This window comes from Nocardia sp. NPDC019395 (genome assembly GCF_040632335.1).
GTDB lineage: Bacteria > Actinomycetota > Actinomycetes > Mycobacteriales > Mycobacteriaceae > Nocardia.
This window is the reverse complement of the sequence record NZ_JBEYBT010000001.1, coordinates 403701-461008: the sequence shown is the minus strand read 5'-3', so window position 1 is coordinate 461008 and position 57308 is coordinate 403701. Positions and strand designations below refer to the sequence as shown.

Below are 57308 nucleotides of genomic sequence, written 5' to 3'. Positions count from 1 at the left end.
GGTGCCCAGGCGGTCCGCGAAGCGGCGCGCCAGCGTGCGCGGCGAAATACTGAGATACGCGGCCATATCCCCCACCGACAAGGGCGTCTCCAGACGTTCACCCGCCCAGTCGAGAAGACCGTCGAGCGCGTCCACGGGTAGTTGGGGTGGCGCGAACTGCGCCTGACCGCCCTCGCGATGCGGCGGCATGACCATATGCCGCGCGACGAGAGCAGCGTGTGCCGCGCCATGATCCTGCCGGACGAGATGCAGGCACAGATCGATACCGGCGCCCGCACCGGCACTGGTGGCGACATCGCCGTGATCGACATAGAGCACGTCCGGCTCCACCCGCACCCGCGGGAACTCCCGGGCCAGCTGCGCGGCACGCGCCCAGTGCGTGGTGGCCGACCGTCCGTCCAGTAACCCCGTGCGGGCCAGCGCGAACACTCCGGAGCAGATCGTGACCAGTCGCGCCCCACGATCGTGCGCCCGTAGCAGCGCACGACGTACCTCGGCCGACAGCGGCGCCTCCACCGGAGACCAGCCGGGGATGAGAACAGTATCCGCCCGCGAGAGCTCCGCGAGGCCCCGTGTCACCGTTATCGCGTACCCGGCCGACGTCGGAACCTGACCGGGCCGCTCCGCACACACCTCGAATTCGTAGTACTGCGGCACCCCGTCCCGACACGTGCCGAACACCTCGACGGCACAGCCGAGTTCGAATGTCGACTGCACCGGCCGCACGAGCGCCACTACGCGATGCATGGCAGAAATGTACCCCATAGTGTCCAACCGGACCCTTCCCGGACATCGCCCCGCACGGCACCGTGGGACATATGCACCCCGAGATCCTCACCCAGGACGGATACACCTCCGCCGCCGTTTCCGAGTCCCCGTCCCGCGAGCTCTTCCCAGGTATCCGGCTTCGACCACTGTGGAAGGCCCCGACCGGCGCGCACGCCAACGTGCTGGAGATGGATCCCGGCACATCGTGGCCACGCCGCGATATCCACGAACCCGGTCCGGAGGAGGTCTACGTGGTCACGGGCATATTCAACGACGGCGCACGCGACTATCCGGCGGGCACCTTCCTGCACGCACCCGCCGGGTCATGGCATATCCCCGCCACCACGACCGGCTGCACGCTGTTCCTCTTCTACCCCGAGGGCTGAGCGGCCCACTGCCGCGGTGCACATTGCCGTTGCGCCGCGGCGTATGGGGCTCGATACGTCCCGACGCGGGTCAGCTCACAACGCTCCACCCGCATCGACCATCTGCGTGGTCCCAGTGACGTAACGCGCGGCGTCCGAAACCAGGTGCAGGACCGTATCGGTGATGTCCTCCGGCTCCACTGCCGCGACCGGGAGACGGTTGAGGGTCCGGGCGGCCTCCTCGAAGTCGGCGCGGGTCGGATTCTCCAGATCCGGACGGAACAACCGGTAGGTCGCGTCGTTGAGAATCATCGGGGTGGCCACCGTGGACGGGTGCACCGTGTTGACCCGGATACTGTGCGGGGCCAGTTCCTTGGCCAGCACCTTCATCAGCGCCACCAGGCCGGCCTTGGATGCCGAGTAGTGCGCGGTGTTCTCGTTGGAGTGAACTGCCGCAAGAGAGCTGGTGATCACGACGGCACCGCCGCGGCCACCGTCGATCACGTGCGGAACGGCCGACTTCAGCGTTTTCCACACCCCGGTGAGATTGATATCGATCATGTCCTGCCAGGTATCCTCGCTCATTTCGAGCGTCGGGGCGGGACTCGAGATACCGGCGTTGGCGACCACGATATCGAGCCGCCCGAACGCGTTCACACCGTCGGATACCGCGGCCGCCAGGGCCGCGTAATCGCGGACATCGGCATCGCGGGCAACGATCCGGCGACCGGTGGCTTCGACCAGGCGGGCGGTTTCGGCGAGATCGTCGGCGTCGGCCAGTGCATAGGGAACACTCTCGACTTTCGCCGTGGTGTCGACGGCGATGATATCGGCGCCTTCCCGGGCGAAACCGACCGCGTGGCTACGACCCTGCCCCCGCCCGGCGCCGGTGATGAATGCGACCTTGCCGTCCAGTTTGCCCATGAATTACTCCGTATCCGCAGTGAATGATCCGCCGCCCAGTATCAGCGAGAATATGACACCAACTGCCAAAAGTCGACCGTCGAACCGACGGTGGGAACACGTTGGTCCGGACCGATCTCCGGATATGTCCTATGATTTCGATGTCCCGCAGCGCCGCGGTACCCGGCCGATTCTCACCAGGACCGACGACTCGTTTCAATGCCGTTGTCCGCCGACCTGCCTGGAGCAAGCCATGACCACCCCGCCGGATCCCGGGCGCGCGAAAACCTCATCCGGACCAGGCGATGAACATCGCATCGCCCTTTACACACCCGAGTTTGCTGCCCACCCCCACCGCGCCTATCGCGAAATGCGCGAGCACTACGGCTCCTTGGTACCGGTGGAACTGGCACCCGGAGTTCCCGCCACCCTGGTGATCGGATACCGCACCGCGTTACGAATCCTCAACGACCCCGATCGTTTTCCCGCCGACCCCCGCGCCTGGGAGCAGACCGTCGCCGAGGACTGCCCGGTGCTGCCGGTCCTGCAGTGGCGGCCGAACGCACCGCGCAGCGCGGGTAGGGAGCACGCCCGCTACCGCGGAGCGACCACCGCGGCCCTCGACGGTGTCGACCTGCATGCCGCGCGCCGCACCGTGGAGCAGTTCGCGGTGCCACTGATCAACAAGTTCTGTTCGTCGGGTTCGGCCGATCTGGTCCGCGAGTACGCGTTTCCGCTCACCTTCGAAGTCATCAACGCGATGCTCGGCTGCCCGCCGGAGATCAGTGAACGGGCCGCCGCCGCGACCGCCGCGATCTTCGACGGTGTCCACGCCGAAGAAGGCAACCGGATGTTCGGCGAGGCAGTCCACGACCTCGTGGACTCCAAACGCAGCGCACCGGGCGACGACATCACCACCCGGCTCCTGCACGACCCCGCCGGGTTCGACGAAGCGGAGATGCTGCATCAGGTCATCGCGCTGTACGGGGTCGGTATGGGGCCTATGCAGAGCCTGATCATCAACGCCCTGCGCCTCATGCTGACCGACAACAGATTCGCCGACGATATGCTCGGCGGCGCCGTCTCGACCCGGGACGCATTGGACGATGTCCTGTTCGACGATCCCCCGCTCCCGAACGCCAGCGTCACCTACCCCCGGCAGCCGGTGTTGATCGAGAATGCCTGGCTCCCCGCCCATCAGCCCGTGGTGATCAGCCTCGCCGGCTGTAACAACGACCCGGAGATCCGCACCGGCAACCACACCGGAAACCGCGCGCACCTGGCCTGGGGCGCCGGACCGCACGCCTGCCCGGCCCAGCACACCGCGTATGTGGTCGCCCAGGAGGCCATCGATCAGCTCCTCGACGCCCTGCCCGAGATCCGGCTGGCGATACCCGGCGAGGAACTGGCCTGGCGCCCTGGTCCGCTGCACCGCACCCTCGCCACACTTCCGGTCACCTTCCCGCCCTCCCCACCACTGCATCTCCCCTGACCGGTCACTCGACGGTGAGCACGTCGTCGAGCGTGACCAGGGAAAGCTTCCGTTCCCGGATGATGTCCACCAGCTGCCCGTAGCAGCGGGTGACCGGCGGGAAATTGGCGTGCCCGATCACGATCGCCTGCGGGTTGAAATATTTGTGCGCGCATTCGAGCAAGTATTGCTCGGTGATGAGCCCGGAATCCGACAGCGAGCCATACCACATCACCGGCACGCGGTAGCCGAGGTCGGCCGCGATACGGTCCACTGTGGCATTGCGCCGGCCGAACGGCGGGCGGTAGTAGGGCATACCGTCGACACCGAACGTATTGCGCAGAAACAACTTACAGCGCGACAGATCATCGGCGACGGCCAGCTCGGGCAGGGCGGTGAGGTCGGCGTGGTCCCACGTGTGGTTGGCGAGCTGGATCTGCCCGGATTCCACCAGCGGGCGCAGTTCGTCGCGATGTTCGGTCCACGACTGGTAGTAGGCGGTGACGAAGAAGGTGAACCGGGCGCCGGTATCTTTCGCGAATTTTATGTAGGCCCCGACCACCTCGGCGCTCGCCCCGTCGTCCACGGTGAGCGCCATACTGCTGCCGGGTCCGGGCAGCGCGGTGATGGCGGCGGGCGGGATCGACGTCTTCGGCCCGCCGGGTGGCGGAAGCAGCGCCGGTTGGACCGGCTCCGGCCCGGCCGCCGCAGGCTTTTCCGGCGTGTCCACGGCGACCGGGTCACCTTGGGCCGCACTACAGCCGGTCAGCGCCATCGCTGTCCCCGCGGCCATCATCGACAACATCGAACGCCTGTCCACAGCCACCCCGATCACATCGAATCGCGCTACCGGAAAGACACAATGACGTGCTGATATGCGTTCGGGAGACTCTACCGGCGTACGCGCGGAACCTCGTGAATCGCCACGCGGAAATCCGTGGGCACACCCATTTCCTTTGTGCCGACCGCGGTTCGCCGGGCCGTGCCCGGCCTAGGGGATCGTGCCGAGGGTTATCCGGCGCGGATCAGCCGGCGAGCCGGAGCCGAGCCAGGACCGCCCGATGGTCGGTACCCGGGACGGTGATCGTCCTGATCCGGTCGGTGGTACCGCCGGACACCAGGATGTGGTCGATTCCGATCAGCGGACCCCACGATTTATCCGCCGGGTACGTGAGCAGGCGACCCGCACCCGCCTGTTCCGCGGCGGCATCGAAACTACCGCTCACGAGGGCACGGAACGCGGCGTGATCGCTCGTCGCGTTGAAATCGGCTCCCACCACCGCCGGCCCGTCGGTTTCCCGGAGAATTTCGCCGACAGTGCGCATTTCGTTCGCCCAGACGGCGTGGTCGGCTGTCGGCGGGATCGGGTGGAACGCGTACACCGAAACCGGACCGAGTACCGGGTGTTCGAGGGTCGCGGAGAGATTTCGCAGGGTGAATCCTTCGTGCTTCACCTGATCGGACAGCGGGAAGCGGCTGTAGATTCCGGTCCCGCCACCACCGAGCCCCGGTTCCAGGTAGTGGTGCGGAAACAATTCATCTATTCCGGCGGCGGTCAGCTTCTCCACCGCCGACGGGGTGAGTTCGTCGACGGTGAGCACATCGGCCCGCCCGTCCCGGGCCGCGGCCACGACCGCCGCCGTATCCGCCCCGCCGAACAACAGGTTCGATTGCAGGATCGTGAACTCGGTCCCGGTCGCGGCGCGGCTGTCGGGAACGTACAGCGGAAACTGGGTCCACAACACCCCGGCGAGCACGATCCCGGCGGCCACCGCACTGCGCCAGCCGCGGGCCAGCAGGAACAGCAGCAGCGCGGCGAGCGCGCCCAGCATCAGGTATGTCGCGCCCGAGGCCAGCAGAATGAGCTCCCGTCGCTGCCAACCACCGAAATACAGGGCGATACCGATCGCCCCGGCGATCAGCGCACACCACCCCGCGCCGAGCAGTACCCGGCGAACAAAACTGTGCGTCATAGTCGTCAACCTATCCGGCTCGGTTGCGAAAACCTTGCCGGGACCTTGCCGTCACCACAGCACCCGCGCAACGGCCGCCGACGGTGGATCAGCTGCGCACCGAGGTAGGACTCGATCGGCGCGGAGCCGAGGTGAACCGGGGAATGTAGCGGTACATCACCGCGGCTCCCGCCACCGAGACGACACCCAGCGCCGATACCGCGACACCGAGCGCGACAACGGTAGCCGCGGCGCCTGCGATCAGCGGGCCGAGGAACATGCCGAAATCGTGGGTGAGCCGCCAGGCCGCCCGGAATTCGGCACGGGTCGCCGGGGGTGCGATATCCGCGCCCAGGGTCATGATCACGCCGTTGCCGAAACCGTTGCCGATACCCATGACCACCGCGACGGCGCCGAGCGCCCAGATATTGTGCGACCACGGGAGTGCGAAATAGGACACCGCGATGATGAGCAGCGACGGCACGGCGATGAACCGCCTGCCGTAGCGGTCCATCAACTGTCCCGCCGGGTACGAGCACAGCAGATCGCAGGCGGCTCCGATACCGAACACCAGGGACGCGGACGCGGCCTCGAGACCGAGGTGATCGGCCCACAGGGGTAGGGCCGCCTCACGGGCCGCCCGCGCCGCACCCATCAGCAGCGACCCGGTACCGAGCGTCGCGAGCAACCGTCGATGCCGGCGCAGAATCGTGGCCAGGGAAACCCCGCCGGCCGGTGCGTCGCCGGCGCGCGGCGGGTCCGGGACGCGGGACATCAGATAGCCGGAGACCACGACACCGATCAGTTGCACCGCGAACCCGCCGCGCGTACCTACTCCGAGGATCACGAGGGCTCCCGCGAACGGGCCGATCAGGAAACCCAGCCGCCACATCAACGCGAAGGCCGCCATGGCGCGGGCCCGCATCTCCACCGGCACCACCTCGGCGAGATAGCTCTGCCGGGCCAAACCCCATACCGCGTTCGACACCCCGGTCAGCAGGGCGCCGAGCGCCAGCACCGCCGGTGTCCACGCCAGCAGCGAGAGCAGCACACCGAACGTGCCGATCATCGATCCGGCGATGATCGAGCGCCGCTCGCCGAACCGGGCCACCACCCGCCCGGCGGGCATATCGCCCAGTACCGCACCCAACCCGACCAGCGCCACGATAACGCCCGCCACTCCGACGGATGCGCCGAGATCGCGGGCAGTCAGGGCGATCACCGGGGAGCCGGCGCCCTGACCGATACCGAACACCGCGGAGGGGACGAAAACCGTGGGCAGCAGCGGCCGCAGGGTTGTCCAGGTCGTCATGTGATCGCGATTCCGGCTTCGCTATCCGATCAGCCGACCGAGCCGGTCGCCGCCAGTTCGACGAGCGTGCCGTTGAACGCACCGCCCATATCGGTCGCGCCGGTGGCCGCGGATCGGATGTCCTGCGGTCCGCCGGTGGCAATGGCGGCCGATTCGAGCGCGGCCTTGTCGAAATATTCCAGCGCTGCGGCGAGTTCGGAGTACGACACCTGGCCGGCCCAGCCCTGATACCGGATAACCGTATCCCTGTCCGGCGTCGTGTGTGCCTCCGCGGAATTGCGGCGGGCCGACCCCGTCGAGACGGGCGCGAGCATCGAGATGGGCACTGCCGGCACACGAGTACGCATGGCGTGATGATGTCCGGGGGCTCCCGGGCGAGCGAGGGTTTAACCGGTGCCGATTCCAAACGTTGTCGCTGCCTGCCGGGCGGTGCCACCCTGTGAGTCGTCGAGATGGGCCGGCCCGGCCCGGTATCTCCCGGGGGCCGTCGCTCACGCCGTTAGGGGTTTCGAATGACCGATCTGATCGAACTGGACACCGATGTTCTCGTGGTCGGCGGCGGTCCGGCCGCGACCTGGGCTGCCTTGCGCGCCGCCCGTATCGGCGCCGATGTCGTCCTGGCCGACAAAGGTTACTGCGGTACCAGCGGCGCCACCGCCTCCGCCGGAACCGGTGTCTGGTACGTCCGGCCGGACCCGATCGAACGGGAGGCCGCGATCGCGAGCCGGGAAAGCCTCGGCGGCTATCTCGCGGACCGCCGCTGGGCGGTCCGGGTCTTGGACGAAACATACGACCGGCTCAACGAATTGGCGGAGGACGCCCGGTTCCCGTTCCCGGTGGGTCCCGACGGCCGGCAGTTGCGCAATGGCTTGCAGGGGCCGGAGTACATGCGGCGGATGCGGATCCTGGTGCGGCGGGCCGGAGTACGGATCCTCGATCACTCACCCGTCACCGAACTACTGGTCGATGCGGCGGGCGGGGTCGCGGGGGCCGTGGGATACCGGCGGCAGGCCGGCGAGAACTACCGTGTCCGTGCCGGGGCCGTGGTGCTGGCAACGGGTGGGTGCGCGTTCCAGTCGAAGGCGCTGGGTTGCGATGTGAACACCGGCGACGGGGCATTGTTCGCGGTCGAAGCCGGGGCGGAATTGTCCGGGATGGAATTCTCCAACGCCTACGGGATCGCGCCCGAGGGATCCTCGGTGACCAAAACGGCGTTCTACCAGTTCGCGACGTTCTACCGTTCCGACGGCAGTGTGCTCGACGGTGCGAGTGGCCGGCAGCGCACGCCCATCGCGGCGGAACTGCTACGCGACAAGGTGTTCTGCCGGTTGGACCGGGCGGACGAACCGGCCCGCGCGGCCATGCGCCGGGCCCAGCCGAATTTCTTCCTGACCTTCGACCGTCGCGGAATCGACCCGTTCACCGATAAATTCCCGATCACCCTGATCGCCGAAGGTACGGTGCGCGGAACCGGCGGGATCCGTCTCGTCGCCGACGATTGCGCGACCGGCGTGCCCGGCCTCTATGCCGCCGGCGACGCCGCGACCCGCGAACTGATCTGCGGCGGGTTCACCGGCGGCGGTAGTCATAATGCGGCGTGGGCGATCTCCTCGGGTAACTGGGCCGGCGCCGGCGCGGCACACTACGCGCGGGCACTCGGGAGCGGTGCGAACGGCCGGCCGGTGCGTGCCCTCGGCGATGCGGGCGCACGCCCCGGCGGCTCCCGGGTTTCCGGGGACCACCGCGGTGTTGTGGCCGCCGTCCAACACGAGGTACTCCCCTACGACAAGAACTATCTGCGCCGGGGCTCCGTGCTCACCGAATCTCTCGCCACCCTCGACGGGATCTGGGCGAACGTGCGCGAAACCCTCGGCGGGACAGGCGAACAACGCGTACGCACCAGGCAGGCAGCCGCGATGACCGCGCATGCCCGCTGGATGTACCACGCGGCGCTGACCCGCACCGAGTCACGTGGGATGGCCAAACGACTCGATTTCCCCGGCCAGGACCCGGAGCAGCACTATCGCCTGATCACCGCCGGGCTGGACAGTATCCGGGTCCGCCCGGAACAGGCGGTGGCGGCCGGGGTGGCGTCATGATCGAACTGGTTTCGGCGGGGCGGTGCATCGCATGCGATAAATGCATCGCGGTATGCCCGACGAACGTCTTCGATCGCGGCCCGGACGGTATCCCGGTGATCAGCAGGCACAGTGATTGCCAGACCTGTTTCCAATGCGAAGCGAACTGCCCGGCCGATGCACTGTTCGTGGCCCCCAGCACCGTCCCCGAGCCCGAGGGGTCGTACGCGGCCGACGAGGACGAACTGACCCGCCGTGGCCTGCTCGGCAGCTACCGCGCCCAGATCGGCTGGGGTAAGGGCCGCAAACCGGGAACCCTCGACGCTGTCGGACCCGCGCTGCAACCGAACGCCGCGCCACTCACGAGTTGAGGAACATCCATTGTGTGAGTCAGATCAATGGAGGTCGCATCGAATCCAAGCGCCTGACGCCTTCACTCTCGATCCGGGAAAGCACGGATCCGACCGTCGAAGATGCGGCCGCCTCGTGACGCCCGCCGGAACAATGAAGCCGGCTGGGCGACGCCGATGAGCGGATACTGTGCACCCGGCGCAACTGATCGAACACGATCTCCGTGGTCTGCATCCGGCGCGGGTACGCTCAGCCCGCTGAGCCGGGCCGCTCGGTGATCGCGATACCTACCGACCCTCCGGCGCCGCGCAGCAACTTATGCCCCCGAATCGCCAGTGTGCCGAGTATCCCGTACTTACGGGCGACGATATCCCGCGTCCGTTCGGTGCCGGCCGGGTCCAGAATCTCGGCGGCACCTGAATACACCTCTTCACCGACCGGGCGGCCCCGGTTGTCCGAGACCTGCACCGTCACCTCGGGCCGGCGCCGGATACGCTTGACCTTCCAGGACGTCGCATTGGTCCAAACCAGGAGCCGTTCCCCCTCCGGGGCCACCCACACCGGGGTGCCGACGGGTGAACCGTCCTTCTTGTAGGTAGTCAGCAGAACATACTTGGCATGCGCCAGCTGGTCCCAGCTCATTCCTCCACGGTAGATCCGGAACCGGTTCACGTCACGGTCCGCCGGTACCGGCGGGCTCGAAACTCGGCTGCGCGCGTCGCACAACACCGATACGGTGTCCGGCGAAACCGGCACCGCCGGGCCGGCGTGGACCGATACCCGGCGCCGCAGCAGGAAGGACGCCGTGAATACCGACGAAGATTTCGTGGCCCGTATCGCCGGCCGACTGGCTGCTCTCCCCGGCGTCGTCGCCGTCACGCTCGGTGGATCCCGGGCCCAGGGCACCCACGGCCCGGACAGCGACTGGGATTTCGCCCTCTACTATCGCGACCGGTTCGACCCGGCGACCTTGCGTGCGGTCGGCTGGAAGGGTGAAGTCACCGAACTCGGTGCCTGGGGCGGGGTGTTCAACGGCGGCGCCTGGCTGACAATCGAGGGCCGCGCCGTCGACGTGCACTACCGCGATCTCACGGTGATCGAACACGAACTCACCGAGGCCGAACAGGGACGGTTTCGCTGGGAACCACTCGCGTTCCATCTCGCCGGGATACCGGCCTACCTGGTGGTGGGCGAGCTCGCGGTGTCCCGGGTGCTACGCGGGGAATTGCCGCGTCCCGAGTTCCCGGCGGCCATGCGGGAGGCCGCACCGCCGATCTGGCGGCGCCAGGCCGATCTCACCCTGCGGTACGCGCGGTCTGCCCACGCACCGCGCGGGCGGGTCACCGAAACCGCCGGCGCCCTCGCCACCGCGGCGATGCAGACCGCGCACGCGATCCTGGCTGCCCGCGGGGAATGGGTGACCAATGAGAAACGCCTGCTGGAACGTGCCGGCCTGCGCGAGATCGATACGGTGATCACCCGGTTGTCCTCCGAACCCGCCGCGCTCACCGGGCAGATCGATGCGGCCCGGCAATTGTTCGAGGCCGCCGATGCGCGCGAGACCGGCGTCGCTCGATCTTGACGGCTGAGTCACGGTACGGTCTCGGCAAGATCGAGTATTACAGGTTCGGTACCAATGATCTCGCGGGTTGGGTACGGCACCGTATCGCCTCTAGGCTCGCGGAGGGCCGAGTGCGACTCGGCCCGTTCCGGCGCCCCGCCCGTGTGTAACGGTGCAGAACGCGGCGCCGAATGATACGAGACCCAGGAAAAAGGATGAGGATGAAAAAGACCGTTGTGACCGCTGCCGCGGTTGTCCTGCCCCTCGTCTTCGCCGCACCGGCATTCGCCGAACCCACCCCGGTGGAACCGGGACCACCCGCCGCGGCCCTCGCCGAACCGGCCGCCTCCGGACCGCTGGGCACCACCTTCCCGATTCGCACCGGCGGCGATATGGCGATAACGCTCCGGCCGGCCGACGCTGCTGTCGCGCCGCGCGCGGAGGGTCAGTCGGTGCTGGTCTACGAGGTGAGCGCCGAGCAGACGGCGGGTATGCCCTACTTCCTGCCGACCCTGGATCTCCGCATGGTGACGAAGAACGGCGATACGGTCTACCCGCTGACCGATGTGCCCGGTGAATACCCCGGCGGTTTCATCGAGCCGGGGCAACCGCGGCGCGGGCTGGTGGCCTTCGGGGTGACCGACCAGCAGGTGCCGGAGGAAATCGTCTTCGCCACCGACGACGCCTTCGTCCAGGGCGCCTGGACCGTCTGACGAGGGCCGGCCCGGTTACTCCAGTTCGCCCTCGGCCTCGAGGTACACCTGGCGTAGCCGGTCCAGGGTTTCCCGTTCCGGCTGCGCCCACATCTGCCGCTCGGCGGCTTCCAGGAGGCGTTCGGCGATACCGTGCAGGGCCCACGGGTTGGACTGCTCCATGAACTTGCGGTTCGTCTCGTCGAAGACATAGCTCTCGGCCAGCTTCTCGTACATCCAGTCGGCGATCACATCGGTGGTGGCGTCGTAGCCGAACAGATAATCCACCGTGGCCGCCATCTCGAAGGCGCCCTTGTAGCCGTGGCGTCGCATGGCCTCGAGCCAGCGGGGATTCACCACCCGGGCGCGGAAAACCCGGGTCGTCTCTTCCGACAGTGTCCGGGTGCGCACCGAATCCGGACGGGTGCTGTCACCGATGTAGGCCTCCGGGTTCTTACCGGTCAGCGCCCGCACCGTGGCGACCATCCCACCGTGGTACTGGAAATAGTCGTCGGAGTCGGCGATATCGTGTTCGCGGGTATCGGTGTTCTTCGCGGCCACCGCGATCCGGCGGTAGGCCGTGCGCATATCGTCGGCCGCGGGTGCGCCGTCGAGATCGCGGCCGTAGGCGTAACCACCCCAGGTTGTGTAGACCTGCGCGAGGTCGTCGTCGGTGCGCCAGCTCTTGGAATCGATCAGCTGGAGCAGGCCCGCCCCGTAGGTGCCGGGTTTCGATCCGAAGATGCGGGTGGTGGCCCGGCGTTCGTCACCGTGCTCGTCGAGCGCCGAAACAGTGTGGGCGCGAACATAATTCGAATCGGCCGGTTCGTCGAGCGCGGCGACCAGGCGGACGGCGTCGTCCAGCAGGGCCAGCACATGCGGGAAGGCATCGCGGAAGAAACCGCTGATCCGGACCGTGACATCGATACGCGGGCGGCCCAGTTCGGCGAGGTCGATCACCTCGAGCGAGGTGACGCGGCGGCTCGCCTCGTCCCATATCGGGCGCACCCCGAGCAGGGCCAGGACCTCGGCGATATCGTCGCCGGACGTGCGCATCGCGGAGGTCCCCCACACCGACAGACCCACCGAGCGCGGATATTCACCGTGATCGGCCAGATAGCGCTCCAGCAGCGAATCGGCCATGGCCCGCCCGGTTTCCCAGGCCAGCCGCGACGGCACCGCCTTCGGGTCCACCGAATAGAAGTTGCGGCCGGTGGGCAGCACATTGATCAGCCCGCGCAGCGGCGAACCGCTGGGCCCGGCCGGGATGAAACCACCGTTGAGGGCGTGCAGTACGCGATCGATCTCGACGGCGGTGCCGCGTAGCCGCGGCACCACCTCCTTCGCGGCGAACCGCAGCACGGCGGCCACAGCATCCCGGTCGCCGCCCGCGTCGCCGAACAGGTCGCCGGCGAACCGTTCGACGAGTCCGTCCACCGCGGCCGGTGCCCAGTCCGCGGCCTGCAGGGCCACCAGCAGTTCCCGGGCGCGCGCCTCCACGGCATCGACCCGTTCGCGGACTTCACTACCGGATTCACTGAGACCCAGCGCTTCCCGCAACCCGGGCACCGACATCTCGCCGCCCCACAGCTGCCGGGCCCGCAGCATGGCGAGAACCAGATCCACTTCGCTCGTCCCCGCCGGTGCGCGGCCCAGGATATGCAGGCCGTCGCGGATCTGCACATCCTTGATCTCGCACAGCCAGCCGTCGACGTGCAGCAGCATATCGTCGAACGACTCTTCGTCCGGGCGTTCGGCCAGGCCCAGGTCATGGTCCATTTTCGCCGCGCGCATCAAGGTCCAGATCTGCTGGCGGATCGCGGGCAGTTTCGCCGGGTCGAGTGCCGAGATATTGGCGTGCTCGTCCAGCAGTTGTTCGAGCCGGGAGATATCGCCGTAGCTCTCCGCCCGGGCCATCGGCGGGATCAGATGGTCCACCAGCGTCGCGTGGGCCCGCCGTTTTGCCTGGGTGCCCTCACCCGGATCGTTCACCAGGAAGGGGTAGATCAGCGGCAGGTCACCCAGGGCCGCGTCGGTACCGCAGGCGGCCGACATACCGAGTGTCTTACCCGGCAGCCACTCCAGATTCCCGTGTTTGCCGAGGTGCACCATCGCGTCGGCGCCGAAACCGCCCGATTCGGTCTCGGTGGCGAGCCAGCGGTAGGCGGCCAGATAGTGGTGGCTGGGCGGAAGGTCGGGGTCGTGATAGATGGCGACCGGATTCTCCCCGAATCCGCGCGGCGGCTGCACCATCAGCACGATATTGCCGAAACACAGTGCCGCGATGACGATTTCGCCGCGCGCATCGGCCGACCGGTCCACGTACAGTTCACCCGGAGGCGGCCCCCATGCCCCGACCACGGCCTCCCGCAAATCCGCGGGCAGCGTCTCGAACCATGCCGTGTAGACATCGGCACCGATCCGGATGGGGTTGCCCTCCAGCTGTTCGGCCGTCAGCCAATCGGGATCCTGACCGCCGGCGGCGATCAGCGCGTGCATCAGCGCGTCACCGTCGCCTTCATCGAGACCCGGCACAGCGCCGGGAGCGCCGAGATCGTATCCGGCGGCACGGAGTTCGCCGAGCAGCGCGATGGCACTCGCCGGGGTATCCAGGCCGACGGCGTTACCGATGCGGGCATGTTTGGTCGGATACGCCGACAACATGAGGGCCAGCCGTTTCCGGTCTGCGGGGATATAGCGCAGCCGTGCGTGCCGGACCGCGATCCCGGCGACCCGCGCGGCACGCTCCGGGTCGGGAACATAGGTCGACAGGCCGTCGGCGTCGAATTCCTTGAAGGAGAACGGCACCGTGATGATCCGCCCGTCGAATTCGGGCACCGCGACCTGGGTCGCCACATCCAGCGGGGACAGTCCGTCGTCGTTGGCCTCCCACTGGGCACGACCGCCGGTCAGGCACAGCCCCTGCAGTATCGGTACGTCGAGTTCGGCGAGAGCACCGATATCCCAGGCTTCGTCGTCGCCACCCGCCGACGCCGTGGCCGGTTTACTGCCGCCCGCGGCCAGAACGGTGACGACCAGCGCGTCGGCCTGCCGCAGGGTGTCGAGCAGTTCCGTTTCCGCCGTACGCAACGAGGCACAGTAGACCGGCAGCGGTACCGCGCCGGCCTCCTCGATCGCGGTGCACAGAGCGTCGATATAGCCGGTGTTGCCCGCCAGATGTTGTGCCCGGTAGTAGACGACACCGACAGTCGGCTTCCCGGCCACCGGATCCGGATACCGGGAGTCCCGGTCGAGCCGGCCCCAGTTGGGCAATTGCACCGGGGGTTCGAACCCGTGACCGGTCAGCAGCACCGTATCGGACAGGAAGTTGTGCAGCTGCCGGAGATTCGCCGGGCCACCGGCCGCCAGATAGTTGTGCGCGTCCGATGCCACCCCGACCGGCACCGTCGAACATTCCATCAGTTCGGCGTCGGGTGCCATCTCCCCGCCGACAGCCACCACGGGCACCCCGCTGTCGCGCACTGCCGCGAGACCGTCCTCCCAGGCCCGTTTCCCGCCGAGGATCCGCACGATCACCAACTCCGCGCCGTCGAGCAGGGCGGGCAGATCCTCGACCAGCAGCCGGGCCGGGTTGCCCCACCGGTAGTCGGCGCCGGAAGCGCGCGCGCTCAGCAGATCGGTGTCGGAGGTGGACAGCAACAGAATCACAAGGGTGACCTTCCTGGGGTGACGCGCCCGTCGGGGTTCTCGGTGCTCGCCGGAGAGGGTCTGGCTGTGTCAGTGGCGCGACCGCACCGGAGTTCCACCGGTTTCCTCGTCACCCGTCGAGCGCTCGCATGGTATCGCGGCGCCGGCGACGGGCCGCCACCACACCTGACGAAACCCATCAGCCGACCTGGGAATTACCGGTCGGCTGGTCCCCGTACTCTGGTCATGTCATGCCACGTACGAAAGCCGATTCCTGCCCCGGCGTCCTGCGGCTCCACGAAGCCGCCGACGGACCGCTGGCCCGGGTCCGGATACCCGGTGGGCGCCTCGCCCCTGAGCAGATGCAGTCGCTGGCAGAGGCCGCGCACCGGCTGGGCGACGGAAATATCGAGCTGACCTCACGGGGCAATATGCAATTGCGGCAGGTACGCGATGCCGCCGCGCTGGCCGATCTCCTCGGTGCGGCCGGACTGCTACCGAGCCGGACCCATGAGCGCGTCCGCAATATCATCGCGTCCCCGCTGACCGGACGCATCGGCCCCCACCCCGATATCCGCCCCCTGGTGTCCGCGCTCGATGCCCGCCTCCTGGACTCGCCGAGACTGGCCGGCCTCCCGGGGCGGGTACTGTTCACGGTCGACGACGGCCGGGGCGATGTGAGCGGCCTCCGCCCGGATATCGGGGTCCACGCACTGGACGACGATCGGTTCGCGCTGTTGCTCGCGGGCCGGGACAGCGGGGTCCGGATACCGGCCGCCGACGCGGTGGACGCGCTGGTGGCCGCCGCCCACGGTTTCCTCGAGCTCGGCACCGGTCAGTGGCGGTTGTACGAGGTCGAGGACGGTGTCGAACGCCTGACCGAGCTCCTGGGCCACTCCCCCGGCACCGAACGCCTGGAGATCGCCGATACGGTCGACCCGCCGATCGGCTGGCTTCCGCAGGACGACGGGCTGGTCGCGCTCGGTGCCGGCGTCCGCCTGGGCTCGCTGCCCGCCCGGACCGCCGAGTTCCTCGCCGCGATCGACCGCCCGGTCCTGATCACGCCGTGGCGCGGCCTGGTCGTCACCGATCTCGACGAATGGCCGGCCGAGCAGGTGGTCCGGGTACTGGCACCGATGGGCCTCATCTTCGACTCGTCCTCACCGTGGTTGAGGATCACCGCCTGCGCGGGACAACCGGGCTGTGCCAAATCTCATACCGACGTCCGCGCGGACGCGTCGGCCGCAGTCGAATCGGGCCGTACCACCGCGCCCGGCTCTCCCGCGGCCGGAGTCATCCCCCCGGAGAAGGTCGTCACCGGCGGTCGTCAGCACTGGTCGGGTTGCGACCGGCGCTGCGGACGACCGACCGGCCAGGTAACCGACGTTACGGCCACACCGGACGGTTACCGGGTCGCCGTACCCGGCAAATGAATCGGCGCACACGCACCGACGGGACGTTCCAGCCGGGCCCGCCCGCTGCGGTCCCTACAGACACCTCAGACCGGTGTAACCCGCGGCTTCCCCCGGCTACCCCATAAACAGGGCAATCGGCGGCCGGCCTGACGGTCAGGTCGTGCGCACCCGCTTGATACCCGCATAGGCGCGCGGCGCATAGCGCAATCGCTCCGGGAGCAGCGGCCATACAGTCCGAACCGTAGTCGCGAAGATCCCGAACAGCTTCTGGTCGAGCGGAGTCCAGCGCAGGTCGAGGATCTCCCGGGCGCGTTCGGGCATGAGTGCGTTGGCCAGCCACACATTGAAGGCCATGACCGGCCGCCAGATCACCGACCACACCGGCTCCGGGATACCGGGCATCGCCGGGATCCGGACGCTGCCGAGCCGCAGCGCGAAATCGGTGGTCGCGTTGGCTTCCAGGACTTCGTCGATGGTGCGGTTCCAGTACTCCTCGAACTCGGCGTAATTCGATACCAGAACCCGGTCGGACAGTCCGTACATCCGCCACCAGGTGACCCCTTCGGCGATCAACTGATCTTTCTCCGCGCCGGTGAGCGGGGTGCCGAAATGCTCATTGATGGCGATGGTGAGTTCGACGAAGGTGGCGTGGGTCCACCAGTACACATCCGGGTTCAGCGCGTGGTAGCGCTCGCCGCGGGAGTCGGTGCCCTTCAGCGGGCGGTGATAGTCCCGCACCCGGCCGGCCTGGGCTTCGGAGTCGGCGTCGTAGATCATGCCCTGAATCTGCGGGAGCGAACGGATCAGGCGATCCCAGGGATCGGCGAAGAAGTTCGAATGGTCCTGGAGGGCGGCCCCGACGGCGGGATGCATGTTCTGCAGGATCCCGGTCCGGCCGAGGAACAGCATGTTCCGGAAATCACCCGCATATTTCCAGGTCAGCGAGCCGGGTCCGATCGGCGCGCCTACCGGGGTGGATGTGACGGCGGTATGCGGAGCGCCCACGATCCGATCTCCTTGTCTGCAGAGTGAAAACTTGAGACGAATGCTAGTTCACCGTCTCACTCTCTCGTCCGATCGGGTGCGGAATAACGCCCTCCCGTTGGATCGGCCGCACGCCGCGACCAGACTGTCGTATCGTTGTCCGGACTGATGTCCATACAGATGTTCATGCGAGATCTGACCCGCCACCCGGCAATACGACGGACCCGGGGCGGGCTGAGGAAAGCGAGTACGCGATGAAGACCAAAGGCGCTCTCATCTGGGAATTCAACCAGCCGTGGCAGATCGAGGAGATCGAAATCGGCGATCCGCGCAAACACGAGGTCAAGGTGGCACTGGAAGCGGCGGGTATGTGCCATTCCGACCACCATCTGGTCACCGGCGGCATCCCGATGATGGGATTCCCGGTACTCGGCGGTCACGAGGGTGCGGGCAAGGTCATCGAGGTCGGTGAGGCCGTCGAGGATCTCGCCGTGGGTGATCATGTGGTGCTGTCGTTCATCCCGTCCTGCGGGAAGTGCCCCTCGTGTCAGGCCGGTTTGCGCAACCTCTGCGATCTGGGCGCACTACTGCTGGCCGGCACTTCGGTGACCGACGGCTCGTTCCGCATCCAGGCCCGCGGACAAGACGTCTACCCGATGGCACTGCTGGGCACCTTCTCCCCGTACATGGTGGTGCACGAGAGTTCGGTGGTGAAGATCGATCCGTCGATCCCGTTCGAGGTCGCCTGCCTCGTCGGTTGCGGTGTCACCACCGGATACGGGTCCGCGGTGCGCACCGCGGATATCCGGCCCGGGGAGGATGTCGCGATCATCGGCCTGGGCGGGGTCGGCATCTCGGCCCTGCAGGGCGCCGTCCACGCCGGCGCCCGCTACATCTTCGCGGTGGACCCGGTGCCGTGGAAACGCGAGCAGGCGTTGAAGTTCGGCGCGACCCACGCCTACGCGACCATCGAGGAGGCCACGGCCGCCTGCGCGGAGATCACCTGGGGCGGTATGGCCAAGAAGGTGATCGTCACCGTAGGTGAAGTCCACGGCGAGGACGTCGACAGCTGGATGGGCATCACCGCCAAGGCCGGCACCTGCGTACTCACCGCCATGGGCAACCTGACCCACAACCAGACGACACTGAACCTGTCCATGCTGTCGCTATTGCAGAAGAACCTGCAGGGCACCATTTTCGGCGGCGGCAACCCGCACTACGACATCCCGCATCTGTTGTCGATGTACCAGGTCGGCAAGCTGAACCTCGACGATATGGTCACCCGGCAGTACCGGCTCGAGGAGATCAACGACGGCTATCAGGACATGCTCGCCGGTCGCAATATTCGCGGAATCATCCGCTACACCGACGCCGACCGCTGAACCCGGCGGCGCGACAGGCACTGCGAGAAGGAGTTTGTGTGAGTTACCGGGTTATCCAGTGGGCCACCGGATCGGTGGGCCGGGCCGCGCTGGAATGCATCCTCGATCATCCGGACCTCGAACTGGCCGGCTGCTGGGTGCATTCACCGGACAAGCACGGACGTGACGCCGGGGAGTTCATCGGCCGTGACGCGCTCGGCGTCACGGCGACGAACAGTATCGACGAAATCCTCGCGATCCCGGCCGATGCCGTGGTCTACGCACCACTCCTGCCCCAGCCGGACGAGGTCGCGGCACTGCTGCGCTCCGGTAAGAACGTGGTGACGCCGGTCGGGTGGTTCTACCCGACCGGCGACCGGGCCGAGCCGGTCGAGCAGGCCTGCCATGCGGGCGGGACGACGCTGCACGGCACCGGTATCGATCCCGGCGGGGTCACCGAGGTCTTCCCGCTCATCCTGTCGGCGATGTCGTCGGCGGTCACCTATGTGCGAGGCGAGGAGTTCTCCGATATCCGCGGCTACGGCGCTCCCGATGTGGTCCGGCACATCATGCGGTTCGGCGCCGACCCCGCGGAGGCCGCCGCGGGGCCGATGCAGAAACTGCTCGACGGCGGGTTCCGCCAATCGGTCCGGATGATCGTCGACACTCTCGGTTTCACCGTGCCGCCGGAGATACGGACCGTGCACGAGATGGCGGTGGCGACCGCACCGATCGATTCACCGATCGGGACGATCGACCCCGGTCAGGTGGCCGCTCAGCGATTCCACTGGGAGGCGGTGGTCGGCGAGGAGGTCGTGGTGCGGATCGGTGTGAACTGGTTGATGGGTCAGCAGAACCTCGATCCCCCGTGGGATCTGGGCGCGGCGGGTGAACGCTTCGAGATCGAGATCGAGGGCGACCCCGGCACCTTTGTCACCATCAAGGGCTGGCAGTCCGAACCCGGTGATCCACCGGACCGGAAGAACCCGGGCATCGCCGCCACGGCCGCCCACTGTGTCAACGCGATTCCCTATGTATGCGCCGCCGAACCCGGGATCCGGACCTCGGTGGAACTGCCGATGGTCACGGGTCGCGCGCATCCGCGGCTGCTGAATGCGTCCCGACGCGCGGGAACCCAGGGTTGACGACAACAGCACCATGAACTGGTCTGACCACTTGACCTCTTACCGCAAGTCGGCCTAGAGTCGGCCGCATGGCCTTGAAACGGATCGCCCGGCGCTCGGTGCCCGACGAAATCTTCGATCAGCTCGTCGATGACGTCCTCACCGGCGAGCTGGTGCCCGGTTCGGCGCTGCCCGCGGAACGCCAGCTCGCCGAAGCACTCGGCGTTTCGCGACCCACAGTGCGGGAGGCCGTCCAGCGGCTCGCCCGCAGCGGCCTGGTGGATATCCGCCAGGGCGGCAGCACCACCGTCCGCGATCCGCGTCGCTACGGCGGCCTGGAACTGCTACCGCGGCTGATCTTCCAGGGCGGCGAGCTCGATCACGGCGTCGTCCGCAGCATCCTCGAAACCCGGGCCACGCTGGGCCGGGAGGTCGCCGTGCTCGCCGCCCGGCGCCGTGGCGCAGACCTCGATTCGGCACTCACGGCCGCGGTGGACGCGCTGGCCCGGCAACAAGATCCGCTGGGGCGGCAACGCGAAGCCCTCGCGTTCTGGGACCACCTCGTGGACGCGGCCGATTCGATCGTGTACCGCCTGCTGTTCAACCAGTTGCGCGGCATCTACGAACCCGCGATGGCCGCATTGGCCGGTGTGATGGATACCGAGGTCGGGCAGCCCGATCACTATCGCGCGCTCGCCGCAGCCGTCACCGCGGGTGATACCGATACCGCCCGCACCCGCGCCGAGGCACTGCTGTCGGCGACCACGGAGGAATTCGACGATCTGCTGATCCGTCTGGAGCGGAGCACACCGTGAACCTGTCCGAATCACTACGCACCCGCCGCTCCCGGAACTCCGAGATCGACCGTCTCGCCCACCGCCGCCTGGCGGCCGACGACGCGCACGCCCGGCGCAAACAACTCTCACTGCCGCAGGTTCTCCGAGGTTTCGTGCACGCGCCGTCACCGTGGATCATCCTCGGGCTGCTGGCCGGCGCCCTGGCCGGCCGAATATTCGTGGGCGACTGGCAGATCACCGACGCACTGATCCCGGCGCTGATGGTGGCCGCGTTCCCGTTCGTCGAATGGGTCATCCACGTATGCGTCCTGCACTGGCGGCCGCGCACCCTCGGCCGGTGGCGGATCGATTCCCTGCTGGCACGCAAACACCGCGAGCACCACGCCGACCCGAGACTCCCCCAGCTCGTCTTCATCCCGTGGCAGACATTCCTGTGGCTGTTGCCCGCACTACTGGCGATCGCGTTCCTGGCATTCGGGCGTCCCGGCCTCGCCCTGACCTTCCTGACGAGCGTGGGCGCGCTCGGCCTGATCTACGAGTGGACCCACTACCTGGTCCACACCGATTACCAGCCGCGCGGTGCCGTATTGCGCACGGTCCGGCGCAACCACCGGTTGCATCATTTCAAGAACGAGCACTACTGGTTCGCGGTCACCACCGCGGGTACCGCGGACCGGCTGCTCGGCACCTACCCCGATCCCGCGCGGACCCCCAACTCCGCCACTGCGAAAGCTCTGCACGAACCTCACGCGGCGTAGGCATCACGCCCGGCGCAGCGCCAGGACCGGGATAGTGCGGATACCGCGGGTTTTCTCCTCGTACTCGGCGAAGCCCGGATACCGGCCGGCCTGTTCGGCGTAGATCCGGTCCCGCTCGGCGCCGGTCACCTCCGAGACGGAGACCGGGTAGGTCTCTGTCCCGCGCTCTACGGTCGCCGCACCTGCGGTGACCAGGTTGTAGTACCAGTCAGGATTCGTGGGCGCTCCCGCCTTACTGGCGAAAACGTAGATCAGGTCGCCGGGCTTCTGCTCATCGGGCATGTACATCGTCGGCGTCACCGCCTCGCGACCCGTTTTCCGGCCGCGATGGTGCAGCAGCAGCATCGGGGCGCCCTCGAACGGTCCACCGACCCGGCCCTCGTTCTCCCGGAACTCGGTGATGATCTGGGTATTCCAGTCGTCTGCCATACCCGGATTATGCAGTGATCCAGTCCGGGAGACCGGTTCCGCAGGGCGTGTGGCGGCAGCGGATTTCAGTTCAGGCACAGCGGCGCGATATCGGACCGCCCACCGGAGGTCGGGGAGCTCAGATACATGCACGGGCTCTGACCCGCCGCGGTGATCGCCGCACGGACCTGATCCCAGGTGGGGGCGTCGAGCGCGACGTCACGCGCCAGAACGAAGCCCGACAACCTGCTGGGGTCGGTCACGAGCGCCCAGGAGTAGTCGGGGGCAAGTGCGGTGACGATGTAGTTCGTCGGACCGTCGAGTGTGTCCTGGCCCGGCACGCCGGGGAAGCTCACGTGCAACTGAGCCCGGGTGACGGGATCGTTGACCTTCGCGGTGCCGCGTATCTCGTTGCGGCCGCCGGACCAGGTCGCGCACTGGTTGTAGACGCCGACGTTCCCCTGGGGATCCAGGGTGTACTCGGCCCGGGTATCACGAGCGCACTCCAGGTTGAACGGTTGCGGAACGGCGGCGAGCTGGTTCCAGGTGCCGAGATAGCGATCGAGATCGAGGGCCGGTACGGGGGCCGGGCCGGTCGGCGCGGCACCGGCCCCACCCGCGGCGAGAGCACCGAAGGTGGTGAGGGCGGCGACGAGGCCGAGCACTCGGCGAGCTGCTCGATGGAGGGTCACGGTTACTCCTCATTGATCGGTGATAGGTGACTACTATCATTGCATAGATGCATAATCGATGCGGACACACTTCACCACATACAGGAGGGTCTGATGGCGAGGACACCAAGCGCGCGACCGATCGGCGCGACAAAGGCGAACCGGTGAGCGCTCACAACAGGGACGCGATGAGCACGGCGCTCCCGATCCGGCCCGGGAGCAAACACCGAAGGCGCGGCCCCCGCCGGGGCCGGGAGCCGCGCCGGGCAGAATAAGACGATGCCCGCCGGCCCCCTCCCCACCGACCACACGGCCGGGTACACCGTCCGCGCGGTCGCCGACCGGCTCGGCATTCCCACGGCGACATTGCGGAGCTGGAACCAGCGCTACGGTATCGGTCCGTCCGGCCATCGGCCCGGAACCCACCGGCTGTACACCGAGACCGATATCGCCCAGCTGCGTCGGATGCTCGACTTGGTCCGCGACGGCGCCACACCGGCCGGCGCCGCGGCGGTGGTGCGTGCTCCCGCCGCGGCCCCCGGCGATCGCGACACACTGCTGGCCGCGGCATTCCGGCTCGACTACCCCTCGGTGACAGCACAATTGGACGCCCACCTCCACACCTATGGCGTGGTGGGCACCTGGGATGACCTCTGCCGCCCCGCCTTCGGCGAGATCGTCGCCCGGCAGGAGAGCGGCGAAGGCTGCATCGATGTCGAACATCTCCTGTCCTGGTGCATCACCGCGGCACTCCACCGGGCCCAGCCGCCGAACCGGCTGCCCACCCGGCCGATCGTGCTGGCCTGCACCGGAGGCGAAACCCATGCGCTGCCACTGGAGGTCCTGCGCGCGGCACTGACCGAGCGCGGTGTGGGCGCCCGCATGCTCGGCGCCGATGTCCCCACGGCCGCGCTCGCCGATACGCTCGCCCGGCTGCCCCGTGCCGCCGACCTGATGCTCTGGTCGCAACACGAATCCACGGCACTGACCTCGAGTGTGCGGACCGGCGCCGAGGCCGGGGCGCGAGTTTTCGTCGGCGGCCCCGGATGGGACGCCGCGATCCTGCCGCCGGGGGCACGACATCTGACGAGCCTCGCGGACGCCCTCACACACCTCGGCTGAGAACCGGTCCGCCCGGCTGCCGGCGGCCGCTGGGCACCGCCCCATATTCACGAATTTCCGACGCCGGTCGCAATCGATCACGAAACGATGCATACTCGATGCAGATGGCGGCCGCCGGTCGCCGATCGGAGGAACACGATGATCGATCAGGACGTACCCGATCGCACCGGGAGACAGATCGCGGTCGTGGGCAGCGGGGTCGCCGGGCTCACCGCCGCCTGGGTGCTCTCCGGCTCGGCCCGGGTGACCCTCTACGAGGCCGACCCCCGGCTGGGCGGTCACGCCGATACCCACCGTGTCCGGGTTCGCGACGACCACACGATCGGGGTCGACACCGGCTTCATCGTGCACAACGACCGGACCTACCCCACGCTGCTGCGGCTCTTCGCCGACCTCGGCGTCACCACGCAGGACACCGATATGAGCATGTCGGTTCGCTGCGACGGGTGCGGTCTGGAATACGCGGGAGCGACCGGGATCGGCGGATTGTTCCCGCGCGCCGGATCACTGGTCCGCGGCCGGTACCTGCGTCTGCTCGCCGAGGTACCGCGCTTCCACCGGCTCGCTCGCGCGGAACTCGCCGGCGACCCCGCCGAGGCACTCACCCTCGGCGAATTCTGCGGCCGGGCGCGATTCCCCGGCTACTTCGTCAGCCACTTCCTGGCACCACTCGTCTCCGCGGTGTGGTCGTGCGACCCACGGACCGCCCTGCGCTACCCGGCGCGCTATCTGTTCACCTTCCTGGAACACCACGGCATGCTCACTCTCTTCGACTCGCCCACCTGGCGCACGGTCCGCGGCGGATCGGCCGCCTACGTACGCGCCGTCGCCGATCGACTCGCCACGGTGCTGACCGCCACACCTGTCCGAGCTGTGCACCGCCTCCGGGAGGGGGTTGCGATCCGCGATGCGGCCGACGAAGTGCGGACCTTCGACGCGGCGGTGATAGCCACGCATCCCGATCAGGCGTTGCGAATGCTGGCCGAACCCACCGCGGCCGAAGAGCGACTGCTGGCCGCGATGCCCTATTCGATCAACCACGCCGTGCTGCACACCGACACCTCGGTGCTACCGCGCGCCGTCCGAGCCCGCGCCTCGTGGAACTACCGCCTGCCCGGTTGCGAGACGACGCCCGACCGAGTGCTCGTGAGCTACGACCTCACCCGCCTGCATCGCGTTGACGAACCCGCTGCCCCGAGGTTCCTGGTCACTCTCGGCGACCACGACAGGGTCGGCCCGGACGCGGTAGTGGACCGCATGGTCTACGAACACCCCCGGTACACACCGGAATCGGTGGCCGCGCAGCGTCGTCTCGGCGAACTCGGCTGCCGGCGTATCGCATTCGCCGGCGCCTATCACGGCTGGGGCTTCCACGAGGACGGCGCGCTGTCCGGTCTCCGCGCCGCCGAAAAGCTCGGCGCCCACTGGCCCGACCGCATCCTGCGACCCCTGCCCGCGTCATGACCGCACAGCTCGTCCACACCACCATCGACCACCGGCGCCACACTCCGGTCCGGCACGGTTTCCGGTACCGCAGTTACAGCTGGCTGGTCGACCTCGACGATCCCGCTCCGCCGCAGCACCACTGGTTACGACCGCTCACGCAGATCCGGGCCGCCGATCATCTCGGCGATCCCGATCGCAGTCTGCGCGAGAACCTCGACGAGTACCTGGCCGAACACGGGATCGACCTGGGTACCGGGCCGATCCTGATGCTCACCAACGCGCGGGTCTTCGGCTTCGTTTTCAACCCGCTCACTCTGTACTGGTGCCGTGACCACACCGGCGCCCCGGTCTGCGTCGTCGCCGAAGTGCACAACACCTATCGGGAGCGATACCGATATCTGCTGCGCACCGACGGCGACGGGCGGGCCCGCGCCGGCAAGCAGTTCTATGTTTCGCCGTTCGACACTGTCGACGGCGAGTACCGGATGCGCCTGCCCGAACCCCGTGAGCGGCTGGATCTGTCCATCACTCTGTGCCGCGACGAACCGGTCTTGACCGCGTCGGTCACCGGCATCTGCCGCCCCGCGACCACACGCGCCGTTCTGCGTGCCGCACTCGTGATGCCGCTGGCCCCGCTCGCGGTCGCGGTACGTATCCGGGTCCAGGGTCTGCGGCTCTGGCTGCGAGGCCTGCCGATCGTCCCCCGCCCCCTACCACCGAGCGAGGAGCCGTCGCGGTGACCACCCAATTGTCCACTCACATCCCATCGACCGCTATCGGCGTCGACCCTGTCCCGACCGGCCTGCGGACTGCCGTCGCCGCGACCGTCGCCGACAGCCTCTTCCGCAGGGCGGTACGCCGGTTGCCACTGCGGGTCGAATACCCGGGCGGTGTGGTACTCGGTCGCGATCCGGACGACACTGCCGCTCCGCTGATGACGTTGCACCGTCCCGCTGATTTCGCCGCCCGGCTCGGCACGGGGGGCCTGATCGGTTTCGGCGAGTCCTATATGGCCGGGGACTGGTCCGCACCGGACCCCGCCACCGTGCTGACAGTGCTGGCGGCCGATATCGAGAATCTGGTCCCGGTCACACTGCAGCGATTCCGCCGGTTCTACGTCGCGAAACGTCCCGGTACCGAACGCAACACCCGGACCGGCACCCGCGCCAACATCGCCCGGCATTACGACCTGTCCAACGCGTTCTTCACCCTGTTCCTCGACGAGACCCTGACCTATTCGAGCGCACTCTTCTCCACGACCACCCCGCCGCCCCGGTGGCCGGATCTGGCCGGCGCCCAGCATCGCAAAATGGACCGGATACTCGATGCGGCGCGGGTGGGGCCCGGCACCAGAATGCTCGAGATCGGCACCGGATGGGGCGCCCTCGCGCTCCGCGCGGCCGAACGCGGCGCGACGGTGCGCTCGGTGACGCTGTCGACCGAACAACACCGTCTCGCTCGCGAACGTATCGCCACGGCGGGAGCAGAGGATCGCGTCCAGGTCGATCTGCTCGATTACCGGCAGCTAGAGGGCGAATACGACGCGATCGTATCGGTCGAAATGCTGGAAGCTGTCGGATACGCATATCTGGATATCTACTTTCGTACCCTCCAGCGGCTCCTCGCACCGCACGGGAGAGCCGCTCTGCAGGTGATCACCATGCCGCATCACCGCATGCTCGCCACCCGCGACACCTACACCTGGATCCAGAAATACATCTTCCCCGGCGGGTTTCTGCCCTCCATGCGCCTGATCGCCGAGACCGTCGGTGACCACACCGACCTCCGGTTGACCGAGGGATTCTCGATGCGCGAGCACTACGCGCACACTCTCCGGCTGTGGCTGGAGCAGTTCACCCGCAACACCGGACAAGCCGCCGGACCCGGGCTGGACCCGGTTTTCCGGCGGATGTGGGAGCTGTACCTCGCGTACGCCGAGGCCGGATTTCGCAGCGGATACCTGGATGTCGAACAGTTCGTACTCACCCGAGGAGACGAGGAATGATCCGCACGCTCGACGCGCTACTCGACCGGACGATCGTCCCCGGCTATACCCGCGCCGGCTACCACCTGCGCAAAATCTGCTGGACCCGCGAGGATCCCGCCGAGGACGCACTCCGCGGCCGGACGGCTCTGGTGACCGGCGCCGGCTCGGGGATCGGTGCAGCGACGGCGGCCCGGCTCGCGGCGCTCGGGGCGTCCACCGTTCTCGCGGTCCGCGATCTCGGCCGCGGCGAGCGAGCCCGCCGCGAGATCCTCGACGCCGTACCGGGCGCCGAGGTCCACCTGGTGCGGTGCGATGTGGCGGAACCGGACAGTATCGACGCCTGCGCCGGCGCCCTCGGCGACGACTTCGGAACCCTGGACATCCTGGTGCACAATGCCGGTGTGCTTCCGGGCGAGCGCGCCGAGAATTCCCGCGGGCACGAACTCACGCTGGCCACCCATGTTCTCGGCCCGCTCCGGCTCACCGCCCGGCTCGTCCCGCTGCTCGCCGGCTCCGGTGACGCCCGCGTGGTTTTCGTCGCGTCGGGCGGTATGTACGCGCAGCCGCTCCCCGTCGGGGACCCGGAGTATCGCCGGGGCGAGTACCGCGGCGCCACCGCCTACGCGCGGAGCAAACGGATCCAGGTCGCGATGACACCGCTGCTGGACCAGCGACTGGCCGACCAGCGGATCAGCGTGCAGAGCATGCACCCCGGGTGGGTCCGCACCCCGGGCCTCATCTCCGCGCTCCCCCGCTTCGGCAATGCGATACGGCCCGCACTGCGCACCGCCGAACAGGGCGCCGATACCACCGTCTGGCTCACGGCCACCACTCCGGCCCCGATATCAGGGCATTTCTGGCACGACCGGCGTATCCGGCGGGAACACTATCTGCCCTATACCCGCTACCCCGAGGAAGAACTCCTGTCGCTCTGGCATTACTGCCTCGGCGCGGCCGGTGTGCGAGCGGCCTGACCGCCGCTCCGGCGGCCGGCCGGGTTCCAGGGCAGGCGGCGCACCCGGACCGGCCCCGGTCACCGGGCCCCGCATAAGGTGTTGCGCATGTCCGACATACGCACCGGCTATCTCACCGAACCGGGCGAGATCTACCGCCGATCGTTCTCGATCATCCGTGCCGAAGCCGAGCTCGACCGGTTCCCGGCGGATATCGCGCAGGTGGTGGTGCGGATGATCCACGGCTGCGGCCAGGTCGATCTGGCGGGCGATGTGGCGTTCACGCCGGGTGTCGTCGCGGCCGCACGGCAAGCGCTCCGGGACGGAGCACCCATTCTGTGTGACGCGAACATGGTGGCGTCGGGAGTCACGCGCACCCGGCTGCCCGCCGATAACGAGGTTCTGTGCCTGCTCCGGGATCCACGGGTACCCGATCTGGCTGCCCGGCTCGGGACGACCCGTTCGGCGGCGGCGCTGGAATTGTGGCGGGACCGGCTCGACGGAGCGGTGGTGGCCATCGGAAACGCACCGACCGCCCTGTTCCACCTACTGGATATGGTCGCGGCCGGTGCACCGGCACCGGCGGCGATACTCGGAATCCCGGTCGGGTTCGTGGGTGCCGCCGAATCGAAGGATGCGCTGGCCGAAACCGCGGGCCTGGAATACCTCACGGTGCGGGGACGACGGGGCGGCAGCGCGATCACCGCCTCGGCATTGAACGCGATCGCGAGCGAGAAGGAATGACGGTGGGTACCGGGAAACTGTGGGGTGTCGGGCTGGGGCCGGGAGATCCGGAGCTCGTGACGGTGAAGGCAGCGCGGATCATCGCCGAAGCCGATGTGATCGCGTTCCACAGCGCCCGGCACGGGCGCAGCATCTCACGGGGGATCGCCGAACCTTATATGCGGCCGGGACAGCTCGAGGAACATCTGATCTATCCGGTCACCACCGAAACCACCGACCATCCCGGCGGATATCAGGGCGCGATCGACGAGTTCTACACAGCTGCCGCCGAACGGCTGGCCGCGCATCTCGCGGCAGGTCGTTCGGTGGCGCTGCTGGCCGCCGGTGACCCGCTGTTCTACAGCTCCTATATGCATATGCACCGGCGCCTCGCCGACCGGTTCGAGGCGGAGATCATCCCCGGTATCACCTCGGTGAGCGCGGCGACCGCGGCACTGGGCACCCCGCTGGTCGAGGGTGAACAGGTGCTGACGGTACTGCCCGGCACGATGCCCGCCGACGAGCTCACCCGCCGCCTCGCCGGCAGTGACGCCGCGGCGATCATGAAACTCGGACGCACCTATCCGGCCGTACGCAAGGCGCTCGCCGATTCCGGCCGTCTCGACCGCGCCTATTACGTGGAGCGGGCCAGTAGCGAACGGCAGCGGGTCCTGCCCGCCGGAGAGGTGGACGAATCGCAGGTCCCCTATTTCGCGATCACCATCGTGCCGGGGCCCGAACCGACCACCGCGCTGCCCGGTGGAAGGCGCTCCGCGGCAAACACATTCGACGGCAGCGCGGTGGAAGGATCCGGATCCGCGGAGAACGCCGACGGCACGCCGGACGCGCCGCCGGCCGCGACGTCAGACCCCGGCCGGACCGGCGCACCGGATATCCGCGCGGCCGCCGCGCAGACGGCAGCCACCGCGTCGGGGGAGCCATCGAACGACGAGGCGGGCGAAGTGGTCGTCGTCGGACTCGGACCGGGCGATTCCGCATGGACCACCCCCGAGGTCACCGCGGCACTCGCCGCCGCGACCGATCTCGTCGGCTACACCACGTATATCGACCGGGTACCGGTCCGGGCCGGACAGCGCCGCCACGCCAGCGATAACCGGGTGGAATCCGAACGCGCCGCCATGGCCCTCGATCTCGCCCGGCGCGGCGGCAAAGTGGTTGTGGTTTCCTCCGGCGACCCCGGGGTTTTCGCGATGGCGGCCGCGGTACTGGAGGAATCCGCCGAACCGCAGTGGGCGGGGGTCCCGGTACGGGTGCTGCCCGGTGTGACGGCGGCGAACGCGGTCGCCAGCCGTGCGGGCGCCCCGCTGGGTCACGACTACGCGATGATCTCGCTGTCCGACCGCCTCAAACCGTGGGAAGTGGTAGCGCGACGGCTGGCGGCGGTCGCCGCCGCCGATATGGCGATCGCGATCTACAATCCGGCTTCCAGCCAGCGCACCTGGCAGGTCGGGGCGATGAAGGACATCCTGCTCGAACACCGCGCACCGGATACCCCGGTTGTTCTCGGCCGCGACGTCGGCGGGCCGGCCGAATCGGTGCGGGTGGTGACGCTCGGCGATCTGGAACCCGCCGAAGTGGATATGCGCACATTGTTGATCATCGGTGCCTCGACCACCGCGGTGGTCGAGGCGGCCGGCGCACCCCGGGTGTTCACCTCACGGCGCTATCACGCCCACTGACAGGATCCGATAGCATTCCACTATGGAATAACGTCGGTGAAAGGGACACGTGGTGAACGGCAAACGCACACGGCCGCTGAACTCCACGGCCGCCTCACTGCTGGGTTTTCTGCACGAGGGGCCGATGTCGGGCTGGGATCTGGTGAACATGGCCCAGGAGCGGATCGGCGATTTCTGGACCATCACGCAGAGCCAGGTCTATCGGGAACTGGCCACCATGAATAGCGCGGGCCTGGTCGTCAAGGGCGAGTCCGGCGCCCGCGACCGCACCCCGTATCGGATCACCGACGCGGGTCGCGCCGAATTCGCCGAATGGATCGCCCGCGATCCGAGCGCGGAGACCATCCGGTTCCCGCTGCTGCTCACCCTGAATTTCGGCGGTCATCTCGACCGCGCGCATCTGGCCGCGATCATCGAAAACAGCCGCAAGGTCCACCAGGAACGCCTGGACCGGTACCGCGCCGAGGACTCCGGGGCGATGTCACCGCATGCGCGGGCGACCCTGGAATTCGGGATCGGTTACGAACGCGCGGTCCTCGAGTGGTTCGACCGGCTGCCCGAACTACTCGCCACCTGAGATCGGTCTCGACATCCGGGACGCGATATCCGGCTATCCGGACTCCGGCGGCCCGATATGTCGCGGCGCAACATATTCCAGAATCCGCTCATGCGCTGCGGCCACGGTGGCCACCTCGATGAGCCCGGGCGGCACGGGCGGCCGGTCGACCAGCACCACCGGTACTCCCGCACTCCGGGCTGCGGCGAGCTTCGCCGCGGTGGCGTCACCACCACTGTCCTTGGTGACCAGCACCTCGATCCGGTGCCGGTCCAACAGTGCGGTTTCCGCGGCTACCGTGAACGGCCCCCTGGCGAGGAGGATTTCGTGCCGCGGCGGCAGCGCGGATTCGGGGGGGTCGATTGCGCGGATCAGATACCAAGGCCGGGTGTACCCGGCGAATACGCCGACACCCTGCCGGCCGATGGTGAGCAGAATGCGCTCGCCGAGTTCCGCGGATGTCTGCGCGGCAGTGGCCATATCGGGTACCCGGATCCAGTTGTCGCCGGGTTCGGCGGTCCAGCCGGGACGATTCAACCGGATCACGGGCAGGCCCAGGGCCGCACCGGCCCGCGCGGCGTGGGCGGTCATGGTCGCGGCGAAGGGGTGGGTGGCATCGATGACCAGCTCTATCCGGTTGCCGGCCAGCCATTCCCGCAGACCGTCGGCACCACCGAATCCGCCGATCCGCACCGTCCCGCCCGGGCGGACCGGATCGGCGACGCGGCCGGCGAGCGAGGACACGACCTCGAGTCCTCGCTCGCCGGACAGTACGTGGGCGAGTTCCCGGGCCTCCCCGGTCCCGCCCAGCAGCAGGATTCTCAGGGCTGTCCGCTGAAGTAGGCGACGGCCGAGTCCAGCAGCGGCTGACCACCCGCGGCCGCGAGGCCGATACCGGCGCCGATGATCGCGCCCGGAATCAGGCCGACACCCAGGAAAAGGAAACCGATACCCGCACCGATGGCCGCCCCCACGGCCGCGCCCAGCGAGGCCGCCTGCAGTTCGTTCATGAACCACTGCTGGGCGCCGATGAAATCGGCCCGGCCCGGTGCCCCCGCGACGGGGGTGGCCTGCGGTGTGAGGGTCAGCCGGCTGCTGTCCTTTTCGATGGTGGCGGCGACAGCGACCACGCGATCACCCATGCGCTGGCTGAGCGGAATGCTCGTGAGACGCTCCCCGGCGGCGTTGGTCAGCACTACCGCGTCGTTCGCCGCGTCCAGGCTGAACGTACCCCCGGAGACCGTGGTGACCAGCGATTTACCGGCCTCGGCCAGCGCCAGCGTGTAGTCCACGCCACGATCCTGGCCGGTGACCTCCGTGACCGCGTTCTCCTGCTGCGCGACTGCAGGGGCCGCGGGAGCCGGAGCGGCGGACCCGGTACCGGCGGCGATACCGGTGGCCGCGGCGGCCATGATCGCGGTCGCAGCGAATTTCTTGTATCTCACAGCTGAATCTCCCCGTTGCGCGCGAATCCGTTGACCCACGCTCGGAATGCACAGTGACACTACTACCGCCGCCCGATTCGTCCATCTCGGACAGGGAATCCGCAGCTCCGCAAGGACCTGGCCCGGGCTACGTCTTCCGGACGGCTCCGGGCTGTGACGCCGGGCTCCGCACGACCGACCATTGCGTCACCGGCAACTGCGGGCGCCAGGTGGTGAAGCGCCCCAGCGGTTCCCCGCGATAGACCTGGAATCTGCGCAGGCTGCCCCCGTGCGCGGCAGCCCACGAGATCAGCAGGGCTTCCGATTCCGCCGTGACCGCGTTCGCCACCAGGCGCCCACCATCGGGAAGCCGCGACCAGCACAGATCGAATAATCCCGGTGCCGTGAGTCCGCCACCAAGGAATATCGCGTCAGGTGAACCCGCTGCCGCTCCGGCAGTGATCTCGCCGATTGCCTCACCCCGGACATCGATCTCGGGGACCCCCAGGGCGCTCGCGTTATCGGTGATCTGGTCACGCCGCCGGTCCAGGGTTTCGAAGGTCACCGCGCGGCAGGCGGGATGGGTCCGGCACCATTCGATGGCGATACTGCCCGATCCGCCACCGATATCCCATAGCGTCTCGCCTGGCCCCGGGGCCAGGGCGGCGAGGGTCAGCGCCCGGATCTCGGATTTGGTGAGCTGCCCGTCGCCCCGGTAGACGGCATCCGGGAGTCCGGGCTGCCGGGTCAGGCGGAGACGTCCCGGCTCCTCCGCGACCTCGACAGCCACAATATTGAGTGGATCGCCGGGAGGCTCCCGCCAATCCGCGGCGATGCCGGCGGCGATCCGTTCGGCGGGGCCGCCGAGTTGCTCCAGAACCGTCACCCGTGACGACCCGAACCCGTTGCGCCGCAACAGCTCCACAACTTGTTCAGGAGTGCCAGCATCCGCGCTGAGCACCAGCACACGGCGACCTCCGGCGAGTTCCGGCAGCAGGCGCGGCAGCGGCCGGCCGACCACGCTGACAACGGCGACCTCCGGCAGCGACCATCCGAGCCGAGCGCAGGCCAGCGAGGCCGACGACGGCTGCGGCAGTACCCGCAGCGATTCCGGGCCGAGCAGCCGGGCGAGCGTGGTCCCGATGCCGTAGAACATGGGATCACCGCTGGCGAGCACACCGAGCCGGGAGCCGTCCCGGTCCGCCAGTAGTCGCGGCAGTGCGGGCAACAGTGGCGAAGGCCAGGATTCGCGACGGCCGGTGATCTCGTCCGGTAGCAAGGCCAGCTGCCGGTCCGACCCCAACAGCACCGAGCATTCCCGCAACGCCGCGCGCGAGGTTTCCGCGAGCCCGGGCCAGCCGTCGGCCCCGATACCGATCACGGGGATACGGGGGCCGGTCCAGCGGACCGCGGAGCCGGTACTCATCCCCGCCTCCCGGTCGGCTGCCGGCAATCCGGCCGTGCGGCAGGCCGGTGAGTACGAGCCCACGCGCCACGAGTAGCCGGGGTACTCACAGCGGCATCCGCCGCCAGACAGCCTGGGGAAGCAGACGCATACCGACGAACACCAAGCGCAGGATCCCCGGAATCGCGACCTGCCCCGCCCGGCGGCCGAGTGCGGTGACCACCGCGGCGGCGACCTGGTCGGGGGTGATGGAAAACGGAGCCGGCCGCATTCCCTCTGTCATCCGGCCGACGACGAAACCCGGCCGGGCCAGCAGAAGATGCACGCCGCTGCCGTGTAGGGCATCGGCCAGGCCGCTCGCGAAACCGTCGAGCCCGGCCTTGGCCGAACCGTATACATAGTTGGCGCGGCGCACCCGGACCCCCGCGATCGAACTGAACACCACGAGGTGACCGCTGCCCTGGGTACGGAGCTCGTTCGCCAGCACGGTGAGAACGCTGAGCTGGGCCGTGTAATCGGTATGCACCACCGCCAGCGCGTGGGCGGGATCGGTCTCGGCCAGGGTCTGATCACCCAGCACCCCGAATGCCAGGACCGCGACCCCGATCGGGCCGTAATCGGCGACGATCTTGGCCAGCAGCGCGGGATGGCTCGCGGTATCGTCGGCATCGAACTCCACCGGATGAACCGCCGTGGCACCGGCCGCGGTCAGCGCCGCGGTCTCGGTGTCCAGATCCGTGCCCCCGCGCGCGGCCAGCACCACGGACCGGCCCGGCGCCAGCCGCAGCGCCACCTGCAGGCCGATTTCACTGCGCCCACCCAGCACCAGCACTGTGCCCGGGTCGATTCCTCGTGTACGACGCACAACCATGCGCTCAGTCTGTCATCCGGGGGAATCCGCGGCCCGCACCGGGAGACCTCGAGCCCTGTTCACTCACCCGCTACGGTCCTCTTCATGGCAACGCATACCGTCGAATTGTCTCCCGCGGCCGTGGAGTTTCTCACCGAACGGCATCTGGCCACCCTGACGACCCTGCGGTCGAACGGCACTCCCCATGTGGTGCCGGTGGGGTTCACCTGGGACGGTGACGCGGGGCTGGTCCGTGTGATCACCAGCGGGGGCTCGGTGAAGGCACGCAATATCCGGCGTTCCGGCTACGCCGCGGTCGGCCAGGTCGACGGACGGCGCTGGCTCACTCTGGAAGGTCCCGCGTCGGTCCTGGACGATCCGGAGCAGGTCCGGGAGGCCGAACGTCGCTACGCCGAGCGCTACCGCATCCCGCGGGAGAATCCGGCCCGCGTAGTACTGGCCATCGAGGTGCGGCGAGTGCTGTGCGGTGTGGCACTGCGGAATGCCTGAGGCATCCGGCACCCGCTCGTAACCCGAGCCAGGATGCGCGTATCCAGCAGACCCGTGGCCGAGCCCCCCAACGGCTGCCCCGGGCGCACCCGGGCGCCTGGTCGGCCGTCAGGCGGGCAGCACCGTGAGACCGTGCGGCCGCTGATTCATCGATACACAGCCGTCCTCGGTGACCACCACGATGTCCTCGATCCGGGCACCCCATTCGCCGGGGAAGTAGATCCCCGGTTCGATGCTGAAGGCCATCCCCGGACGCAACTCGAGATCGTTACCGGCGACGATATAGGGCTCCTCGTGCACCGACAGCCCGATCCCGTGGCCGGTGCGGTGCACGAAGGCCGGGCCGAAACCGGCGGCTTCGAGCGGTTCGCGGGCCGCCGCGTCCACGGCCGCGGCCGGGATACCCGGGCGCACCGCGGCGACGGCGGCGGCCTGGGCCCGCTCGAGTTCGGCGCAGCGGGCGGCGATCTCCGGAGCCGGTTCGCCCAGCACATAGGTCCGGGTGGAGTCGGAGTAGTACCCGGGTTCCACCGGGCCACCGATATCGATGACCACCACATCCCCGGCCTCGATCGTCCGATCGGAGAACTCGTGATGCGGAATGGCACCGTTGGGCCCGCTGCCGACGATGACGAAGGCGGCCTCGGTATGCCCCTCGGCCACGATGGCGTCCGTGATGTCCTTGCCGACCTGAGCTTCCGTACGCCCGACCTGCAGGAATTCCCCCATCCGGGCATGGACCCGGTCGATCGCGGCGCCTGCCCGCCGCAGCGCGGCGATCTCGGCGTCGTCCTTGATCATCCGCAGCTCACGCAGCACCGGGGTCGCCGAAACGGGCAGACCGCTGAAGCTCCGCGCGAGCGGCAGCAGATGCAGGGCGGGCATGGCATCGGCGACCGCCACCCGCGAACCGATATGCAGCGCCGACTGCACCAGATCGTAGGGGTCCACACCGTCCACCCAGTCCAGCACCCGCAGGCCGAGTTCGTCCACCGCGGAATCCCGCAGTCCGGCCACTTCCAGTTTCGGCACCACCACCGACGGGGTGGCCTTGTCCGATGTGATCACCAGGCAGGTGAGTCGTTCGAACGACTGGGCGGCGGATCCGATGAGATACCTGAGGTCGGGACCGGGCGTGACGAGCAGCGCGTCCAGATGCGCCTCCCGGATCAACTGAACCGCCCGCTCCAGCCGCCGCTCGTAGACCTCCGCCGCGAACCGTGACTCCGTGTGCGCGCTCATGATCTCGAACTTACCCCGGGTTCAGGGGCGCCACACCGGATCGGTCGGTAGCGCCCGGTAGATTCCGGCGGGTGACTACGACCGATACCGCACCGCGTCCCCTGCTGCTGCTGGACGGGGCGAGTCTGTGGTTCCGGGCTTTCCACGCCATCCCGGACAAGATCACCGCGCCCGACGGCAGATCGGTGAACGCCCTGCGTGGGTTCACCGATATGGTCGCCGCTCTCATCACCCGGCACCGCCCCGCCCGCCTGGTGGTATGCCTCGATCTGGACTGGCGCCCGCAGTTCCGGGTGGATCTGGTGCCGACCTACAAAGCACACCGCCTGGATACCTCCGCGGGCGCCGAAGCGGGCGCCGAGGAAGTGCCGGACCGGCTCACCCCGCAGGTCGAGATGATCCTGGAGGTACTGGCCGCCGCAGGTATCGCCACCGGTGGCGCGGCAGGCCTGGAGGCCGATGACGTCCTGGGCACGCTGGCCTCGACCGAACGTACCGACCCGGTGGTCGTGGTCAGCGGAGACCGGGATCTGCTGCAGCTGGTTCGCGATACCCCCGCGCCGCCGGTGCGGGTGCTCTACGCCGGTCGCGGGCTGGCCAAGGCCGAGCTCTTCGGTCCCGCCGAGCTGGCGGCCAAATACGGTGTGCGGCAGGAGAACGCGGGCCCCGCGTACGCCGATATGGCCACTCTGCGGGGCGATTCGTCCGACGGCCTGCCCGGAGCCGCCGGGATCGGCGAGAAAACCGCAGCCACCTTGATCGATCGATTCGGCTCGCTCGAGGCATTACGTGCCGCCGTCGACGACCCCGGCGCCGATCTCGCCCAGGGCGTGCGGGCCAAACTCCGAGCGGCCGCCGACTATCTGGACGCCGCGGCGCCGGTCGTCCGGGTGGTCCGCGACGCGGACGTAATTCTCTCCCGGCCCGATATCCTGCATCCCATCCCCGCTGACACCGACGCGCTACAGGCACTGGCCCACGCCTACAACGCCGAAAGCCCCGTCAAACGCCTGATCGCCGCCCTCGCGAACTGCGCCTAGGACAGCCACCCGGCCGAGCGGTGACCGAAACCCACCGGCGAAAGCATCCGTCCGGCCGGAAAACAGCGGAACCCGCCGGAGAGCACCTCCCCGGCGGGTTCTCGTTACGTCACGCTCAGCTGGGACGACCCACTTCGTAGGTCCCGTCGTCCTTGGTGATCTTGACATTGACCTTCTTGGCCTCGCCGCCCACCTTCAGATCGCAGGTGAACGTCGCATCCACCTCGACTGTCTGGCCCGCGGGGCACTGGACGTCCTTCACGTCCTCGATGCCGTAGGACTCCCCGAGCACCTTCGCCACCCCGGTCTGCACCGCGGCCTGATCGAGTTCGTCCTTGGCCGTCAACATCAGGACCGCCACCACGATAACGGCCACAACCGCCACACCGAGCAGGGAGAGCCCGACGATCAGGCCCGTCTTCTTCCCGCCCCCACCGGACGGCTGCTGCGCACCCCACTGCTGCTGGCCGGGCTGACCCCACTGCCCCGACTGCGCCTGAGGTTGCTGACCCCACTGCTGCTGATTCGCATCGCCCCACTGCTGCTGCGGTTGCTGCGGCTGGTTCGGATCCCCCCACTGCTGCGGTTGCTGCGGCTGGTTCGGATCCCCCCACTGCTGAGGCTGCTGCGGCTGATTCGGATCCCCCCACTGCTGAGGCGGTGGTTGCTGACCCCACTGCTGCTGAGTCGGGTCACCCCACTGCTGCGGTTGCGGCTGCTGCGGTTGCGGCTGGGGCTGGCTCCACTGCTGCGGCTGCGGCTGCGGTTGTGGCTGAGCGGGCTGCCACTGCTGGCCGCCCTGATCGCCACCCCACTTCTGCGTGGCCTGTGCCTGCTGCGGATCGACCGGGGGTTGCGCGGGCGGCGGACTCCCCCACTGCGGCGCCGCGCCGGGCGGCTGCTGCCCACTCCAGGCCTGGGTGGGATCGTTACGTCCCTCCCCGGGCCCCGGGGCGTCGTTCGGTCCGTACGGCCCACTCATCTGGTTGCCTCCACTCGCATCGTCAAACACACGGTAGCCCCCCGCGTGCGGTTGAAATCAAATCACAATCGATGGTCTCACGCTGCGTCCACCGCAACGACACCACGCCGGATCGCCCGCACGGCCTTGGCCGCGGTGGCCGCGACCTCGGTATCGTCTGCGGTGGAGTGGATCTGGTCCAGCAGATCGATCACCTGGCGGCACCAGCGCACGAAATCCCCGGCCGATAGTGGTGTGCCCTGGTCCCCGCCCGCGAGCATCGCGTCCACGAGGGCGTCACCGCGAGCCCATTTATAGATGCCACCGACGAATCCGAGGTCCGGTTCCCTGGTCGGCGCCAGCCGGTGCTCGGCCTCGTCGGTGCGCAACCGGGACCACTGCGCGATGGTGTCGGCGACAGCGCGGCGAATCGGCGCCGTCGGCCCGGTGGCTCCGAGATAGCCGCCCTCCGAACGCGATTCGTACACCAGAACCGACACCACGGCGGCCAGTTCCGCCGGCCCCAGCCCGCGCCACAGCCCCTGACGCAGGCATTCGGCGACCAGCAGATCGGCTTCGGCGTAGATCCGGGCCAGCCGCCGCCCGTCCGCGGTGACCTCCCCGTCGTGCACGAACCCACGCTCCTCCAGCAGACCGAGGATCCGGTCGAAGGTACGGGCCAGCGAATTCGTGGTCGCCGCGACCTTCTGGCGCATGGCCTCGGTCTCCCGGCGCACCCGGTGATAGCGCTCCCCCACCCGGGCCAGCTGCTCCCGGTCGGGCCGCGAATGGCCGGGGTGGGCGCGCAGGGCCCGCCGCAAGGTCGCCAGTTCCGGATCCTCCGCACCCCGCGCGCGTTTATCGCGCCGCGGGCGGCTGGGGGCGGTGATCCCGGTACTGCGCAGCGCCGAGGCGAGATCACGGCGGGTGCGTGCCGTGCGATGGTCGACCCGGCGCGGTAACCGCATCCGGCCCAGCGGCTCGGCCGGGACGGGGAAATCCGCGACTGATACCCGGCCGGCCCATTTGTCCTCGGTGAGCACCAGCGGGCGCGGATCGCCCGGGGTGGCATCGGGTTCGAGGATCACCGCCAGACCCGCCCGCCGGCCGGCGCCGATCGCGACCACATCACCGCGCCGCAGTTCGGTGAGCGCGGCGACGCCCGCTGTGCGCCGATCGCTGCGCGTCTGCTGGGTGAGTTGCCGTTCCCGCTGTTTGATCCGTTCCCGCAGGTTGAAGTACTCCAGGAATTCACCGTCCGCGCCGCCGAGCTGCGTGGCGAGCTTGTCGAGCTGCCCTTCGTTACGTTCGATACCGCGCACCAGACCCACCACCGAGCGGTCGGCCTGGAACTGCGCGAACGACCGCTCCAGCAGCAGCCGTGCCTCATCGGCACCGAGCCGGTCGATCAAGTTGATCGACATGTTGTAGCCGGGTTTGAACGAGCTGCGCAGCGGATAGGTGCGGGTAGAGGCGAGGCCCGCGACCGCACTGGTGTCGACCTCGGGCTGCCAGAGCACCACAGCGTGCCCCTCGACATCGATACCGCGCCGGCCGGCCCGCCCGGTGAGCTGCGTGTACTCCCCGGGGGTCAGTTCGGCATGCGTTTCCCCGTTGAACTTGACCAGCCGTTCCAGCACGACCGTACGGGCGGGCATATTGATCCCGAGGGCCAGAGTTTCGGTCGCGAATACCGCCCGGACCAGACCTTTGACGAACAGCTCCTCGACCGTGTGCCGGAACGCGGGCAACATCCCGGCGTGATGCGCGGCCAGCCCGCGGTGCAGCGCTTCCCGCCACTCCCAATAGCCGAGCACCTCAAGATCCGCGCGCGGCAATTCCCCGGTGTGCTTATCGATGATCGCGTCGACGATCTCCGGATCGGCGGCGCCGAGGTCGAGCCCGGAGCGCAGGCACTGTGCCAGCGCTCCGTCGCAGCCCGCCCGGCTGAAGATGAAGGTGATGGCCGGCAGCAGCCCTTCCTCGTCGAGCCGGGCAAGTACCTCCGGGCGCGGCAGCGGGCGGAAGAAACGGCGCGGACCGCCGCGGCCGCGCGGACCGCCGCCCCAGCCCTCCATCCGATCGGCCGCCTCGCGCTGTTTGACGTAGCGAACCAGATCGGAATCCACCAGGACCCGCTGATCCGACGATTCGCTGTCGAAGAGATCGAACATCCGGCGGCCCACCATCACGTGCTGCCACAGCGGCACCGGCCGGGTCTCGTCGACCACCACGGCGGTGTTCCCGCGAACGGTTTCCATCCAGGAACCGAATTCCTCGGCGTTCGACACCGTCGCGGACAGGCTGACCAACCGCACATCGGCGGGCAGGTGCAGGATGACCTCCTCCCAGACCGCCCCGCGGAACCGGTCCGCCAGGTAATGCACCTCGTCCATCACCACATACGACAGCGACCGCAACGCGTCCGACGAGGCGTAGATCATATTGCGCAGCACCTCGGTGGTCATCACCACCACATGTGCGTCCGGATTGATCGACTGATCACCGGTGAGCAGTCCGACCCGGTCGCGCCCGTACCGTTCGGTCAGGTCGGCGAACTTCTGGTTCGACAGCGCTTTGATCGGCGTGGTGTAGAAGCATTTGCCGCCGGAGGCCAGCGCCATATGCACCGCGAACTCCCCGACCACGGTCTTCCCCGCCCCGGTGGGCGCGCACACCAGCACCCCGTGGCCCTGTTCGAGGGCGGTACAGGCCTGTCGCTGGAACGGATCCAGCTCGAATGTCAGCTCGGCGGCGAACCGGGACAGTTCGGCGGTCAGCGACGCGTTCGATGTCACGTGTCCGAGACTAATGGAGGATTACGACACCGGTCGCGCCGATAAAACCGCCCGGTCGCCGCCGATCCGCACACCGGGTCACAGCGTGTCCGAATAGTCCGACGCGGAGCGAGCGGAGGTATCGGGCGCGGGAACCGTATCCGACGAGGTGATCGGGGACGCCGGATCGACCCCGGTGGGCGCCCCGATCCGCGATGCCTGTTCGTCGTCGAGGGCACCCAGCTCCTGCTCGGCGCGAACGGCCCGGCGCTTATCGTTGATCCGGGCGAATTGCACCGCGACCTCGAACAGCACGGTCAGCGCCAGCGCCAGCGCCAGCATCGAGAACGGATCCTGCGGGGTCACGATGGCCGCGAAGACGAACAGGCCGAAGATGATGCCGCGCCGCCAGGCCTTCAACCGCTGGTAGGTCAGGATTCCGATCAGGTTGAGTCCGATGATCAACAGCGGCGTTTCGAAGCTGACGCCGAAGATGATCAGCAGCTGAATGATGAAGCTGAAGTACTGGGAACCGCTCAATGCGGTGATCTGCACATTGTCACCAATGCTGAGCAGGAAGCTCAGGGCGTGCGCGATAACCCAGTAGGCCAGCACCGCGCCGACCGCGAACAGGACCGAACCCGAGACCACGAATCCGATCCCGTACTTGCGCTCCTTCGGATACAGACCGGGTGTGATGAACGCCCACAGCTGGTACAGCCAGACCGGGCAGGCCAGCACCACACCGGCCGTCATCCCGACCTTCAACCGCAGCATGAACTGTTCGAACGGTCCCGTGGCCAGCAGTCGGCAGGCACCATCCGGGGACAGTGCGGCGCGCGCCGAATCGGGAAGGTCGCAGTACGGGCCGCGCAGAATCTCGCCGAGGCTCTCGATGCCGAAGAACGACTGCGCGTACCAGAGGAAACCGATGATGGTGGTGACGACAATGGCCGCGAGCGAGATAAGCAGCCGGGTCCGCAGCTCCCGGAGATGGTCGACGAGCGACATCGTGCCGTCGGGATTGGTGCGGCGTTTGCTGCGCCGGGGGTCGAACGGAATTCGCATGGTGTGTGAATGCCCTCGTATCAGCGTGCCTCGCTCCGCTCGGCCTGCGGCACTGCGCCCCGTCCCGGCGGTGACCCGCACAGGAAACGATCAGTGCCCGGTCGGCAGCGCCGGGTGAACAGCCGTCGCAAACCGGGCCCGGGCGCCGCCCGGACCCACGGAGACGGGCCTCAGAGCGTTTTCGACTCGCTCCGGGTCTCGGTGGCCGATGCGTTCGCTTCCCGGCCCGCCGGCAGTTCCGGGGCGGGCTGGGTGGCGGCGGGGCTCGCGGACTTACCGTCGTTGTGCATCTCGCTCACCTCGCTCTTGAAGATCCGCAGCGACCGGCCGAGACTGCGGGCCGCGTCGGGCATCCGCTTCGCGCCGAAGAACACCACGAACACCGCCGCGATGATCAGCCAGTGCCAGATGCTCAGACTGCCCATTGTGGTTACCTCCCAAGACTGTGGTCTTTCCGATGCTACCTGGCGTAATGGCGGTATCGAACGGGAGCGGGTGCACTCACAGCGATATCGCACCCTTTGTCAACCGTTGTTCACCGCCCCGCCGCCTCCGCGGGCCCGGCGGGCGGGATACGCCCGGTCAGGCCGATTCGTCCAGCCCGGCACCCTGATAAGCAGCCAGTGCGGCCTCGGAGCGGTCCCGGACCGCCGCCACCAGCTCCGGTGGCCCCAGGACGGTCACACCGGACCCGAATCCGAGCACCAGCCGCGCCATCCAATCCAGGGTCGCGAACCGCATCGTCGCCTCGAGGCTGCCGTCGGGGTGGACCGCCATCCGATGCATCGGGTACTGGTCCAGCACCCAGGCGTAATCCGCGGCGATCAGCAGCCGGGCCAGCGGTACCGCGGGGTCGTCCTGGAACAGGTCCAGACCCGCGTCGGTATCGCGGGCCTCATGCGGCGGCCGGGCCGGTTCGGCGAGCTCCGCCGCCGATTCGATCCGGTCGAACCGGAACAACCGCACCCCCTCCGCCTCCCGGCACCACGCCTGGAGATAACTGTTGTCGTCCACCGCCACGATACGAATCGGATCGACCACCCGCGTCGACACCACATCGCGGCTGGCCGAGTAATACTCCAGCTGGAGCGCCCGGGAAGCCGCCACAGCGGAACGGACGGCGGTGACAGCGGGAGCCTCGACCGGCGGGCCGGGCGACGGGGCGGGCGGTACCGCACCCGAGATCGCTGACTCCAGCTTGGCGATGGCGGCATGCGCGGCGGTCGGGTCCACCATGCCCGGCAGATCCACGATCGACCGCAACGCCACCAGCACCGCGGTCGCCTCGATCGAGGTCAACCGGAGCGGACGTTCGATACCGGCGGTGAAGGTCACCTGGACGCTCTCCTCCGAGAACGACAGGTCGATCAGATCACCGGGCCCGTAACCGGGCAGACCACACATCCACAACTGGTTGAGGTCGGCCATCAGCTGTTTCGTCGTGACACCGAGATCCGCGGCGGCCTCGGCGGCACTGATCCCGGGATTGGCCACGAAATACGGCACCATATTCAAAAGGCGCGACAGTCGCGCCGACAGCCTGGTACTCACAGCGGTACCTCGGTCCGGTCGAAAACGGAACGCAGCCGCGCCACCACATCGGCCCGTAATTCCGCCGGTTCGAGCACCAGCGCATCGGGCCCCAAGCCGGTGATCAGGCGGGCCACCCAATTCTGGGACCGGATCGGCACCTCCAGCACACTGCCCGGCCGCCCGCCGAAGCTACGAGAACCGACCACATCACCGATCCGTCGCAGATCCCGGCCGCGGCCCTGCGCCACCCAGATCGTGGCCGATCCGGTGACCGGCGCACTTCCGGTGACCTGGGCGACGATCTCCCGCAGATCCGTACCCGCCGGCGCGCGCACGGCATTATGCGGACCGTACGGCGTGATCTCCTCACCGATCCGGGACAGCCGGAAGGTCCGCACGGCATCGCGGTCACGATCGTGCCCGACCAGATACCAGCGGCCGCGCAAGGTAACCACACCCCACGGCTCCACATCGCGCATCAGATACGGTGAATTACTGGCCCCGCGATGTTCGAACCGCACAGCCTGACCGGCATCGATAGCCGCGAGCAATTTACCCAGCACCGGCTCCGACCCGCGGGTCCGCGCCGGCACCGCGGGAATGGCGGCGAACGCGGTATCGGTCTCCACATGAATACCGGCGGCCCGCAACTTCAGCAGCGCACCGGCAGCGGCCGACGCGAGCTCAGGAGACTCCCACATCTGCAGGGCGACCGCGACTGCCGCCGACTCCTCGCTGGTCAAATCGATATCGGGTAGCTCATAGGCGTCCCTGTTGATGCGGTAGCCCTCAACGGTGGAAAACCTGCCCGAAGCGCCCACCTCCAGCGGAATGCCCAGATCGCGGAGCTCGTTCTTGTCCCGCTCGAACATCCGGCTGAACGCTTCGTCGCTGGCACAATCCTCGTACCCCGCGACGCTCTCCCGGATCCGCTCCGCAGTCAGGAACTGCCGGGTCGACAGTAGCGCGATGACCAGATTCATCAGGCGCTCGACCTTGGATATCGCCACCCGACACAGCGTAATGCAGTGTTGGATTGCGGCGCCTCCGGCGCCGCCGGGTTCGGGGCCCCCTTGGTCTCGTTCTTCACTCCCGCCGGTCGGTCGCTGCGCTCCCTTCCTCTGGTCGCTCCAGAACGAGACGGGCCCCGAACCACCAACGCTGACCGGCCGCATGCGGGAAACGGGGGCGGGGGTGGATGTGGACAGACTGGCGGTAGGTGAATCAAACGCGCCCAAGGGCGACGGCGAGGTCAGCGATAGTGCCGAGTCCGGGCGGGGTCGGGGGGCAGGGGCAGGAGCAGGGGCAGGAGCAGGGGCAGGGGCAGGGGCAGGGAGAGCGTGATCGTGGATCTTGCGGGAGACCACGAGGAGCGGGCCCCTTCGAGGGCGGGCCGGGTCAGGTGTCGATCCGGAGCGCGTAGCGCACGGCGGGGCGGCCGGCGCCACCGGCGACCGTTCCCACGGGCTGTGCCAGTCCGGATCGTTCGAGTTGTTTCAGTGTCCGGCGCGCGGAGCGGGGCTCGATTCCGAGGGCGGCGGCGATATCACCGGCGGTGACCTCGCCGTCCGGCCGGGCGGCGACGGCCGCCTCGAGTTTGAGCAGGGTCGCCCGGGACAGGCCTGCCCGGCGGGCCGCGATGTGCAGGCTCAACGGCTCCTCTGTCCGGTTCGGGTCCGGGCTGGTTTCGGTGATGACGAAATCTCGTCCCGCGCCGACCGAGACGATGGCGGTGAAAGGCCCCGCGGTTCGACAGCGTTCGACAGCACGGCGGGCCAGCGATTCGGCGTCGGCGGCGGACCGGCCGACACCGAATCCGATCCGTACCCATACGTGTCGTTCCGCCAGCTGCTCGAGCAGCGGCATCACGCTCCAATCGCACGTGTGTTGCGCGAGCACGCCCCGAGTACTGACCAGGACATAGCTCGAGGGGCCGGTGGGGAACAGGCTGCCGGCGAGGGCGCGGATATCATCGGCGAGCCGGTCGTCGGGTGCGGGCAACTCGATCATGCCCAGCGCGACCTGCGCGTCCGAGGAGATACGTCCGGCCAGCTCCATGGTCACGGTATCGAGCGCAGTGCGGACCGACGCTATGGCGGGGGCGAGCCGGATCGCGTATCCGTCCTCCCGGATCAGGTCGTACACCGACCGGACGCAGGTGATCGCGACCGAACCGGGACGATTGCGCGAGTGTTCCCGGTGGAATTCCACAAGGTGCCGGGTATCGATCCCGCTGCGGTACTCCATGGTCGCCACGTCGCCTGTCGATATTCCGACGTGGGAAAGACTTTCGACCACGAGGGGCCGGGCCAGCGTATCGATGGATATCCGGGCCGGATCGTGTCCGGCCGACATCAGCTCCACGAGTGCGCCGTACAGCGTGGCGCCGGTGTAGTCGATATAGGCCGCGGGCTTGGTGACCACCCCCGCGGTATGGGCCAGCGTGTACGGGATGACGCCGGTGAACAGCAGCGCGTCGATATCCGGGCGCGCCGCTACCACCTCCGCTGCCTGCGCCTCGTTGCGGTAGCTCAGCGGTACGACGAGATGATCGGTGAACTCCAGGGCGGCAACACGTTTGACCAGCGAGACCAGATCCGTCGGTCCGACCACGCCGATCCGGTAGGTGTGTTCAGCATTCGACGACATTGACGGCGAGACCCCCCATCGATGTTTCCTTGTACTCGGCCCGCATATCCGCTCCTGTGTCGCGCATTGTCTTGATCACAGTGTCCAGGCTGACCCGATGATTCCCGTCACCGGCCAAGGCAATTCGTGCCGCATTGATCGCATGTACAGCCGCGACCGCGTTGCGTTCGATGCACGGAATCTGTACGAAACCGCCGACCGGATCACAGGTGAGCCCGAGATTGTGCTCCATGGCGATCTCGGCGGCGTTCTCGACCTGCCCGGTGCTCCCGCCCAGAACTTCGCACAGCGCGCCGGCGGCCATAGAGCACGCGGAACCGACTTCGCCCTGACAGCCGACCTCGGCACCGGAAATGGAGGCGTTGCCTTTGTAGAGCGCGCCGATCGCGGCAGCCGTGAGCAGGAAACGCCGGATTCCGTCGGCGTCCGCGCCCGGAACGAAGCGTTCGTAATAGTGGAGGACCGCGGGAATTATCCCCGCCGCCCCATTCGTCGGGGCAGTGACCACCCTGCCCCCGGCGGCGTTCTCCTCGTTCACTGCCATGGCGAAAGCGTTCACCCAGTCCAGTTGGTGTAGCGGATCGAGCGGTTCCCCCGCGGCCATGAGCCGGCGGTACAGGCCCGGGGCCCGGCGGCGGACGGCCAAGGCGCCGGGCAGCGCCCCGTCGGTACGCAGGCCCGCGGTGACGCAGTCGCGCATCGCTGTCCAGATCCGGTCGAGCCCCGCGGCGATATCGGCGCCCGGACGCAGCGCGTTTTCGTTGGCCAGTGCGATCTCGCTGACGTGCAGGCCCGTGCGGGCGGCGCGGCCGAAGAGTTCGTCGCCGGTCCGGAACGGGTGGGGTATGGAGGTGCCGGCGGCGGCCTCGGACAACCTTCCGGCCTCGGTGACGAATCCGCCACCGATCGAATAGTAGGTCCGTTCGACGGGTGGGCCGTCGGCGAATTCAGCCGTCAGCACCATCGCGTTGGGATGGCCGGGCAACCGGGTGGCACCATCGAGTACGAGGTCGGCCGGAGTGAACGGGATGGGATACCGGCCCGCCAGGTCGAGAGTCCCGGTTCCGGCAGCCGCGGAATACCACCGGGCGGGCTGCCCGGTATCGACAGTTTCGGGGTCGGCGCCGTACAGGCCGGCGATCACCGCCACGTCGGAACCGTGTCCGCGGCCGGTGGCGCCGAGTGATCCGCACAGCAGGGCACGCACCCGGCGTACCTGCGGCAGCCGCCCAGCGCTTTCCAGTTCGGCGAGGAACATACGTGCCGCGCGCATGGGTCCCACCGTATGAGAACTCGACGGGCCGATGCCGATCGAGAAGAGGTCGAACACGCTCACGGTCACGGTCCGGGGATTCCTTCCTGTTGCGCTTTTCGGGAAGCTCGCCCATTATTACGGTCCTGACCGAAATAGTCCACTGGAAGAAAGGCCGGTTGATGTTCGCGGATGAGGAGGAGCTCGAACGAGAGCTCAGCCGGCCGAGCCCAGAGCTCGTCGCCGAGGCAGCCGAATGGCAGGATGACCTGGTTATCCTGGGTGCCGGCGGAAAAATCGGGTCCGGTGTGGCGACGATGGCCCGCCGCGCACTGGACGAAGCCGACCGCAGAGATCTGCGGGTACTGGCTGTCTCGCGGTGGACGGATGAGGTCGCTCGAGAACGCCTCGAGACTAGCGGAGTAGATACGGTCACGACCGATTTATCGGATCCGGCGGCCGTTGACGAACTGCCGGACGCGGGCAACGTGGTCTTCCTGGTCGGCGCGAAGTTCGGCACGTCCACCAACTCCGACGAGGCCTGGATGACGAATACGGTGCTGCCCGCTTATGTCGCCCGGCGCTACGCGCGAGCCCGGATCTCGGCACTGTCCACCGGTAACGTCTACCCGCTGACCTCGCCGATGACCGGCGGGCCGGTGGAGACCGACGAGACCGGCCCGGTCGGGGAGTACGCGATCACCTGCCGGGGTCGCGAACAGGTCTTCACCCATGGGGCGCGGACCCGCGGCACGCGGGTCGCGCTCGTCCGGCTCAACTACGCGTGCGAACCGCGCTACGGCGTCGTCGCCGATATCGCCCGCCGGGTACACGCCGAAGAACCCGTCGATCTGTCGATCGGTGTCGTGAATGTCGTCTGGCAGCGCTACACCAACGAGGTCGTCCTGCGCGTGCTCGGACAGGCCGACACCAACCCGTTCCTGCTCAATCTCACCGGCCCGGAGATCGCCTCGGTACGCGCCATCGCCACCGAACTCGGTGAAAAGCTCGGCGTGGCACCGCGGTTCGTGGGCACAGAGGGCGCGACCAGCCTGCTCAACAACGCCTCGAAATGCCACCGTCTCTTCGGCTATCCGGACCGCACCCTGGGACAGCTGATCCAGATGCAGGCCGACTGGATCGGCGCCGGCGGCCCCCTGTGGAACAAACCCACCAAATTCGAGCGCCGCGACGGGAACTTCTGATGACGCAGCTCCTGCCGGACGCCGAATACACGTTGTTGCACCAGGGCACGGTCGTCCCGGCTCACCCCCTCGCGCTCGATCACACGCGCGCCCTCGACGAGCGGCGCCAGCGCGCGCTCACCCGCTACTACGTCGACGCCGGCGCGGGCGGCCTCGCGGTTGGTGTGCACACCACCCAATTCGAGATCCGCCGGCCCGAGGTCGGCCTGCTACGGCCCGTTCTCGAACTCGCCGCCGAGGAACTCGACGCGCGCGCCGATCGTCGACCGTTCCTCCGGATCGCCGGCGTCGCCGGGCCCACCGGACAGGCGGTTGCCGAGGCGGAACTGGCCCGCGAACTCGGCTACCACGCTGTGCTGGTCTCACCCGGCGGCCTGGCCGACCGCGATCTCGACTACCTGCTCGAACGCAGTGCCGCCGTTGGGGAAGTGCTCCCTGTAATCGGTTTCTACCTGCAGGAAGCCGTCGGCGGACGCTATCTGCCGCGGGATTTCTGGCGCCGGTTGGCCGACCAGGAATCCACCGTCGCGGTCAAGGCGGCGCCGTTCGACCGCTATCGAACACTCGAGCTGGTCCAGGGCATCGTCGACTCCGGGCGCGGCGGCGAGGTCGCGCTCTACACCGGCAACGACGACAACATCGTCGGTGATCTCCTCGCCCGGTACGATCTGTGCGGTCCGTCCGGGCCGGTGACCCGCCGGTTCGTCGGCGGTCTGCTCGGGCACTGGGCGGTCTGGACCCGGGCCGCGGTGCGGCTGCACGAACTCGTCCGCCGCGCGTGGGCAGGCGACGAGAACGCACGCGACCGGGCACTGTCGATGGCCGCGGGTGTCACGGACGCCAATGCCGCGGTATTCGATGTACGCAACAACTTCGCCGGAGTCATCGCCGGAGTACACGAGGTATTGCGCCGCCAGGGACTTCTCGAAGGAACCTGGTGTCTCGATCCGGCCGAAGATCTGTCGGACGGCCAATCCGCGGAACTGACCAGAATCCTCGACGCGTACGAGTGGCTGCGCGCGGAGGACGGCTTTGTCACCGCAGGACTCGAAGGATGGATGTCATGAGCTCGACCACTGTCGACGCGCGCACCGCGCCGCCCGACGAGGCGAAGGCCGCCCGCGCGAAAAAAGCGGTCTTCGGGGCCTGGCTGGGGTTCTACGTCGACCTGTTCGATATCTATCTGCCGGTTATCGTGCTCGCCCCGGCCTCGGTGTACTTCCAGGCCACCGGCGCTTCGGCGGGCACGATCGCGCTGATCAACGGCTCAGTATTCGCCGCGACCCTCGTCGGCCGGCCCCTGGGCGCGATGCTGTTCGGGCATCTCGCGGATAAGTTCGGGCGCCGGCGGATCACCGTGGTCTCGGTGACCGGATTCGGTGTGACCACCATGGCGATCGGGCTGCTGCCCGGTTATCAGCAGATCGGCATTCTGGCCGTGGTCCTGCTGATCGCACTGCGGTTCATCGACGGTGTATTCCTCGGCGGCGAGTACACCTCCGCGACGCCGACCGCGCTCGAGCAGAGCGCGAAAGAACGCCGCGGCCTCAATGGCGCGATCATCTCGACCGGCTTCCCGCTGGCATACTGTTCGATCGCGCTGATCACGCTCGGCCTGCTCCAGGTGATGCCCGCCCAGGGCATCGACTCCGCCTATGTCCAATGGGGCTGGCGGATCCCGTTCTTCCTGGGCGCGGCGCTCTCGGTCGGCTTCGCGATCTGGTATTCGCGCAATGTCGAGGACAGCGAGGAGTGGCAGCAGTCGGAGAAGGTGAAGACCCCGCTGCTCGAATTGTTCAAGGGCCGGTCCGGACGCGATTTCCTGCAGGTTTTCGTGCTCACGACGGGTCTGTGGTTCACCAGCTACATGCTCACCACCGTGCTACCCGGCCTGATGAAGAGCGAAGCGGAACTGAGCCCGAACTCCACCACGCTGGCCCTGGTGATCGCGAACGCCATTGTGGTCGCGGTCTACATGGGTAGCGGTCTGCTGTCGCAGCGCATCGGCCGCCGGCCGCTGCTCATCGCCGGCGGACTGCTGTGTATGTTCGTCGCGCCGATCCCGTACACACTGATCGCCTCCGGGAACGTGCGGTCCTTCGGTTCGGTCCTGCTACTGCTCATCTCGGTCACGGTGCTGATCAGCGTGCCGTGGGGGTGTCTGACGACATACTTGACCGAGCGGTTCACCCTCGGTGTTCGCGCCTCGGGTTACGGACTCGGCTACTCGCTCGGCATGGTGATCCCCGCGTTCTACGCCTATATCCAGAGCGGGCTGTCGACGTTCATGCCGCTGCCGTACACGGCCGTGGTGCTGCTGTGCGTCGGTGGACTACTCACCGTGGTGGGCGCGGTACTCAGCCCGGAGACGCGTGACGTCGATATGAAGTGAAGGAGAACGCATGCGTATCGGCTTCGCGGGCGTCGCCCATTCGCACCCGTTCAGTGACGCGCGCAATGCGCAGGCGCTCGGGGTGTCCGAGCTGGCCGTCTGGGATGCCGATGACCACTCCCGGTGCGCGGATTTCGTCCGGGAGTGGTCGGCAACCAACTGCGAAACCCTCGACGGGTTACTCGACTGGGGCCCGGACGTGGTGATCGTGACGCCGCGGCCCCGGCGGGTCGCCGCGGTGGTGTCAGCGGTGCTGGATCGCGATATCGCGTGTTTTCTCAACAAGGTCCCGGCGGCGAACACAGCGGCCCTGGCCGACCTCGATGCTGCGGTCGGCACCCGGTCCGGGCGGTTCCTCACCTCCTCGGTGCTGCGGTTCGCGCCCGGGCTGCGCGCGTTCGCCGCTGAACTCGAGCCGCCGATCGCCGTACATGTCTCGGTGCGGCACGGGATCGATATCTTCACCACCCCCGAACGTCGCTGGCAGGACGATCCAGCCGACGGGGGCGGCACCGCGGTCTCGATGGGGCTGCACGCGTGGGAGATCCTCGATACCGTCCTCGGACGCGAGATCACACCACTGGGCGGTGTGGCGGCCCGTATACCGGACAGTCGCACGATTTCGGAGAACATCGTGACCCTGCACGCACTCGCTGCCGGGGACATACCCGTCAGCGTGGATATCGTCGGGGCAGGGATGGGCGAGGCCTACGAGGTGGTGGCGCACACCCGATCCGGTGTGCTCCGGAAATCGCTGGGCGGGTCCGATGACCTGGGTTACGTCGATTGTCTGCGCGCGGTGCTGGCGATGGCGCGGGGCGCACCCTCGCCGGTGCCATGGGAGCGCAGCCGCACTGTGGTGCGGACGACGCTGACCGCGGCTCAGCTCGCGCGCACCGGCGGCTGATCGCTCACGAGCCGGTGGAAGGAGGCCAGGACCTGGGCTTTCTCGTCGCCGGACAGCGAAGGAGCGTACGGGTCGATCAGCATATCGGCCGGCAGGATGCCCTCGGCTCCCGCGATCCAGGCCATCCGCTGTACGTATCCGTCGAACGGTTCCCGGAAGGTCGCTGCGGCGAACGCGTCGAGCCGGCGAGTGGCTTCCAGGAATGCGGGCAGATCGGGGCCGGAGAAGGTATCGAGTACGGCGCGAGTGAGACTCACCGCGGCGGCCGCGATACCGACGAGGGCGGTGTCGGCTCCCCAGGTCAGGGAGGCGCCGAACATCCGGTCTTCACCGGTGACGGCAAGTTTGCCGTGGTCACGGACCAGGGCTATCCGATCCTGGCACGCGATCGCCTCGGAGAGCCGGGCGAGCTTGACGGCCGCCACCGCGGGGTGTGCGACGACGGCGGCGAAGGTCGGGTCCGGATACGGCGCCGTGTACAGATCGAACGCGATCAGCGGCAGTTCGGCTGCCGCCCAGAGCTCGTCGAGATGGCGCAGCACCGCCGAGGTGTCACCGGGCACCGGGAACACCAGGACCGCTTCGGCGCCCGCGTCCGCCGCCACGCGGACTTCGCCGGCGTTCTCCACGCCGACCACGGTCGAGGCGCCGGCTCGCCGCGCGGCGTGGATCAGTTCGGTGCGCACGGCCCCGGACAGATGCGGTCCCCGGCCGGTGTGGGCGGCGATCGCCAGACCATCGGCTCCGGCCGCGACCAACGCGCGGAAGTAATCGGCCGCGAATTCGGGACGAGCCGCGCCGGCCGCATCGAACGGTGTGGCGGGGGCCGAATACAGGCGACCGCGTGCCGAATCCGCCCACTCGCGTGCTCTCCCGAACCACTCCATATCGCCAACCCTATCCATTTCCCGACACCATCCCGACGAGGAGTGACCGTTGACCGTTTCGATTCCCGATCTGATCCTGTTGCGTCGCGAACTGCACCGCAACCCGGAGGTGGGCCTGCAGCTGCCGTGGACTCAGGCCCGGATCCTGCGCGCACTCGACGGCCTGGGCCTGGAGGTGTCGACCGGCACGACAACGACCTCGGTCACCGCTGTCCTGCGCGGCGGCGCCGCGTCGAGTGCGGTGCGGCCCACGGTACTGATCAGATCGGATATGGACGCGCTCCCGGTAACGGAAGCCACCGGCCTGGACTACGCCGCCGCCAACGGCGCCATGCACGCCTGCGGCCACGATCTGCATATGGCGATCCTGGTGGGTGCGGCCCACCGGCTCGCCGCCCGGCGCGCGGAACTGGCCGGGGATGTAGTCCTGGTATTCCAGCCCGGCGAGGAGAACTGGGGTGGCGCACTCGCCATGCTGGCGGAGGGCGTTCTCGACGCGGCGGGCCGGCGCGCCGATGCCGCGCTCGGTCTGCACGTGTTCTCCTACGATCTACCGCACGCGGCATTCGGTATGCGCCGGGGCGCGATGATGTCGGCCTCGAACACCTTCACCGTCCGCTTCGCGGGCAGTGGCGGACACGGCTCCGCACCGCAGACCGCCCGCGACCCGATCGTCGCCGCGGCGGAATTCGTCTCCGCCCTGCAGACCGCGATCACGCGGACATTCGGCATGCTCACCCCGGTCGTCGCGACCGTCGGTCAGATCGCCGGCGGCCACAGCGGCAATGTCATCCCCGATACGGCCCGGGTCAGCGGTACGGCGCGGGCGTTCACCGCGGCGGACTCGGCACTGCTGCGGACGCTGGTCGCGCGGGTAGCGCACGGTATCGCCGCCGCACACGGTGTCGAGGCCGCGGTGGAACTCGACGAGGTCGCGATTCCGACCGTCAGTGCCGCCGCGGAGGCCGATTTCGCCATCGCCACAGCGCGCAACCTGTACGGGCACGCGGCGGTGGATGTGATGGAGAAACCCTGCACCGCGTCCGAAGACTTCTCGTGGTTCCTGGATCGGGTACCGGGCGCGTTCGTGCTGCTCGGCGCATGCCCACCCGATCGTGACCCGGCGGCGGCGCCGTCGAACCACTCGCCGTCCGCTGTATTCGACGACGCTGTCATCGACCGTGGGGTCCACTTCGAGACCGAGTGGACGGTCGCGCGACTGCGCACTCTCGCTACTTCCGGCGAGTCCGCCGATAACAACTCGATGCAGGCCCAGCATGGATACCCACAGTGAGGACCCGTGCGGAACGTGGACTCCGGAATGCGTTGTGGCCGTCCGGAGCTGGGAACAGCGATCGAGGCCTGTCGCGGGGATTCCGGTAGGGTTCGCGCTTCCCTCCGGGACCGGAACTGTTCTCAAGTGAATTGCGAGGTTGCTCCTTCAGATGACAAATATCGACCACGGCCGCGAGCGGCGTGACTTCGCACTGGTGGTTTTCGGGCATATGCGGGCGGCCGGAGTCGATGACGCCGCGTACGACGCGGAGGAGTTCGCCGTGCGATACGACGGCGGTGATGCCGTTATCCACCTCGCGAATCTCTTCGCGGAAACCCGTGAGCGGTCGCCCGAGGAAACCCGGGAATGGCTGGAGCGGATCATTCCCGCATTGGTGACGCCCGCGACCCAGCCGGACACCTGGGAGGAGGTGCGTCCACTGCTGCGACCGGTGCTGCGGAGTTCGACCTACACCCTCGCCGACCCCGGTTCGCGGGTGCGGCGCCCCCTCTTCCCGTTCGTGGACGAACTGCTGGCCATCGACTATCCCGACGTGATCAGTTTCCCCGACGAATCGAAACTCGCCGAATGGGGTGTGACGGCCGAGGAAGCGCTCACGGTGGCGCGGGAGAATCTGGCAGCGGTGACGCCGCCGATGGAGCTGCCGAACGACGGCATCGTGAAAATACAGGTCGATGAGGCGGACTATCTGTCGTCCTGGCTTCTCGTCCCGGATTGGCTGCTCGTCTCCACCGCGAACTTCGAGCATCCCCCGGTCGCGTTCGTCCCGGATCAGCAGACGTTGATAGTCGTTCCCGGCGATCCGGAGCTGTTGTCCGAGGCCTTCGAAGCGGTGGAGCAGGAATACCGGACGGCGGCCCGCCCGCTCTCACCGCAGGGATACACCGTCGACGAATCCGGCCTGGTGATCCCATTGGACTGGGTGACGACACCGAACGACGCCGAAGTGGCCCGGGCCCGCGCCGTACTGGCCGGCGCCGAATACGGCGCCCAGCACGAGTGGCTGGAGGAACATCACGAGGCGATTTATGTGAGCAGTCTGCTGGTGGCCGAACGAGAGGACGGAGTCCACACCGTCGCGGTCTGGGGCGAAGGAGTCGACGCGGCGCTACCGGTCGCCGATTTCATCGCGTTCGCCACCGAGGACGACCAGGGCTCGATCCAGGTGCCGTTCGAAACAGCCGTGGATATCACCGGGATCGCACCGATGCCCGGTATCCACCCGCCCCGCTACCGCACCGGCCGATGGCCCGAGCCCGCGGTGCTCGAACGTCTCGCGGAGGCCGCGGTGGCGTTCTGACCCGGGCTCGGGTGCGACCGCGAGGATCCAGGCGAAGAGCAGGGTTCCTCGAAGCCTGGGTTCACATCGAGGCGATGAGGCGGTCTACGCGTTCGTCCACCGAGCGGAACGGATCCTTGCACAGCACAGTGCGCTGGGCTTGGTCGTTCAACTTGAGGTGCACCCAGTCGACCGTGAAATCCCGGCCCGCCGCCTGGGCCGCGGTGATGAAATCACCGCGGAGTTTGGCGCGAGTGGTCTGCGGCGGGGTGTCCACGGCGGCGTCCACCGCGTCGTCCTCGGTGATCCGCTTGGCCAGCCCTTTGCGTTGCAGCAGGTCGAACACACCGCGACCGCGTTTGATGTCGTGGTAGGCCAGATCCAGCTGGGCGATCTTCGGATCGGCCAGTTCCATCCCGTAGCGTTCCTGGTAGCGCTGGAACAGCTTGCGTTTGATCACCCAGTCGATCTCGGTATCGACCTTGGCGAAATCCTGCGACTCCACCGCGTCCAGGGTGCGTCCCCACAGGTCCACGACCTGGTCGACCTGCGGATCACGTTCCCGGTTGCGCAGATGCTCCACGGCGCGGGCGTAGTACTCACGCTGGATATCGAGGGCGCTGGCCTGCCTGCCTCCGGCGAGCCGGACCGGGCGCCGCCCGGTGAGGTCGTGGCTGACCTCCCGGATCGCCCGGATGGGGTTGTCCAGCGCGAAATCGCGGAACGAGACCCCGGCCTCGATCATCTCCAGTACCAGGGCGGCGGTTCCGACCTTGAGCATGGTGGTGGTCTCGGCCATATTCGAATCGCCCACGATCACGTGCAGCCGCCGGTATTTCTCGGCATCGGCATGTGGTTCGTCGCGGGTGTTGATGATCGGCCGGGACCTGGTGGTCGCCGAGGAGACGCCCTCCCAGATATGCTCCGCGCGCTGCGACAGGCAGTACGTGGCCGCCTTGGGTGTCTGCAGCACCTTGCCGGCCCCGCAGATCAACTGCCGGGTGACCAGGAACGGCAACAGCACATCGGAGATCCGGGAGAACTCACCGGCCCGCACGACCAGGAAGTTCTCATGGCAACCGTAGGAGTTGCCGGCCGAATCGGTGTTGTTCTTGAACAGGTAGATATCGCCGCCGATCCCCTCCTCCGCGAGGCGCTGCTCGGCGTCGATGAGCAATTCCTCGAGCACTCGTTCCCCGGCCCGGTCGTGGGTGACCAGCTGGACCAGGCTGTCGCATTCGGCGGTGGCGTACTCCGGATGCGAACCGACATCGAGGTAGAGCCGGGCACCGTTGCGGAGGAACACGTTGGAACTGCGCCCCCACGACACCACTCGGCGGAACAGATACCGGGCCACCTCGTCGGGGCTGAGCCTGCGGTGCCCGTGGAAGGTGCACGTCACACCGAATTCGGTCTCGATCCCCATAATTCGTCGCTGCACACTATCGAGATTACAGCGCGGAATGATTCCTGCGGGTCAGTGCGGAAAACCCGATGTATACGGCTTGGCAACGATTAGGCCGT

General features: G+C 68.1%; 53 protein-coding genes (1 of these 53 only partly in view). 27 read left to right on the top strand and 26 right to left on the bottom strand.

Going from position 1 to position 57308, the window contains the following annotated elements; translation table 11 throughout:
• A protein-coding gene (locus ABZ827_RS02125; protein WP_357231535.1) for a helix-turn-helix domain-containing protein crosses the window boundary here: on the bottom strand, positions 1-747 show its 5' portion. The gene continues 189 nt to the left of window position 1, outside the view; the window shows 747 of its 936 coding nt (coding positions 1-747); the start codon lies at positions 745-747; the stop codon falls past the left edge of the window.
• Positions 748-818: 71 nt separating this feature from the next.
• Between ABZ827_RS02125 and ABZ827_RS02120 the strand changes: the two genes are divergently transcribed.
• On the top strand, positions 819-1154 hold the full coding sequence (locus ABZ827_RS02120) for a cupin domain-containing protein (protein ID WP_357231532.1): 336 nt from the start codon (positions 819-821) through the stop codon (positions 1152-1154).
• Between the two features lie 75 nt (positions 1155-1229).
• Here the strand turns inward: ABZ827_RS02120 and ABZ827_RS02115 are convergent, their stop codons facing one another.
• On the bottom strand, positions 1230-2057 hold the full coding sequence (locus ABZ827_RS02115; protein ID WP_357231529.1) for a mycofactocin-coupled SDR family oxidoreductase: 828 nt from the start codon (positions 2055-2057) through the stop codon (positions 1230-1232).
• A 232-nt stretch (positions 2058-2289) separates the two neighbouring features.
• On the opposite strand from ABZ827_RS02115, the gene ABZ827_RS02110 reads away from it, so the two are divergent.
• Positions 2290-3528 (top strand): cytochrome P450, encoded by a 1239-nt coding sequence (locus tag ABZ827_RS02110; protein WP_357231526.1) that lies wholly within the window; start codon positions 2290-2292, stop codon positions 3526-3528.
• A 4-nt stretch (positions 3529-3532) separates the two neighbouring features.
• On the opposite strand, the gene ABZ827_RS02105 is transcribed toward ABZ827_RS02110, so the two are convergent.
• The 4 genes from ABZ827_RS02105 to ABZ827_RS02090 all read right to left on the bottom strand — a co-directional run bounded on the left by ABZ827_RS02105 (position 3533) and on the right by ABZ827_RS02090 (position 7118).
• Positions 3533-4312: a polysaccharide deacetylase family protein gene (locus ABZ827_RS02105; protein WP_357234378.1), complete on the bottom strand. Its 780-nt coding sequence runs from the start codon at positions 4310-4312 to the stop codon at positions 3533-3535.
• A gap of 220 nt (positions 4313-4532) precedes the next feature.
• Positions 4533-5480 (bottom strand): endonuclease/exonuclease/phosphatase family protein, encoded by a 948-nt coding sequence (locus tag ABZ827_RS02100; RefSeq protein WP_357231523.1) that lies wholly within the window; start codon positions 5478-5480, stop codon positions 4533-4535.
• Positions 5481-5568: 88 nt separating this feature from the next.
• Positions 5569-6771 (bottom strand): MFS transporter, encoded by a 1203-nt coding sequence (locus ABZ827_RS02095; protein ID WP_357231520.1) that lies wholly within the window; start codon positions 6769-6771, stop codon positions 5569-5571.
• Positions 6772-6800: 29 nt separating this feature from the next.
• Positions 6801-7118, bottom strand: a complete 318-nt coding sequence (locus ABZ827_RS02090; RefSeq protein WP_357231517.1) for a hypothetical protein — start codon at positions 7116-7118, stop codon at positions 6801-6803.
• Positions 7119-7283: 165 nt separating this feature from the next.
• On the opposite strand from ABZ827_RS02090, the gene ABZ827_RS02085 reads away from it, so the two are divergent.
• Together ABZ827_RS02085 and ABZ827_RS02080 are read left to right on the top strand one after the other, a co-directional pair.
• Positions 7284-8870 carry an FAD-binding protein gene (locus tag ABZ827_RS02085; RefSeq protein ID WP_357231514.1) on the top strand — a complete coding sequence of 529 codons (1587 nt, stop codon included), beginning with the start codon at positions 7284-7286 and terminating at the stop codon, positions 8868-8870.
• The gene (locus ABZ827_RS02080) at positions 8867-9220 is read left to right on the top strand and encodes a ferredoxin family protein (RefSeq protein WP_357231511.1); all 354 of its coding nucleotides are present in this window, start codon (positions 8867-8869) and stop codon (positions 9218-9220) included. Before ABZ827_RS02085 ends, ABZ827_RS02080 begins: the two co-directional genes overlap by 4 nt.
• A 229-nt stretch (positions 9221-9449) precedes the next feature.
• Here the strand turns inward: ABZ827_RS02080 and ABZ827_RS02075 are convergent, their stop codons facing one another.
• Positions 9450-9842, bottom strand: a complete 393-nt coding sequence (locus tag ABZ827_RS02075; protein ID WP_357231508.1) for a PPOX class F420-dependent oxidoreductase — start codon at positions 9840-9842, stop codon at positions 9450-9452.
• 163 nt (positions 9843-10005) lie between these two features.
• Here ABZ827_RS02075 and ABZ827_RS02070 point away from each other — a divergent pair, with 163 nt between their 5' ends.
• Together ABZ827_RS02070 and ABZ827_RS02065 are read left to right on the top strand one after the other, a co-directional pair.
• Positions 10006-10782: a nucleotidyltransferase domain-containing protein gene (locus ABZ827_RS02070; RefSeq protein ID WP_357231505.1), complete on the top strand. Its 777-nt coding sequence runs from the start codon at positions 10006-10008 to the stop codon at positions 10780-10782.
• A gap of 200 nt (positions 10783-10982) precedes the next feature.
• A complete protein-coding gene (locus ABZ827_RS02065; RefSeq protein ID WP_357231502.1) occupies positions 10983-11474 on the top strand; it encodes a hypothetical protein in 492 nt (163 codons plus the stop codon).
• Positions 11475-11489: 15 nt separating this feature from the next.
• On the opposite strand, the gene cobN is transcribed toward ABZ827_RS02065, so the two are convergent.
• Entirely contained in the window at positions 11490-15122 is a 3633-nt protein-coding gene (gene cobN, locus ABZ827_RS02060; RefSeq protein WP_357231499.1) for a cobaltochelatase subunit CobN, read from the bottom strand.
• 230 nt (positions 15123-15352) lie between these two features.
• Between cobN and cobG the strand changes: the two genes are divergently transcribed.
• Complete coding sequence (gene cobG / locus ABZ827_RS02055; RefSeq protein ID WP_357231496.1) at positions 15353-16534, top strand: precorrin-3B synthase; 1182 nt, start codon at positions 15353-15355, stop codon at positions 16532-16534.
• Between the two features lie 135 nt (positions 16535-16669).
• Here the strand turns inward: cobG and ABZ827_RS02050 are convergent, their stop codons facing one another.
• Positions 16670-17521: an oxygenase MpaB family protein gene (locus tag ABZ827_RS02050; RefSeq protein ID WP_357231493.1), complete on the bottom strand. Its 852-nt coding sequence runs from the start codon at positions 17519-17521 to the stop codon at positions 16670-16672.
• A gap of 233 nt (positions 17522-17754) precedes the next feature.
• Here ABZ827_RS02050 and ABZ827_RS02045 point away from each other — a divergent pair, with 233 nt between their 5' ends.
• The 4 genes from ABZ827_RS02045 to ABZ827_RS02030 all read left to right on the top strand — a co-directional run bounded on the left by ABZ827_RS02045 (position 17755) and on the right by ABZ827_RS02030 (position 21540).
• Positions 17755-18882: an NDMA-dependent alcohol dehydrogenase gene (locus ABZ827_RS02045; RefSeq protein WP_357231490.1), complete on the top strand. Its 1128-nt coding sequence runs from the start codon at positions 17755-17757 to the stop codon at positions 18880-18882.
• A gap of 38 nt (positions 18883-18920) precedes the next feature.
• Positions 18921-20006 carry a dihydrodipicolinate reductase gene (locus ABZ827_RS02040; RefSeq protein ID WP_357231487.1) on the top strand — a complete coding sequence of 362 codons (1086 nt, stop codon included), beginning with the start codon at positions 18921-18923 and terminating at the stop codon, positions 20004-20006.
• Between the two features lie 68 nt (positions 20007-20074).
• Positions 20075-20800 (top strand): GntR family transcriptional regulator, encoded by a 726-nt coding sequence (locus tag ABZ827_RS02035; RefSeq protein WP_357231484.1) that lies wholly within the window; start codon positions 20075-20077, stop codon positions 20798-20800.
• A gap of 110 nt (positions 20801-20910) precedes the next feature.
• Positions 20911-21540 carry a sterol desaturase family protein gene (locus ABZ827_RS02030; RefSeq protein WP_357234375.1) on the top strand — a complete coding sequence of 210 codons (630 nt, stop codon included), beginning with the start codon at positions 20911-20913 and terminating at the stop codon, positions 21538-21540.
• A gap of 3 nt (positions 21541-21543) precedes the next feature.
• Here the strand turns inward: ABZ827_RS02030 and ABZ827_RS02025 are convergent, their stop codons facing one another.
• Entirely contained in the window at positions 21544-21969 is a 426-nt protein-coding gene (locus ABZ827_RS02025) for a nitroreductase family deazaflavin-dependent oxidoreductase (RefSeq protein WP_357231481.1), read from the bottom strand.
• Positions 21970-22034: 65 nt separating this feature from the next.
• Complete coding sequence (locus ABZ827_RS02020) at positions 22035-22640, bottom strand: lipocalin family protein (RefSeq protein WP_357231478.1); 606 nt, start codon at positions 22638-22640, stop codon at positions 22035-22037.
• A gap of 258 nt (positions 22641-22898) precedes the next feature.
• Here ABZ827_RS02020 and ABZ827_RS02015 point away from each other — a divergent pair, with 258 nt between their 5' ends.
• From ABZ827_RS02015 to ABZ827_RS01980, 8 genes are all read left to right on the top strand, one after another.
• Positions 22899-23741 carry a MerR family transcriptional regulator gene (locus ABZ827_RS02015; protein WP_357231476.1) on the top strand — a complete coding sequence of 281 codons (843 nt, stop codon included), beginning with the start codon at positions 22899-22901 and terminating at the stop codon, positions 23739-23741.
• A 138-nt stretch (positions 23742-23879) separates the two neighbouring features.
• Positions 23880-25205, top strand: a complete 1326-nt coding sequence (locus ABZ827_RS02010; RefSeq protein ID WP_357231473.1) for an FAD-dependent oxidoreductase — start codon at positions 23880-23882, stop codon at positions 25203-25205.
• On the top strand, positions 25202-25927 hold the full coding sequence (locus tag ABZ827_RS02005) for a DUF1365 domain-containing protein (protein ID WP_357231470.1): 726 nt from the start codon (positions 25202-25204) through the stop codon (positions 25925-25927). The genes ABZ827_RS02010 and ABZ827_RS02005 overlap by 4 nt, the downstream gene beginning before the upstream one ends.
• A complete protein-coding gene (locus ABZ827_RS02000) occupies positions 25924-27192 on the top strand; it encodes a cyclopropane-fatty-acyl-phospholipid synthase family protein (protein WP_357231467.1) in 1269 nt (422 codons plus the stop codon). The genes ABZ827_RS02005 and ABZ827_RS02000 overlap by 4 nt, the downstream gene beginning before the upstream one ends.
• Positions 27189-28148: an SDR family NAD(P)-dependent oxidoreductase gene (locus ABZ827_RS01995; protein WP_357231464.1), complete on the top strand. Its 960-nt coding sequence runs from the start codon at positions 27189-27191 to the stop codon at positions 28146-28148. The genes ABZ827_RS02000 and ABZ827_RS01995 overlap by 4 nt, the downstream gene beginning before the upstream one ends.
• Before the next feature lie 87 nt (positions 28149-28235).
• A complete protein-coding gene (locus ABZ827_RS01990; RefSeq protein ID WP_357231461.1) occupies positions 28236-28871 on the top strand; it encodes a precorrin-8X methylmutase in 636 nt (211 codons plus the stop codon).
• Complete coding sequence (locus tag ABZ827_RS01985) at positions 28868-30550, top strand: precorrin-2 C(20)-methyltransferase (RefSeq protein ID WP_357231458.1); 1683 nt, start codon at positions 28868-28870, stop codon at positions 30548-30550. Before ABZ827_RS01990 ends, ABZ827_RS01985 begins: the two co-directional genes overlap by 4 nt.
• A gap of 52 nt (positions 30551-30602) precedes the next feature.
• Positions 30603-31127, top strand: coding sequence for a PadR family transcriptional regulator (locus ABZ827_RS01980; protein ID WP_357231455.1), 525 nt, complete (start codon positions 30603-30605; stop codon positions 31125-31127).
• A gap of 33 nt (positions 31128-31160) precedes the next feature.
• On the opposite strand, the gene ABZ827_RS01975 is transcribed toward ABZ827_RS01980, so the two are convergent.
• From ABZ827_RS01975 to ABZ827_RS01960, 4 genes are all read right to left on the bottom strand, one after another.
• Positions 31161-31916, bottom strand: coding sequence for a cobalt-precorrin-6A reductase (locus ABZ827_RS01975; protein ID WP_357234372.1), 756 nt, complete (start codon positions 31914-31916; stop codon positions 31161-31163).
• A gap of 11 nt (positions 31917-31927) precedes the next feature.
• A complete protein-coding gene (locus ABZ827_RS01970) occupies positions 31928-32551 on the bottom strand; it encodes a hypothetical protein (RefSeq protein WP_357231452.1) in 624 nt (207 codons plus the stop codon).
• A 127-nt stretch (positions 32552-32678) separates the two neighbouring features.
• On the bottom strand, positions 32679-33956 hold the full coding sequence (gene cbiE / locus ABZ827_RS01965) for a precorrin-6y C5,15-methyltransferase (decarboxylating) subunit CbiE (RefSeq protein WP_357231449.1): 1278 nt from the start codon (positions 33954-33956) through the stop codon (positions 32679-32681).
• An 85-nt stretch (positions 33957-34041) separates the two neighbouring features.
• Positions 34042-34806 (bottom strand): SDR family NAD(P)-dependent oxidoreductase, encoded by a 765-nt coding sequence (locus tag ABZ827_RS01960; RefSeq protein WP_357231446.1) that lies wholly within the window; start codon positions 34804-34806, stop codon positions 34042-34044.
• Positions 34807-34890: 84 nt separating this feature from the next.
• Between ABZ827_RS01960 and ABZ827_RS01955 the strand changes: the two genes are divergently transcribed.
• Positions 34891-35295, top strand: a complete 405-nt coding sequence (locus ABZ827_RS01955; RefSeq protein WP_357231443.1) for a PPOX class F420-dependent oxidoreductase — start codon at positions 34891-34893, stop codon at positions 35293-35295.
• Positions 35296-35403: 108 nt separating this feature from the next.
• Here the strand turns inward: ABZ827_RS01955 and ABZ827_RS01950 are convergent, their stop codons facing one another.
• Positions 35404-36537, bottom strand: coding sequence for a Xaa-Pro peptidase family protein (locus ABZ827_RS01950; protein WP_357231440.1), 1134 nt, complete (start codon positions 36535-36537; stop codon positions 35404-35406).
• Positions 36538-36608: 71 nt separating this feature from the next.
• Between ABZ827_RS01950 and ABZ827_RS01945 the strand changes: the two genes are divergently transcribed.
• On the top strand, positions 36609-37577 hold the full coding sequence (locus tag ABZ827_RS01945; RefSeq protein ID WP_357231437.1) for a 5'-3' exonuclease: 969 nt from the start codon (positions 36609-36611) through the stop codon (positions 37575-37577).
• 115 nt (positions 37578-37692) lie between these two features.
• On the opposite strand, the gene ABZ827_RS01940 is transcribed toward ABZ827_RS01945, so the two are convergent.
• The 8 genes from ABZ827_RS01940 to ABZ827_RS01905 form a co-directional block, all read right to left on the bottom strand.
• A complete protein-coding gene (locus ABZ827_RS01940; RefSeq protein ID WP_357231434.1) occupies positions 37693-38559 on the bottom strand; it encodes a DUF4333 domain-containing protein in 867 nt (288 codons plus the stop codon).
• Positions 38560-38636: 77 nt separating this feature from the next.
• Complete coding sequence (locus ABZ827_RS01935) at positions 38637-41336, bottom strand: RNA helicase (protein ID WP_357231431.1); 2700 nt, start codon at positions 41334-41336, stop codon at positions 38637-38639.
• 78 nt (positions 41337-41414) lie between these two features.
• The gene (gene tatC, locus ABZ827_RS01930) at positions 41415-42383 is read right to left on the bottom strand and encodes a twin-arginine translocase subunit TatC (RefSeq protein ID WP_357231428.1); all 969 of its coding nucleotides are present in this window, start codon (positions 42381-42383) and stop codon (positions 41415-41417) included.
• A gap of 170 nt (positions 42384-42553) precedes the next feature.
• Positions 42554-42808: a Sec-independent protein translocase subunit TatA gene (gene tatA, locus ABZ827_RS01925; RefSeq protein WP_357231425.1), complete on the bottom strand. Its 255-nt coding sequence runs from the start codon at positions 42806-42808 to the stop codon at positions 42554-42556.
• A 157-nt stretch (positions 42809-42965) separates the two neighbouring features.
• Positions 42966-43934 carry a YafY family protein gene (locus ABZ827_RS01920; protein WP_357231422.1) on the bottom strand — a complete coding sequence of 323 codons (969 nt, stop codon included), beginning with the start codon at positions 43932-43934 and terminating at the stop codon, positions 42966-42968.
• Entirely contained in the window at positions 43931-44926 is a 996-nt protein-coding gene (locus ABZ827_RS01915; protein ID WP_357231419.1) for a YafY family protein, read from the bottom strand. The genes ABZ827_RS01920 and ABZ827_RS01915 overlap by 4 nt, the downstream gene beginning before the upstream one ends.
• A 388-nt stretch (positions 44927-45314) precedes the next feature.
• A complete protein-coding gene (locus ABZ827_RS01910) occupies positions 45315-46565 on the bottom strand; it encodes a hypothetical protein (protein WP_357231416.1) in 1251 nt (416 codons plus the stop codon).
• Entirely contained in the window at positions 46549-47907 is a 1359-nt protein-coding gene (locus tag ABZ827_RS01905) for an L-serine ammonia-lyase (protein ID WP_357231413.1), read from the bottom strand. The genes ABZ827_RS01910 and ABZ827_RS01905 overlap by 17 nt, the downstream gene beginning before the upstream one ends.
• A 92-nt stretch (positions 47908-47999) precedes the next feature.
• Between ABZ827_RS01905 and ABZ827_RS01900 the strand changes: the two genes are divergently transcribed.
• Genes ABZ827_RS01900 through ABZ827_RS01885 form a run of 4 tightly spaced genes read left to right on the top strand, consistent with a single transcriptional unit; the run spans position 48000 to position 52321 of the window.
• A complete protein-coding gene (locus ABZ827_RS01900; protein WP_357231411.1) occupies positions 48000-49022 on the top strand; it encodes a hypothetical protein in 1023 nt (340 codons plus the stop codon).
• Positions 49022-50089, top strand: a complete 1068-nt coding sequence (locus tag ABZ827_RS01895) for a hypothetical protein (RefSeq protein ID WP_357231408.1) — start codon at positions 49022-49024, stop codon at positions 50087-50089. Before ABZ827_RS01900 ends, ABZ827_RS01895 begins: the two co-directional genes overlap by 1 nt.
• Positions 50086-51414: an MFS transporter gene (locus ABZ827_RS01890; protein ID WP_357231405.1), complete on the top strand. Its 1329-nt coding sequence runs from the start codon at positions 50086-50088 to the stop codon at positions 51412-51414. The genes ABZ827_RS01895 and ABZ827_RS01890 overlap by 4 nt, the downstream gene beginning before the upstream one ends.
• Positions 51415-51424: 10 nt before the next feature.
• Positions 51425-52321, top strand: coding sequence for a hypothetical protein (locus ABZ827_RS01885; protein ID WP_357231402.1), 897 nt, complete (start codon positions 51425-51427; stop codon positions 52319-52321).
• Here ABZ827_RS01885 and ABZ827_RS01880 read toward each other — a convergent pair.
• Positions 52297-53226, bottom strand: a complete 930-nt coding sequence (locus ABZ827_RS01880) for a dihydrodipicolinate synthase family protein (RefSeq protein ID WP_357231399.1) — start codon at positions 53224-53226, stop codon at positions 52297-52299. The two genes, ABZ827_RS01885 and ABZ827_RS01880, sit on opposite strands and share 25 nt — an antisense overlap.
• 31 nt (positions 53227-53257) lie before the next feature.
• Here ABZ827_RS01880 and ABZ827_RS01875 point away from each other — a divergent pair, with 31 nt between their 5' ends.
• The gene (locus ABZ827_RS01875) at positions 53258-54502 is read left to right on the top strand and encodes a M20 family metallopeptidase (protein ID WP_357231397.1); all 1245 of its coding nucleotides are present in this window, start codon (positions 53258-53260) and stop codon (positions 54500-54502) included.
• 151 nt (positions 54503-54653) lie between these two features.
• The gene (locus tag ABZ827_RS01870) at positions 54654-55805 is read left to right on the top strand and encodes a hypothetical protein (RefSeq protein WP_357231394.1); all 1152 of its coding nucleotides are present in this window, start codon (positions 54654-54656) and stop codon (positions 55803-55805) included.
• A 61-nt stretch (positions 55806-55866) separates the two neighbouring features.
• Here ABZ827_RS01870 and pafA read toward each other — a convergent pair whose 3' ends face one another.
• The gene (gene pafA / locus ABZ827_RS01865; protein WP_218024246.1) at positions 55867-57225 is read right to left on the bottom strand and encodes a Pup--protein ligase; all 1359 of its coding nucleotides are present in this window, start codon (positions 57223-57225) and stop codon (positions 55867-55869) included.
• Positions 57226-57308: the final 83 nt, after the last annotated feature.

What these genes read in the sequence shown, in the direction of transcription:
- ABZ827_RS02065 (WP_357231502.1), top strand. Translation starts at nt 10,983, where the DNA reads ATGAAAAAGACCGTTGTGACCGCTGCCGCGGTTGTCCTGCCCCTCGTC.
- ABZ827_RS01985 (WP_357231458.1), top strand. Translation starts at nt 28,868, where the DNA reads ATGACGGTGGGTACCGGGAAACTGTGGGGTGTCGGGCTGGGGCCGGGA.
- ABZ827_RS02005 (WP_357231470.1), top strand. Translation starts at nt 25,202, where the DNA reads ATGACCGCACAGCTCGTCCACACCACCATCGACCACCGGCGCCACACT.
- cobG (WP_357231496.1), top strand. Translation starts at nt 15,353, where the DNA reads ATGCCACGTACGAAAGCCGATTCCTGCCCCGGCGTCCTGCGGCTCCAC.
- ABZ827_RS02045 (WP_357231490.1), top strand. Translation starts at nt 17,755, where the DNA reads ATGAAGACCAAAGGCGCTCTCATCTGGGAATTCAACCAGCCGTGGCAG.
- tatA (WP_357231425.1), bottom strand. Translation starts at nt 42,808, where the DNA reads ATGGGCAGTCTGAGCATCTGGCACTGGCTGATCATCGCGGCGGTGTTC.
- ABZ827_RS01950 (WP_357231440.1), bottom strand. Translation starts at nt 36,537, where the DNA reads ATGAGCGCGCACACGGAGTCACGGTTCGCGGCGGAGGTCTACGAGCGG.
- ABZ827_RS02075 (WP_357231508.1), bottom strand. Translation starts at nt 9,842, where the DNA reads ATGAGCTGGGACCAGCTGGCGCATGCCAAGTATGTTCTGCTGACTACC.
- ABZ827_RS02090 (WP_357231517.1), bottom strand. Translation starts at nt 7,118, where the DNA reads ATGCGTACTCGTGTGCCGGCAGTGCCCATCTCGATGCTCGCGCCCGTC.
- ABZ827_RS02080 (WP_357231511.1), top strand. Translation starts at nt 8,867, where the DNA reads ATGATCGAACTGGTTTCGGCGGGGCGGTGCATCGCATGCGATAAATGC.
- ABZ827_RS01960 (WP_357231446.1), bottom strand. Translation starts at nt 34,806, where the DNA reads ATGGTTGTGCGTCGTACACGAGGAATCGACCCGGGCACAGTGCTGGTG.
- ABZ827_RS02105 (WP_357234378.1), bottom strand. Translation starts at nt 4,312, where the DNA reads ATGTTGTCGATGATGGCCGCGGGGACAGCGATGGCGCTGACCGGCTGT.
- ABZ827_RS02025 (WP_357231481.1), bottom strand. Translation starts at nt 21,969, where the DNA reads ATGGCAGACGACTGGAATACCCAGATCATCACCGAGTTCCGGGAGAAC.
- ABZ827_RS02115 (WP_357231529.1), bottom strand. Translation starts at nt 2,057, where the DNA reads ATGGGCAAACTGGACGGCAAGGTCGCATTCATCACCGGCGCCGGGCGG.
- ABZ827_RS01895 (WP_357231408.1), top strand. Translation starts at nt 49,022, where the DNA reads ATGACGCAGCTCCTGCCGGACGCCGAATACACGTTGTTGCACCAGGGC.
- ABZ827_RS01955 (WP_357231443.1), top strand. Translation starts at nt 34,891, where the DNA reads ATGGCAACGCATACCGTCGAATTGTCTCCCGCGGCCGTGGAGTTTCTC.
- ABZ827_RS01885 (WP_357231402.1), top strand. Translation starts at nt 51,425, where the DNA reads ATGCGTATCGGCTTCGCGGGCGTCGCCCATTCGCACCCGTTCAGTGAC.
- ABZ827_RS02120 (WP_357231532.1), top strand. Translation starts at nt 819, where the DNA reads ATGCACCCCGAGATCCTCACCCAGGACGGATACACCTCCGCCGCCGTT.
- ABZ827_RS02010 (WP_357231473.1), top strand. Translation starts at nt 23,880, where the DNA reads ATGATCGATCAGGACGTACCCGATCGCACCGGGAGACAGATCGCGGTC.
- ABZ827_RS01900 (WP_357231411.1), top strand. Translation starts at nt 48,000, where the DNA reads ATGTTCGCGGATGAGGAGGAGCTCGAACGAGAGCTCAGCCGGCCGAGC.
- ABZ827_RS01880 (WP_357231399.1), bottom strand. Translation starts at nt 53,226, where the DNA reads ATGGATAGGGTTGGCGATATGGAGTGGTTCGGGAGAGCACGCGAGTGG.
- ABZ827_RS01910 (WP_357231416.1), bottom strand. Translation starts at nt 46,565, where the DNA reads ATGTCGTCGAATGCTGAACACACCTACCGGATCGGCGTGGTCGGACCG.
- ABZ827_RS02100 (WP_357231523.1), bottom strand. Translation starts at nt 5,480, where the DNA reads ATGACGCACAGTTTTGTTCGCCGGGTACTGCTCGGCGCGGGGTGGTGT.
- ABZ827_RS02015 (WP_357231476.1), top strand. Translation starts at nt 22,899, where the DNA reads ATGCCCGCCGGCCCCCTCCCCACCGACCACACGGCCGGGTACACCGTC.
- ABZ827_RS01995 (WP_357231464.1), top strand. Translation starts at nt 27,189, where the DNA reads ATGATCCGCACGCTCGACGCGCTACTCGACCGGACGATCGTCCCCGGC.
- ABZ827_RS01870 (WP_357231394.1), top strand. Translation starts at nt 54,654, where the DNA reads ATGACAAATATCGACCACGGCCGCGAGCGGCGTGACTTCGCACTGGTG.
- ABZ827_RS02035 (WP_357231484.1), top strand. Translation starts at nt 20,075, where the DNA reads ATGGCCTTGAAACGGATCGCCCGGCGCTCGGTGCCCGACGAAATCTTC.
- ABZ827_RS01890 (WP_357231405.1), top strand. Translation starts at nt 50,086, where the DNA reads ATGAGCTCGACCACTGTCGACGCGCGCACCGCGCCGCCCGACGAGGCG.
- tatC (WP_357231428.1), bottom strand. Translation starts at nt 42,383, where the DNA reads ATGCGAATTCCGTTCGACCCCCGGCGCAGCAAACGCCGCACCAATCCC.
- ABZ827_RS02085 (WP_357231514.1), top strand. Translation starts at nt 7,284, where the DNA reads ATGACCGATCTGATCGAACTGGACACCGATGTTCTCGTGGTCGGCGGC.
- cbiE (WP_357231449.1), bottom strand. Translation starts at nt 33,956, where the DNA reads ATGAGTACCGGCTCCGCGGTCCGCTGGACCGGCCCCCGTATCCCCGTG.
- ABZ827_RS01940 (WP_357231434.1), bottom strand. Translation starts at nt 38,559, where the DNA reads ATGAGTGGGCCGTACGGACCGAACGACGCCCCGGGGCCCGGGGAGGGA.
- ABZ827_RS02095 (WP_357231520.1), bottom strand. Translation starts at nt 6,771, where the DNA reads ATGACGACCTGGACAACCCTGCGGCCGCTGCTGCCCACGGTTTTCGTC.
- ABZ827_RS02110 (WP_357231526.1), top strand. Translation starts at nt 2,290, where the DNA reads ATGACCACCCCGCCGGATCCCGGGCGCGCGAAAACCTCATCCGGACCA.
- ABZ827_RS01990 (WP_357231461.1), top strand. Translation starts at nt 28,236, where the DNA reads ATGTCCGACATACGCACCGGCTATCTCACCGAACCGGGCGAGATCTAC.